63 protein-coding genes (2 of these 63 only partly in view) are annotated in these 54497 nt (G+C 62.3%); 30 read left to right on the top strand and 33 right to left on the bottom strand.

From position 1 onward, the window contains the following. From M1D51_RS03865 to M1D51_RS03850, 4 genes are all read left to right on the top strand, one after another. Window positions 1-295: the final stretch of an MFS transporter gene (locus M1D51_RS03865; protein WP_172322385.1), read on the top strand. It extends 1094 nt beyond the left edge of the window; the window shows 295 of its 1389 coding nt (coding positions 1095-1389); the start codon falls outside the window, past its left edge; its stop codon occupies window positions 293-295. Next, entirely contained in the window at window positions 292-789 is a 498-nt protein-coding gene (locus M1D51_RS03860) for a GAF domain-containing protein (RefSeq protein ID WP_458108605.1), read from the top strand. The genes M1D51_RS03865 and M1D51_RS03860 overlap by 4 nt, the downstream gene beginning before the upstream one ends. Next, window positions 790-2022, top strand: coding sequence for an amidohydrolase family protein (locus M1D51_RS03855; protein WP_458108604.1), 1233 nt, complete (start codon window positions 790-792; stop codon window positions 2020-2022). 85 nt (window positions 2023-2107) lie between these two features. Beyond that, a complete protein-coding gene (locus M1D51_RS03850) occupies window positions 2108-2767 on the top strand; it encodes an SRPBCC family protein (protein WP_458108603.1) in 660 nt (219 codons plus the stop codon). A 53-nt stretch (window positions 2768-2820) separates the two neighbouring features. On the opposite strand, the gene M1D51_RS03845 is transcribed toward M1D51_RS03850, so the two are convergent. Next, window positions 2821-4854 (bottom strand): rhamnogalacturonan lyase, encoded by a 2034-nt coding sequence (locus M1D51_RS03845; RefSeq protein WP_458108602.1) that lies wholly within the window; start codon window positions 4852-4854, stop codon window positions 2821-2823. A gap of 618 nt (window positions 4855-5472) precedes the next feature. Here M1D51_RS03845 and M1D51_RS03840 point away from each other — a divergent pair. From M1D51_RS03840 to M1D51_RS03830, 3 genes are all read left to right on the top strand, one after another. Further along, window positions 5473-5643, top strand: a complete 171-nt coding sequence (locus tag M1D51_RS03840; protein WP_198318270.1) for a hypothetical protein — start codon at window positions 5473-5475, stop codon at window positions 5641-5643. Between the two features lie 396 nt (window positions 5644-6039). Beyond that, the gene (locus tag M1D51_RS03835) at window positions 6040-7179 is read left to right on the top strand and encodes a glycosyltransferase family 2 protein (protein WP_458108601.1); all 1140 of its coding nucleotides are present in this window, start codon (window positions 6040-6042) and stop codon (window positions 7177-7179) included. 7 nt (window positions 7180-7186) lie between these two features. Continuing rightward, window positions 7187-7363 carry a hypothetical protein gene (locus tag M1D51_RS03830; RefSeq protein ID WP_172325873.1) on the top strand — a complete coding sequence of 59 codons (177 nt, stop codon included), beginning with the start codon at window positions 7187-7189 and terminating at the stop codon, window positions 7361-7363. Window positions 7364-7457: 94 nt separating this feature from the next. On the opposite strand, the gene M1D51_RS03825 is transcribed toward M1D51_RS03830, so the two are convergent. Next, window positions 7458-8621, bottom strand: a complete 1164-nt coding sequence (locus M1D51_RS03825; RefSeq protein WP_458108600.1) for a hypothetical protein — start codon at window positions 8619-8621, stop codon at window positions 7458-7460. Window positions 8622-9077: 456 nt separating this feature from the next. Between M1D51_RS03825 and M1D51_RS03820 the strand changes: the two genes are divergently transcribed. Beyond that, on the top strand, window positions 9078-9557 hold the full coding sequence (locus M1D51_RS03820) for an NUDIX domain-containing protein (protein ID WP_458108599.1): 480 nt from the start codon (window positions 9078-9080) through the stop codon (window positions 9555-9557). Here the strand turns inward: M1D51_RS03820 and M1D51_RS03815 are convergent. Then, a complete protein-coding gene (locus M1D51_RS03815) occupies window positions 9552-10331 on the bottom strand; it encodes an SDR family NAD(P)-dependent oxidoreductase (RefSeq protein ID WP_458108598.1) in 780 nt (259 codons plus the stop codon). The genes M1D51_RS03820 and M1D51_RS03815 overlap by 6 nt on opposite strands. 110 nt (window positions 10332-10441) lie before the next feature. Between M1D51_RS03815 and M1D51_RS03810 the strand changes: the two genes are divergently transcribed. Beyond that, the gene (locus M1D51_RS03810; RefSeq protein WP_172325173.1) at window positions 10442-11041 is read left to right on the top strand and encodes a TetR family transcriptional regulator; all 600 of its coding nucleotides are present in this window, start codon (window positions 10442-10444) and stop codon (window positions 11039-11041) included. Here the strand turns inward: M1D51_RS03810 and M1D51_RS03805 are convergent. From M1D51_RS03805 to M1D51_RS03795, 3 genes are read right to left on the bottom strand one after another with little or no spacing between them, the layout of a single operon-like run. Then, window positions 11038-11817, bottom strand: coding sequence for an alpha/beta fold hydrolase (locus M1D51_RS03805; RefSeq protein WP_458108597.1), 780 nt, complete (start codon window positions 11815-11817; stop codon window positions 11038-11040). The genes M1D51_RS03810 and M1D51_RS03805 overlap by 4 nt on opposite strands. A gap of 55 nt (window positions 11818-11872) precedes the next feature. Further along, window positions 11873-12064, bottom strand: coding sequence for a helix-turn-helix transcriptional regulator (locus M1D51_RS03800; protein WP_458108596.1), 192 nt, complete (start codon window positions 12062-12064; stop codon window positions 11873-11875). After that, window positions 12061-12498, bottom strand: coding sequence for an ATP synthase subunit I (locus tag M1D51_RS03795; RefSeq protein WP_172325176.1), 438 nt, complete (start codon window positions 12496-12498; stop codon window positions 12061-12063). Before M1D51_RS03795 ends, M1D51_RS03800 begins: the two co-directional genes overlap by 4 nt. Window positions 12499-12574: 76 nt before the next feature. On the opposite strand from M1D51_RS03795, the gene M1D51_RS03790 reads away from it, so the two are divergent. Further along, complete coding sequence (locus tag M1D51_RS03790; protein WP_458108595.1) at window positions 12575-13147, top strand: MOSC domain-containing protein; 573 nt, start codon at window positions 12575-12577, stop codon at window positions 13145-13147. 61 nt (window positions 13148-13208) lie between these two features. Next, window positions 13209-13919: a hypothetical protein gene (locus tag M1D51_RS03785; protein WP_458108594.1), complete on the top strand. Its 711-nt coding sequence runs from the start codon at window positions 13209-13211 to the stop codon at window positions 13917-13919. Between the two features lie 82 nt (window positions 13920-14001). On the opposite strand, the gene M1D51_RS03780 is transcribed toward M1D51_RS03785, so the two are convergent. The 3 genes from M1D51_RS03780 to M1D51_RS03770 are packed head-to-tail and all read right to left on the bottom strand — an operon-like array spanning window position 14002 to window position 19214. After that, window positions 14002-15471: a CCA tRNA nucleotidyltransferase gene (locus M1D51_RS03780; protein WP_458108593.1), complete on the bottom strand. Its 1470-nt coding sequence runs from the start codon at window positions 15469-15471 to the stop codon at window positions 14002-14004. Between the two features lie 39 nt (window positions 15472-15510). Beyond that, on the bottom strand, window positions 15511-17484 hold the full coding sequence (locus tag M1D51_RS03775) for an ABC transporter ATP-binding protein (RefSeq protein WP_458108592.1): 1974 nt from the start codon (window positions 17482-17484) through the stop codon (window positions 15511-15513). Beyond that, a complete protein-coding gene (locus M1D51_RS03770; RefSeq protein WP_458108591.1) occupies window positions 17481-19214 on the bottom strand; it encodes an ABC transporter ATP-binding protein in 1734 nt (577 codons plus the stop codon). The genes M1D51_RS03775 and M1D51_RS03770 overlap by 4 nt, the downstream gene beginning before the upstream one ends. Before the next feature lie 161 nt (window positions 19215-19375). Between M1D51_RS03770 and M1D51_RS03765 the strand changes: the two genes are divergently transcribed. Further along, window positions 19376-20374, top strand: a complete 999-nt coding sequence (locus M1D51_RS03765) for an aldo/keto reductase (RefSeq protein ID WP_458108590.1) — start codon at window positions 19376-19378, stop codon at window positions 20372-20374. A 6-nt stretch (window positions 20375-20380) separates the two neighbouring features. Here the strand turns inward: M1D51_RS03765 and M1D51_RS03760 are convergent, their stop codons facing one another. Next, window positions 20381-21049 (bottom strand): FMN-dependent NADH-azoreductase, encoded by a 669-nt coding sequence (locus tag M1D51_RS03760; protein ID WP_458108589.1) that lies wholly within the window; start codon window positions 21047-21049, stop codon window positions 20381-20383. Window positions 21050-21173: 124 nt separating this feature from the next. Between M1D51_RS03760 and M1D51_RS03755 the strand changes: the two genes are divergently transcribed. Together M1D51_RS03755 and M1D51_RS03750 are read left to right on the top strand one after the other, a co-directional pair. After that, complete coding sequence (locus M1D51_RS03755; RefSeq protein WP_458108588.1) at window positions 21174-21584, top strand: winged helix-turn-helix transcriptional regulator; 411 nt, start codon at window positions 21174-21176, stop codon at window positions 21582-21584. A gap of 43 nt (window positions 21585-21627) precedes the next feature. After that, window positions 21628-22473 (top strand): alpha/beta fold hydrolase, encoded by an 846-nt coding sequence (locus tag M1D51_RS03750; RefSeq protein WP_458108587.1) that lies wholly within the window; start codon window positions 21628-21630, stop codon window positions 22471-22473. On the opposite strand, the gene M1D51_RS03745 is transcribed toward M1D51_RS03750, so the two are convergent. From M1D51_RS03745 to M1D51_RS03720, 6 genes are all read right to left on the bottom strand, one after another. Continuing rightward, on the bottom strand, window positions 22463-23986 hold the full coding sequence (locus M1D51_RS03745) for a CYTH and CHAD domain-containing protein (RefSeq protein ID WP_458108586.1): 1524 nt from the start codon (window positions 23984-23986) through the stop codon (window positions 22463-22465). The genes M1D51_RS03750 and M1D51_RS03745 overlap by 11 nt on opposite strands. A 133-nt stretch (window positions 23987-24119) precedes the next feature. After that, window positions 24120-24713, bottom strand: coding sequence for an SRPBCC family protein (locus M1D51_RS03740; RefSeq protein ID WP_458108585.1), 594 nt, complete (start codon window positions 24711-24713; stop codon window positions 24120-24122). 115 nt (window positions 24714-24828) lie between these two features. Next, window positions 24829-25182, bottom strand: a complete 354-nt coding sequence (locus M1D51_RS03735; RefSeq protein WP_458108584.1) for a hypothetical protein — start codon at window positions 25180-25182, stop codon at window positions 24829-24831. A gap of 581 nt (window positions 25183-25763) precedes the next feature. Next, window positions 25764-26027, bottom strand: a complete 264-nt coding sequence (locus tag M1D51_RS03730; protein WP_458108583.1) for a hypothetical protein — start codon at window positions 26025-26027, stop codon at window positions 25764-25766. Beyond that, entirely contained in the window at window positions 26024-26182 is a 159-nt protein-coding gene (locus tag M1D51_RS03725; RefSeq protein ID WP_017200690.1) for a hypothetical protein, read from the bottom strand. The genes M1D51_RS03730 and M1D51_RS03725 overlap by 4 nt, the downstream gene beginning before the upstream one ends. Before the next feature lie 232 nt (window positions 26183-26414). Beyond that, window positions 26415-27179: an IclR family transcriptional regulator gene (locus tag M1D51_RS03720; protein WP_458108582.1), complete on the bottom strand. Its 765-nt coding sequence runs from the start codon at window positions 27177-27179 to the stop codon at window positions 26415-26417. Window positions 27180-27292: 113 nt separating this feature from the next. Between M1D51_RS03720 and M1D51_RS03715 the strand changes: the two genes are divergently transcribed. From M1D51_RS03715 to M1D51_RS03670, 10 genes are all read left to right on the top strand, one after another. Beyond that, complete coding sequence (locus M1D51_RS03715; protein WP_458108581.1) at window positions 27293-28672, top strand: SLC13 family permease; 1380 nt, start codon at window positions 27293-27295, stop codon at window positions 28670-28672. A 25-nt stretch (window positions 28673-28697) separates the two neighbouring features. Then, complete coding sequence (locus M1D51_RS03710; protein ID WP_458108580.1) at window positions 28698-29945, top strand: CaiB/BaiF CoA transferase family protein; 1248 nt, start codon at window positions 28698-28700, stop codon at window positions 29943-29945. Then, entirely contained in the window at window positions 29942-30787 is an 846-nt protein-coding gene (locus M1D51_RS03705) for an enoyl-CoA hydratase/isomerase family protein (RefSeq protein ID WP_458108579.1), read from the top strand. Before M1D51_RS03710 ends, M1D51_RS03705 begins: the two co-directional genes overlap by 4 nt. A gap of 65 nt (window positions 30788-30852) precedes the next feature. Next, complete coding sequence (locus M1D51_RS03700; protein WP_458108578.1) at window positions 30853-31443, top strand: dTMP kinase; 591 nt, start codon at window positions 30853-30855, stop codon at window positions 31441-31443. Between the two features lie 33 nt (window positions 31444-31476). Further along, complete coding sequence (locus M1D51_RS03695; RefSeq protein ID WP_458108577.1) at window positions 31477-31944, top strand: MarR family winged helix-turn-helix transcriptional regulator; 468 nt, start codon at window positions 31477-31479, stop codon at window positions 31942-31944. 25 nt (window positions 31945-31969) lie between these two features. After that, entirely contained in the window at window positions 31970-32383 is a 414-nt protein-coding gene (locus tag M1D51_RS03690) for an ester cyclase (protein WP_458108576.1), read from the top strand. 256 nt (window positions 32384-32639) lie between these two features. Next, on the top strand, window positions 32640-33536 hold the full coding sequence (locus M1D51_RS03685) for a phosphotransferase family protein (RefSeq protein WP_458108575.1): 897 nt from the start codon (window positions 32640-32642) through the stop codon (window positions 33534-33536). Then, a complete protein-coding gene (locus M1D51_RS03680; RefSeq protein ID WP_458108574.1) occupies window positions 33533-34006 on the top strand; it encodes a hypothetical protein in 474 nt (157 codons plus the stop codon). Before M1D51_RS03685 ends, M1D51_RS03680 begins: the two co-directional genes overlap by 4 nt. A 115-nt stretch (window positions 34007-34121) precedes the next feature. Then, window positions 34122-34514 carry a hypothetical protein gene (locus tag M1D51_RS03675; protein ID WP_458108573.1) on the top strand — a complete coding sequence of 131 codons (393 nt, stop codon included), beginning with the start codon at window positions 34122-34124 and terminating at the stop codon, window positions 34512-34514. A 314-nt stretch (window positions 34515-34828) separates the two neighbouring features. Further along, window positions 34829-35662, top strand: coding sequence for a GNAT family N-acetyltransferase (locus M1D51_RS03670; RefSeq protein ID WP_458108572.1), 834 nt, complete (start codon window positions 34829-34831; stop codon window positions 35660-35662). A 172-nt stretch (window positions 35663-35834) separates the two neighbouring features. Here M1D51_RS03670 and M1D51_RS03665 read toward each other — a convergent pair whose 3' ends face one another. Further along, complete coding sequence (locus M1D51_RS03665; protein WP_458108571.1) at window positions 35835-36569, bottom strand: NUDIX hydrolase; 735 nt, start codon at window positions 36567-36569, stop codon at window positions 35835-35837. 105 nt (window positions 36570-36674) lie between these two features. On the opposite strand from M1D51_RS03665, the gene M1D51_RS03660 reads away from it, so the two are divergent. The 3 genes from M1D51_RS03660 (at window position 36675) to M1D51_RS03650 (ending at window position 39640) form a co-directional block, all read left to right on the top strand. Then, the gene (locus M1D51_RS03660; RefSeq protein ID WP_458108570.1) at window positions 36675-37694 is read left to right on the top strand and encodes an SPFH domain-containing protein; all 1020 of its coding nucleotides are present in this window, start codon (window positions 36675-36677) and stop codon (window positions 37692-37694) included. Window positions 37695-37703: 9 nt separating this feature from the next. After that, window positions 37704-38606: a hypothetical protein gene (locus M1D51_RS03655; protein WP_458108569.1), complete on the top strand. Its 903-nt coding sequence runs from the start codon at window positions 37704-37706 to the stop codon at window positions 38604-38606. Between the two features lie 89 nt (window positions 38607-38695). Next, window positions 38696-39640 (top strand): hypothetical protein, encoded by a 945-nt coding sequence (locus M1D51_RS03650; RefSeq protein WP_458108568.1) that lies wholly within the window; start codon window positions 38696-38698, stop codon window positions 39638-39640. On the opposite strand, the gene M1D51_RS03645 is transcribed toward M1D51_RS03650, so the two are convergent. From M1D51_RS03645 to M1D51_RS03635, 3 genes are read right to left on the bottom strand one after another with little or no spacing between them, the layout of a single operon-like run. After that, entirely contained in the window at window positions 39637-40140 is a 504-nt protein-coding gene (locus tag M1D51_RS03645) for an N-acetyltransferase family protein (RefSeq protein WP_458108567.1), read from the bottom strand. The genes M1D51_RS03650 and M1D51_RS03645 overlap by 4 nt on opposite strands. 17 nt (window positions 40141-40157) lie before the next feature. Next, window positions 40158-40553 carry a hypothetical protein gene (locus M1D51_RS03640; protein WP_458108566.1) on the bottom strand — a complete coding sequence of 132 codons (396 nt, stop codon included), beginning with the start codon at window positions 40551-40553 and terminating at the stop codon, window positions 40158-40160. After that, a complete protein-coding gene (locus M1D51_RS03635) occupies window positions 40550-41365 on the bottom strand; it encodes a class I SAM-dependent methyltransferase (protein WP_458108565.1) in 816 nt (271 codons plus the stop codon). The genes M1D51_RS03640 and M1D51_RS03635 overlap by 4 nt, the downstream gene beginning before the upstream one ends. Before the next feature lie 29 nt (window positions 41366-41394). Between M1D51_RS03635 and M1D51_RS03630 the strand changes: the two genes are divergently transcribed. Together M1D51_RS03630 and ggt are read left to right on the top strand one after the other, a co-directional pair. Continuing rightward, window positions 41395-41781 carry a hypothetical protein gene (locus tag M1D51_RS03630; protein ID WP_458108564.1) on the top strand — a complete coding sequence of 129 codons (387 nt, stop codon included), beginning with the start codon at window positions 41395-41397 and terminating at the stop codon, window positions 41779-41781. Between the two features lie 154 nt (window positions 41782-41935). Then, a complete protein-coding gene (ggt, locus tag M1D51_RS03625; protein ID WP_458108563.1) occupies window positions 41936-43771 on the top strand; it encodes a gamma-glutamyltransferase in 1836 nt (611 codons plus the stop codon). 106 nt (window positions 43772-43877) lie between these two features. On the opposite strand, the gene M1D51_RS03620 is transcribed toward ggt, so the two are convergent. The 13 genes from M1D51_RS03620 to mpaB form a co-directional block, all read right to left on the bottom strand. Continuing rightward, window positions 43878-44063: a hypothetical protein gene (locus M1D51_RS03620; RefSeq protein WP_172322372.1), complete on the bottom strand. Its 186-nt coding sequence runs from the start codon at window positions 44061-44063 to the stop codon at window positions 43878-43880. Between the two features lie 33 nt (window positions 44064-44096). Further along, entirely contained in the window at window positions 44097-44780 is a 684-nt protein-coding gene (locus M1D51_RS03615) for a hypothetical protein (protein ID WP_458108562.1), read from the bottom strand. A gap of 1 nt (window position 44781) precedes the next feature. Beyond that, complete coding sequence (locus tag M1D51_RS03610; RefSeq protein ID WP_458108561.1) at window positions 44782-45531, bottom strand: hypothetical protein; 750 nt, start codon at window positions 45529-45531, stop codon at window positions 44782-44784. Beyond that, on the bottom strand, window positions 45528-46238 hold the full coding sequence (locus tag M1D51_RS03605; RefSeq protein WP_458108560.1) for an ABC transporter ATP-binding protein: 711 nt from the start codon (window positions 46236-46238) through the stop codon (window positions 45528-45530). The genes M1D51_RS03610 and M1D51_RS03605 overlap by 4 nt, the downstream gene beginning before the upstream one ends. Then, window positions 46235-47893: a daptide biosynthesis intramembrane metalloprotease gene (gene mpaP / locus M1D51_RS03600; RefSeq protein ID WP_458108559.1), complete on the bottom strand. Its 1659-nt coding sequence runs from the start codon at window positions 47891-47893 to the stop codon at window positions 46235-46237. The genes M1D51_RS03605 and mpaP overlap by 4 nt, the downstream gene beginning before the upstream one ends. A gap of 11 nt (window positions 47894-47904) precedes the next feature. Further along, window positions 47905-49095 carry a YcaO-like family protein gene (locus tag M1D51_RS03595; RefSeq protein WP_458108558.1) on the bottom strand — a complete coding sequence of 397 codons (1191 nt, stop codon included), beginning with the start codon at window positions 49093-49095 and terminating at the stop codon, window positions 47905-47907. Next, window positions 49092-49910, bottom strand: coding sequence for a daptide-type RiPP biosynthesis methyltransferase (mpaM, locus tag M1D51_RS03590; RefSeq protein ID WP_458108557.1), 819 nt, complete (start codon window positions 49908-49910; stop codon window positions 49092-49094). The genes M1D51_RS03595 and mpaM overlap by 4 nt, the downstream gene beginning before the upstream one ends. 81 nt (window positions 49911-49991) lie before the next feature. Further along, the gene (locus M1D51_RS03585; RefSeq protein WP_155854089.1) at window positions 49992-50129 is read right to left on the bottom strand and encodes a daptide-type RiPP; all 138 of its coding nucleotides are present in this window, start codon (window positions 50127-50129) and stop codon (window positions 49992-49994) included. A 44-nt stretch (window positions 50130-50173) separates the two neighbouring features. Next, on the bottom strand, window positions 50174-50299 hold the full coding sequence (locus M1D51_RS03580) for a daptide-type RiPP (RefSeq protein WP_256378406.1): 126 nt from the start codon (window positions 50297-50299) through the stop codon (window positions 50174-50176). A 45-nt stretch (window positions 50300-50344) separates the two neighbouring features. Then, a complete protein-coding gene (locus tag M1D51_RS03575) occupies window positions 50345-50488 on the bottom strand; it encodes a daptide-type RiPP (protein WP_155854090.1) in 144 nt (47 codons plus the stop codon). Next, window positions 50485-51708, bottom strand: coding sequence for a daptide-type RiPP biosynthesis dehydogenase (mpaC, locus tag M1D51_RS03570; protein WP_458108556.1), 1224 nt, complete (start codon window positions 51706-51708; stop codon window positions 50485-50487). The genes M1D51_RS03575 and mpaC overlap by 4 nt, the downstream gene beginning before the upstream one ends. After that, window positions 51705-52994, bottom strand: a complete 1290-nt coding sequence (mpaD, locus tag M1D51_RS03565) for a daptide-type RiPP biosynthesis aminotransferase (protein WP_458108555.1) — start codon at window positions 52992-52994, stop codon at window positions 51705-51707. Before mpaD ends, mpaC begins: the two co-directional genes overlap by 4 nt. Continuing rightward, on the bottom strand, window positions 52994-54046 hold the full coding sequence (mpaB, locus tag M1D51_RS03560; protein ID WP_458108554.1) for a daptide biosynthesis RiPP recognition protein: 1053 nt from the start codon (window positions 54044-54046) through the stop codon (window positions 52994-52996). The genes mpaD and mpaB overlap by 1 nt, the downstream gene beginning before the upstream one ends. A 184-nt stretch (window positions 54047-54230) precedes the next feature. On the opposite strand from mpaB, the gene M1D51_RS03555 reads away from it, so the two are divergent. Further along, a protein-coding gene (locus M1D51_RS03555; RefSeq protein WP_458108553.1) for a hypothetical protein crosses the window boundary here: on the top strand, window positions 54231-54497 show its 5' portion. Its footprint extends 198 nt past the window's final position; the window shows 267 of its 465 coding nt (coding positions 1-267); it begins with the start codon at window positions 54231-54233; its stop codon lies beyond the right edge, outside the window.

Here is a 54497-nt window from a genome sequence, read left to right as displayed (position 1 = left end):
CGGCACCTACGCCGGCGTCTACGCCTACACTCCGGAGCTCTTCCCCACCTGGATGCGCGCCACCGGTGTTGGCCTGGCCAGCGCAGTGGGCCGCATCGGCAGCATCCTGGCCCCGTCCATCATCGGCATTTTCGCCGCTTCCCTCGGCTTCGGCGGAGTGTTCACCATGACCACCGTGGTGTTGACCATCGGCGTGCTTGGCGTGGTGATCTTCGGCGCCTCCACAGCGGGCAAGTCCTTGGAGGACATCAACGCCCGCACCGAGCACGATCCCGCAACGGCAGGTACCAAGTGAACACCACGGCCTCCGTTTTCGAGCGGACCTTCCACGCCATGCAACAGGATCCAGGAGTTGTCCTCTTCACCGTCCTGCAGTGGATTCCGCAACGATCCAGCCTCAAGCGGCTCTACACCAGCCACCCGGCAGAGTATCCAGTGGGCGGCGAGAAGACAGTGGAGATCTCTCCCGGCTGGCTGGGCACGGTCATTGAGGACAAGAAGCCTTTCCTGGCAGCGGACCTGGAAGCGCTCCGCAACGTCTTCTCCGACTCCGGGCTCATCCAGCAACTCGGCTGCGGCGCCGTCATCAACGTGCCGGTCCTCGACCAGCAGGAGAACGTCGTGGGCGTCCTCGCGCTCCTCGACGCCGAAGGCAAGTACACCCCCCGCAGTGTGGAAACCGCCGTCGACGTGGTTAACTCCAACCTTGCCCATCTTGTCCAAGCCTTTGAAGCCCATCCCACAGAAATCCCACAAGTCCCCGAAGCCCCCGCGAAGGACACCGTCTAAATGAGCACCGCCCCAGAAAGCACTGCCCTGATCATCCGCAACGCCAGCGTCCTGGACGTTGCAGCCGGCACCTACTCAACTGCCGACGTCGTGAGCGTTGACGGAAAGATCAGCAGCGTCGGACCCCATGCCGAGGCACCCTCCGGTGCCCGGGTCATTGATGGCACCGGCAAGTTCGTGATCCCCGGCCTGATCGATGCCCACGTCCATGTGGTGGCCTCCAGTGCCGACTTCAGATCACTGACCTACACGCCACCGTCCTATGTCTACGCCCAGACCGCCAAGATTATGGGTGCGATGCTGCGCCGTGGCTTCACCACGGTCCGGGACCTGTCCGGAGCGGACTTCGGACTGGCCATGGCCCAGGAGGAAGGGCTGCTGGAGGGGCCCAAAATCCACTTCTGCGGCCACGCCCTGAGCCAGACCGGCGGCCACGGAGACATGCGGCTGCCCGGCGAAGACCACGATCCCAACGGCCGCGGATGCTGCGGCATTGGCAGGGTTGCAGATGGTGTGGATGCTGTCCGCGCCGCTGCCCGGGACGAGATCCGCAAGGGTGCCCACCACATCAAGATCATGGCGTCCGGCGGCGTCTCCTCCCCCACCGACCGTATCGATTCCACCCAATACTCCATGGAAGAGATGCGGGCCGCGGTGGAAGAAGCGCAGGCAGCCAACCGCTACGTCGCAGCGCATGCCTACACGGCAAAGGCCATCAACCGTGCCCTGGAAGCCGGTGTCCGCTCGATCGAACACGGCAACCTCCTGGATGACCAAAGCCTCAACCTGTTCCTGGAAATGGACGCCTTCCTGGTCCCCACCCTGGTCACGTATTGGGCGCTGAAGGAAGAGGGCAAGGAATTCGGGCTCACCGAGGAGATGTGGGCCAAGGTGGATTCCGTGCTCACCAGCGGGCTTGAAGCGATCGAACGCGCCCATGAGGCCGGCGTCAAAATGGCCTTCGGCTCAGACCTCCTGGGCGGGATGCACCGCCACCAGAACGAGCAATTCAGGCTGCTGGGCAAGGTCCAGCCGGCGATCGACGCCATCCGTTCGGCAACCACGACGGCGGCAGAGCTGCTGGAGCGGGTAGGGGAAATCGGTGTGATTGCACCGGGAGCCGATGCCGACATGCTGGTCCTGGACGCCGATCCGGTGGAGGACATCTCCGTGCTGGCCGATATCTCCGAACACTTGGAGTTCCTTGTCCAGAATGGCCGGGTCATCGACTGATTCCTGCCCGTCCAGGCCTGTATTAACCCTCCAAAGAGCTCAATAATGTAAGTATGCTGATCAATACAGAGCCAAGGAGGGCAGCATGACCACGAAAGTAAACAAGACAATCATGGTCAACGTTCCGATCAGTACGGCCTACCGGCAGTGGACGCAGTTCGAAGAATTTCCCCGCTTCATGGGTGGGGTGGAACGCGTGACACGCCTCGGCGATGACCGCCTGGAATGGGTGGCCGAAATCGCGGGTGTCCATCGCCGGTGGGAAGCCAAGATCGTTCAACAGGATCTGGACAGGGCCGTGGCTTGGGCCGCAGTGGAAGGGGCCAAGAATGCCGGCTGGGTCGAATTCAAGGAAGCCGGCCCCAGCCAGACATCCCTGCACCTGTCGCTGGAGTACGAACCGCACGGCGTCCTGGAATTCCTAGGGGACAAACTGCATGTTGTCGAAAGGCAGGCTGAGTCTGATTTGAAAAAGTTCAAAGAGTACATCGAGAAGCAGGCACCGGAGACGGGAACGCGCGCCGCTGGGGACGCTTCCACCTCGGCGGGAGCAGCCACCACCACGCCGATCGTTGATCCCGTCACCCACCCGTTCGACCAGACCAATGGACTGGTGGATCTGGGCGGCGACTCAGACGAAACCGCGGACAGCGATACCCGCAGTGCGGCTGAGCGGAAGGACAACGAAGGCCCCGGGCTGGGTTTCATTCCGCCCCAAAGTGGTGGCCTGCCGGGCCAGCGCTGACGGCAAAGAGCAACGCGGGGTCGCTTCTGACCCCGCGTTGCTCCTTTAAGGGTTTACTTGCCGGTGCCGGTATAAACGACGGCGGGAATCCCCGGAGCCTCCATACCCTCGCCGATGAAGAAGCCCGGATGCGGCGGCTGGTTGTACGCAACATTCTCGCGGGCAACAGCTGTCCGGTACACGGTGTCGTGCATCAGCGTCCTCAGCCGAACCTCGGTGGGAGCGGTGGTGGTGTAGATCCGCAGTTCGGAACTATCCGTGGACGGCCAGGCAATTTCTTCACGCCAGTCGCCCAGGATGTCGGCCTGGATGGACGGGTTGCCCTTGGTGGTGTTGATACTGCGGGCGCCGTCGGCGGTCAGGAGCCGATCACTGGTCTCCGTCTCCCAGTTCCACTTGGAAATGCTGGGGACGCCGCGGGAAACCGTGGCATCGTAGTCATGGTCCACGATTTCGCGGAGCAGGTCACCGTCCCACCAGGCCAGGAAGTTGGCGGCCGGGATCTTCTCAGCGATCAATTCACCTTGGGAAGACATTAGCTGCCCGACCGGCGAATCCCAGGCCGCGGACCCGCCGATCGCCCAGCCTTCAGCCCCTGCGTAGCGCGGATCGATATCTCCCGCGGCCCCGCGGCCGGTGTCCTTGATGGCCGGAATGCTCCAGAGCACCTCGCCGGTGGCGGCGTCCCGGAACGTTGCACCGCGGTTGCCACTCTGGCTCATGCTCTCGTGCACAGCGAAGGTTTCCAGTCCGGGCCGCGACGGGTCCAGGTCACTGGTGTGGATGGCGTCGCCGTGGCCGAGCTTGGTGTTGTAGAGCGGCTTGCCGTCGTCATCAATGGTCATTGAGCCGAAGACGAACTCGTCCTTGCCGTCCTGGTCAACATCGGCCACGGAGAGGTTGTGGTTTCCCTGCCCCTTGTATTCGTCGCCGGCCAGGTTCGAATCGAAAGCCCAGCGCTTCACCAGTTTCCCGTTGACGAGGTCGTAAGTGACCAGGACAGTTCGCGTGTAGTAGCCGCGGCTGAACATCATGGACGGCCGTTCGCCGTCGAGGTAGGCCGCGCCTGCCAGGAAGCGGTCCACCCGGTTGCCGTAGTTGTCGCCCCAACCCGTGACGGCGCCGCGCTCGGGCTCATAAGCCACGGTGTCCATGATGGTGCCGGTTTCACCCTTGAAAACTGTGAGGAACTCGGGACCGGACAAAACGTAGCCCGCCGCGTTGCGGAAGTCGGCGTCGGCGTTTCCGATCACCGTACCTGCCGCGTCCCGTGTGCCATCTGCGGTCTTGAGGGAAACCTCGGCCTTGCCGTCGCCGTCGAAGTCGTAGGCCAGGACCTGCGTGTAGTGCGCACCGGCACGGATGTTGCGGCCCAAATCGATGCGCCACAACTTGGTGCCGTCCAACTTATAGGCGTCCACATAGACGTTGCCTGTGTAACCGGACTGGGAGTTGTCCTTGGCATTGGACGGCGACCACGTCTGGATGACCTCGTATTTGCCGTCGCCGTCAAGGTCCGCCACGGTGGCATCGTTGGCCGAGTAGGTATAGGGCTTACCGTCGGGCGTGACACCATCTGCCGGCTTGTCCAGCTTGATGGCCAGATAGTTCTGCGCCAGCGGCTTCACGGCTTCGGTCAGCTTGTCCTGGCCTTGACCATTGCCCACAGTCTTGATGACGTAGCTCGAGTCCGCCGTGCCGTCCGGGTCCACCAGCATGGTGGCGTTGCGGAGGGGTTCAGGAGTGATGTTGACCCCGTCCCGCAGAACTTGGAAAGCAACGGTGTCCTTGTCCAGGCCCAGCATGCGCCAGCTCACCGTGACGCCCTGGTCAGTCAGGACGGCCACCGGTGCACGGTCCAGGTTTTCCACTTGGCGCTTCAGGGCTGCTGTATCCGTAGTGGCAGGCACGACGGCGGGAAGGTTGGCTTGCGCTGCCTGCGTCGGTTGGGCGGGGGCTGCTTGGGCCAGCGGAACTCCCGTCAGTGCGATGGCGGCGGCAGCGAGCGAGGCGGAAGCCGCAAGAGGCACGGCCCTCCACGCACGGCCACGGGGAGTGCGATAGGAACATTTCGAGGGGTGGTCCAAAGAACATCTCCTTTGATGCTGGGCGGCAGGGGTTCTGCGCGCACCTGTGATTGGAACGTTTCACTCCTGCACCGCATTGCCAGCCGAGCTTGATGGGTGGTGATGTGGTTGGGTGAGAAAACGCTTTCCGCCAACAAGATTTACCAGCGGTTCCACAGCATCGTCAAGGGTTTGACAGGAAATGACTGGGAGATTTCGGTGCTATTTGTGTGAAGTTGTCCGAAGCGTTTGGGGAAGGGCAGGCCCTGGAGGCGCGCTTGGCCAGCCCTTCACCACCCACTTTGACGTTGACTCAACCCAGAATCAACCACATTGCGTTACATTCTGGACCCCTGACCAGCAAAGCCAGTGAGGACGGCGCACCGACGCCGCAGCTGGCAGTGCACACCGGAACCTGGCGTCCGTCGCTTGGGTAGTCCGTACGGTTACACGGCGTAACCAGCAACGTGTAATCGGTCACACTTCTCCGGATTCGCTTGTCAACCATGGCGGGCACCATGAACCATGAATGAGGGAATTCGTTCCCATACAAGCTGAATCAGCAATCCTCACCGACGAGGATGCGGCCCCGGGCGAAGAGGCTTGGGGCTGTTAACGGCCTGAGTGAAAGTACTGACAATGACGACACATACTGACTCCATCACGCTGAAAATCTGGGACAAGTCGGCCATCGACCACACGATCGATGCTGCCGTTCAGTCCCTCTCACACAGGGCAGCTGCAGAAAACTGCGGAATCGCAGTGACCCTCAGCGGACCCAAAACCTTCACCGTGAGCCTGAGCCGCTAAGCAGCTCACACACAACGCAAGAGGACGACGCCGGAACTCACCGGCGTCGTCCTCTTGCGTTTAAGCGCCCGGCCGAGTTGAAGCGCCCGGCCGAGTTGAGGCGCCCGGCCGCGTTTAAGCGCCCGGCTGAGTTGAGGCGCCCGGCTGAGTTGAGGCGCCCGGCCAAGTCCCCGGGGTTATCCGTTTTCCCCGGCGTTGCGCGGCGGGCCTCTCGGACAAGACCGGCATTGGGGCGGGAATTTGGGCATAAGTACCCCGAAACCCCTCTTCGTGACGCCATTCCTCAAGTCCTGAGCAAACCTTGATATTTCCTTGACGCTTTGCCTGCGCGTTTCTTGCGTTGGCGTTGGAACTCTAAGTGAGTCAACGCTTCAACGCTCGAACGGAGGGATCACAATGCTCGCGGAAATCACGGAACAGACGGCCTACACCCACTCACTGGCAACGGCCACCGTTCCGCGCGGATCCCACCGCGCAGCCGGAGGCGTGGTCACCGTCCTGGTTCCGGCACACAACGAATCCGCCGGCATCACCGAGACCCTCACATCGCTGAACAACCAGACCCGCCGCCCGGACCGCATCATCGTCGTCGCGGACAACTGCACTGACGACACCGAGGCCCTTGCGCTTGCCCAGGGCGTAGAGGTCCTGCGGACCGTCGGCAATAAGGACAAGAAGGCCGGAGCCCTGAACTTCGCGCTCAGCGAGCTGCTCCCACAGGCCGACCCCGAGGACCTGATCCTGGTACAGGATGCGGACTCGCAGCTCGCCCTCGACTTCATCGAGAACGCCACCAAGAACCTGTTAGCCGACGAACTGCTCGGTGCCGTGGGTGGAGTGTTCAGCGGCGGTCCCGGCGGTGGTTTCGTGGGACACCTGCAGCGCAACGAGTACGCTCGGTATGCCCGCGATGTGAAGCGTCTGCACGGAAAGTGCCTGGTGGTCACAGGAACGGCAGCACTGTTCCGGGTCAAGACACTCCGTGACGTGGTCTCAGCCCGGCTGGAGGGCACACTTCCTCCGGGCAACGGCAGGGGCGGCGTGTACGACACCTCGGTCCTGACGGAGGACAACGAACTCTCTTTTGCCCTGTTGACCCTCGGCTACCGCATCGCATCCCCGTCCAACTGCACGCTGGTCACGGAGGTTATGCCTACATGGCGCGAACTCTGGGCACAGCGGCTTCGCTGGAAGCGCGGCGCTGTTGAGAACTGTGTGCAGTACGGATGGACCAAAATCACCAGGCCCTACTGGGGACGCCAGTTCCTGTCCATGATCGGCGTGGTGGTGACGTTGGCCTACTTCGGCTCCATCATCTTCGCTTTCACCAGCGGAACGGGCCTGAACCTGCACCCCTTCTGGATAGCTGTTACTGCAATCTTCGTCCTGGAGCGCATCGTAACCCTGCGTTTCCGGGGCTGGAGGTACATGTTGCTGGCCGCAACCATGTACGAAACCGTCATAGATATGTTCCTCCAGGCTGTTCACGCCAAGGCGTACCTGGATGCAGCACTCAACAGAAAGAAAGTTTGGTAATCGACTCATGTACAACAACCCAGCAGCCCCCCTCGCAGGAGCCACCGCAGCCGGAATGGGCTCAGGAGCACTCGCAATGACCGGAGCAGGAGATCTCTTCTGGTTCGCACTGGCTGCTTTCGCCATGCTGGCACTCGGTCTCGCAGTCAAGAGGATCGTCCCCGTCAGGGCACAGAAGAACTAACCAGGCCTGGCAGTCCCGCAGTTGCGTCGCTTACCCCCAGCGCGACACAACCGCGGGTTTGTCATTTAACCCTCAGTTCTTAGGCGATGAGGGCTCAGGTGACCGGAGCCGAAACAGCCGAGAACTTGGCCACCGTGGTGTAGCCGGTTTTGGTCCCTGTAACCCTGACCCTCATAGTGTCCGCCTGATCAGCGCTCACCAGGGTGTAGGTCTTGGCCGTGGCTCCGGTGATCGCAACACCGGAGCGGTACCACTGATACGTCAGTGTGGTTCCGGAAGTCCAGGTACCCGGGTTGGCCGTCAGGGTGGAGCCAACACTTAAGGTTCCGCTGATGGTGGGAGTGGGTGCCACCAGGGTTCCAGCGACCACTGTGGCCGTTTGCGCTGATTCCTTGGTGGTTGTTGCGTAACCGGTTTTGGTGCCGGTCACCCGGACGGTCAACTTGGCGCCTTGGTCGGCTGCAGCGAGCACCCTCGTGGCAGCCGTCGCTCCGGAGATCGCCGATCCATTCCTGTACCACTGATACGTCAGGGCAGTCCCGGTGGTCCACGTTCCGGGGTTGGCTGTGAGGGTTGAACCAACAGCCGCCGTACCTGTCACCGTAGGTGTTGGAGCCGTCAACGGAATCCCCGGGACAAAGGAGAAGTCACGGATGGTGACCGTTTCAGGAGCGACATGGGCTGCATCCCCGCCGCCGCCACCAGTTACCCAGAGGTTGAAGTGGATCTGCTCATTGGCCGGAAGCGGCACCGTGGATCCTTGCAGGATGGTCTTTTTCAGCAGCGTTCCGCTGTAGCCCTCCCCCGCGAAGGTTTCAAAGGTCAGCTTGCCCGGTTCCCAGACCATCCTGTGGGTAAGGATCGGGGCGTTCGTGACATCAAAGGTGACGGTGTTGTTGCCCTCGCCCGGAGGTTTGGTGGCATCAAACCAGTAGCCATGGCCTTGAGTGACCGGCCAATCCTCACCGTAGGCAGCCCCACCGCCCCAGGCGGATGCTTCACAAAGGTCAATCTCTGTGTATCCCGGTTCCGCCGCAGGATCGTATGTGAAAAGGCAACCCCACACCACTTCTTTCTGCAGCGCGCTGACGTCCTTCTCCACCGTGGTGCTGTACGTGCCATAGCCGAAGCCTTCACGGGTGGACTGGAACTCTGCTCCCTTTGGCGCAGAACCCGTGGGATTGCTGATGGAAAGCTTCACATACCCGTTGGCGTCAGGATTGCTGACGTTGTTGGCGTCCCAGCTTGCGTTGTACATGGGCGCTCCGCCCCAAAAACGCTTTTGCCAGTTGAAGCCTTTCCAAGCAAAGCTGCCCACTGGCCCGGGATCCTCAGCCATCGGAGTGGTATCCGCTGCATGTGAGGGGCTGATGCCCGTGAACATTGATAAACCGACCGCCATGACGACGGCCAACCCCATTACTTTTGTTCCCCCGGATGGAAGGAGCCTCATTGACAATGCCATAGCTGTGTCCTCCTGCTGATGCGCCCAGAAACATCTCCGGCTATTGCCGGAGACCGCAGTCACGTTCCACCCCCGAGGAACGTGCAACTCCTCGATTATCAAGTAGCGGGAACGCTGCCGGAAGCGAAACAGGCATGAAAAATGACTGTTTCAACATCAATTGGATAACGGTGGAGCGTCCCGGCAGTACTCTGGACAGATCCGCACCTCCTAAGACAGCCCGCCACCACTACCTGATTCAGGAACTTCATGGCCATTCGCAGTGCAGGAATACTCCTCTACCGAACCGGAGGCGGTGGCGAATTACAACTGTGGATCGCCCACATGGGTGGCCCATTCTGGGCACGGAAAGATCAGCATGCCTGGTCCATTCCCAAGGGTGAATTTCCTGACGATGAAGACCCCTTGGTTGCCGCAAAACGCGAGTTTACCGAGGAAATCGGTTCCCCGCCGCCTACAGCCACCTACGATTTGTTGGGAGTTTTCCGGCAGCCCTCAGGGAAGCTCATCACTGCATACGCAGCCGAAGCGACGGACTTCCAGCCGGAGCAGATCAGCAGCAACACCTTTCCCATGGAGTGGCCCAAGGGCTCAGGTGTCATCAAGGACTTCCCGGAAATCGACGATGCCCGCTGGTTTGGATTGGTCGAGGCGCGGACCAAGCTCGTCAAAGGGCAACTCCCGATCATCGACGCACTGGTCCGGCACCTTGGCAGGACTTCCCTATAGAGCCGACCACCCGCCGTCGGACGCCAAAATGGCGCCGTTGACATTGGTGCCGTCCTCACTGAGCAGGAACGTGATGGAAGCAGCCAGTTGTGCTGCTGTGGCTGGAGTTGGAACTGTGGCCTGCATCAGCGGCCCGAGGCGTTCTGCCGCAAGCTGGGAGCCCCAATTGGCCACGATGTTGGTGATGGTGGGCCCTGGAGCCACGGCGTTGAACCGCAGTCCTTTGGGCCCGTACATCACCGCCGAGTTCTTGGTAAGGCCAACTACCGCGTGCTTGGATGCCGTGTAGGCAGCGCCGGCGGCAGAACCACGCAGGCCTGCCTCGGACGCAACGTTCACTACAGACCCGGTTCCGGCTTCGAGCATGAGTGGCACCACTGCGCGGGTCAGGCGCATGAGCGAGGTGACGTTGATGCGGAAGACGCGTTCCCAGAGCTCGTCATCCACCTCATGGATGGGAGCGAAGTTGTCCATAATGCCGGCAACGTTGGCCAGGGCATCCACCTGCCCGCCAGCGGCTGCCACTACCGCGGCTACGGTCTCCTCAGTGGAGATGTCGCCGGCTACGGGCACCAGATCAAGTCCTGCGTTCTCTTCAACCAGGGCATCCAGGCGGTCCTTGCTGATATCGGCCGCGACGACCTTGCCGCCTTCCTTGGCTATGCGCAGAGCGGTGGCCCGGCCGATTCCCGACGCGGCTCCCGTGACGATGATGGTCTTGCCGGCAAAGCGGCCCGAGGTGATGGCCTCCTGCCATGAAGCGTCGTTGCCCATGATGTCCTTCCGGTGGTTGCTTGCTGGGTGGTTGCTTGCTGGGTGGTTGCTGGTGGTTGGAACCATCTTATGACACTCTGTGTCATTATGTAAGAGTGAATACTGGAGGGATGACTTCGGAAGATGCCAAACCCCCGCGCCCCAGCGGTCGCCCCGCCACCATCGACCCCGACGCCGTAGCCGGACTCGCCTTGGACCTGTTCGCGGAGCACGGGTATGAGAACACCTCCATGGAAGACATCGCCCGGGCCGCCGGCATCGGCCGCAAGAGCCTCTACCGCTACTTCGCCAGCAAAGCGGACCTGGTCTGGGGCGGCACCGAACCCGTGGTCGAAGCCTCAACACTCGCCTTCGGCTCGTTCCACGGGCCGGGAAAGTCCGACGGCGATGTGCTGGCCGGGCTGCGCACAGCAGCAGTCGCCGGGGTCGCGGTCATCCCGGACTTGTCCGTTACCCGCGGACGGCTCCGCCTGATTGCCGAGCACGCGGAACTGACCAGCCGCAGCTATGAGTCTTTGGCGCCACAGCGCGAGCGGGCCTTGGCCTTCCTGATCGAGAACGGCCTGTCCGACTCTGCAGCACGTTTCCTGAGTGCCGCATACCTCGCCGCGACCTTCGAGGCCTGGATGCAGTGGGCCGCCGGGTCGGATCCGGATCCAGTGCCGTACCTGATAGCAGCGCTCGAGGTGTTGAACGTTCCCCCGCGCTAGCTGCTCTTCCTGGCGACGAATTGCCGGATCCACTCCACCGTCTCAGGGTGATCCAGGTGCAATCCATGCCCTGCACCGGGTACGCGCACCAGTACCGAGCCGCGAATGTGCTCGCGGAGCAGGAGTGCATTCGGCAATGGTGCCAAGGCATCCTCGGTGCCATGCAGGATCAGCGTCGGCGCTTGAACCGATCCGAGGTCACGCCAGGCATCGTGTTCCCGGCTGGCTTTGAAATGACGCGCTTTGGCCCAGGCCGAGGCTGGCGAGTTGAAGAAGGTACGTGTCGCCACGGGATTGGCACCCACCCATTCGGCATCGAAGAAGAGCGGCTCAAGCCGTGACATGTCGCCGCCGACCAGGGCTTCCAAAGCTGCCTTGTCCGGTTGCGTTCCGGCAGCCGGCCATTTCCCGCCACTCGTTGCGGCGAGGATCAGGGTACGGACCTTCCGGGGGTAATCCACAGCCAGCCACTGGGCAACCCGCCCACCCATGGAATGGCCGTACACGTGTGCTAAATCGGCTCCGGCGGCATCCAGGACTGCAGCAGCGTCCTCGGCGAAGAGCCGCGTGGTGTAGCGGTCCGCTTCACCCTTCCCACTCCGCCCAATCCCCCGGTGATCAAAGCGGATGACGCGGTAATGGCGGGACAGAAGCTCCGCCGTCGGGCCCCAACCGTCCATGGATGTCGCTTGTCCTGCGATCAACAGCATGGGCTCGCCGTCGCCTTCGGAAGTCCAGGCGAGTTCAGCGCCGTCGGGGGCTTGCGCAAAGTTCACCGTGCCACAGTATCCGGCAGGCATTCAAAGCGCTGCGGCGTGGGCCACAAGGACCTTACTCCGCAGTGAAAATGTCCTCAATGGCACACCCAAACGTCCGGGCAATGAGGAACGCCAGAGGCAACGAGGGATCGAATTTCCCCCGCTCAATGGAGATGACAGTCTGCCGGGAAACCCCCAATGCCGCCGCCAGGTCCGCCTGTGTCCAACGGCGTTCGGCGCGGCGCTCGGCTAGGTTGTTCTTCACTTCAGCGCGCGGTGGCGAATGGCCACGTATCGCAGTCCAGCGTCAACCGCACTCAAACCAACGAGACCGAGAAGGACCGGAAGCGCGTCGATCTCCAAGCGGCCGATGGTCAGCACCAGGGCAGCAACGATGGTGGCGACCAGCACGTCCAGGAAAGCCCCGGCACCAGCCTGGCGCATCCACTGGAGCTCCACACTCTGCTCGCCATGCGGATCACGGGTAACGGTGTGGCGTGAAACGAAGACCTTAATGCCGAGCGACATCGCGGGGTAGACGGCACAGAGGGCACCAATCCCGGCAGCGAGCCAGAAATCGCCCGGGTTTGATGCTCCCACCAACAGTGCGACGGCGATGGTCAGGATGGCGCCGAGGATGACAGCAAGGACGTAATGATGGATCGGCGCACGCTTCGACGTAAAGGAAACTTTACTCATGGCTGAAGTAAAGCACCCTTTACTTTGGGGGACAATGCTTGATGCATACTTCTCGCGCTGGAGCTAGCGTTGAAGGATGACCACCGAGTACAGGTACGACGTCGAGGTGCTGCACCTTTTGATCTCGCCGGCCCACGCCTACTTTGGCCGCGCCAGGGAAGGCGCCGCCGACGTTCCCACCACCGATGCCGGGCAGGCCGAGCTGGTGGCAGGCAAAGGAATTGTTGGCGACAGGTTCTTCGGCAAGGCCGCGCACATGGATGCCGCCGTGACGCTTTTTGCCGCAGAGGCGTTGGAAGCGATCGCCGCTGAACTCGGGGCCGGGCCCTTCGACCCCCTGCTGACACGGCGCAACGTTGTCCTTCGAGGAGTGGAGCTGGCTCCTTTGCTCGGTCATGAGTTCACGATTGAGTCCGGTGGAGATGTGGTGCGGCTCAAGGCCGGGAGGCCGGCACACCCCTGCGCCTGGATGGATCAAATGCTTGCCCCGGGGGCCCACAAAGCAATGCGCGGGCGCGGTGGCGTCCGGTGCCAGGTTGTTGCGGGTGGGCTGCTGCACCGAGGACCGGCTGTATTGATCAGCCCCGTCGCCCTGGATCCGGGCAAGGCAGGCGAGGCAAACGTGCTGCGGCCGTCGCGACTGCCCTGATCATTGTCCGCAAACCATAAGGGACCTGTCTTTCAGGGTTGTCCGCGCATAAGGTAAATGCGTGAAGAGATTGAGCAAGAACGCCCAGGCCTTCGCCGGGTCTGCTTTCGCTGCGCTATTCCGGGCCATCAAAGTAGTTCGTCCCAACAGACCCAACCACCCCGAAGGGGTCCATCTTGTGGGGACCCTGGAGAGGGACGGACTTCCGCTCCGAGCATCGGGAATCCCATGGATGGACATTGCCGGAAGCAACCGGGTGGAGGCACGAATCTCACGCTCGCTGGGAATGCCGGGTTCTTTCCCGGACATTATCGGCCTGGCTGTCCGCATCACCGAGCAGGACAAACGGTCCGACGTGCTGCTCGCGAGCACGGGAGCCACGGGACTTGGGCGCTTTATCCTCAGGCTCCGCCGGGATGCCGCATCAGCAATCTTCACCACGATGATGCCCTACGAATCGGAGGCGGGCCCTGTCCTGATAGCGGCAAGGACCATCGAAGGGCCGCCACAGCTGCCGGCCGAACCACGCGCGTTCCGCTCGTATCTTGGCCAACATCCTTGGATCCTCGAACTCCATCACGCAAGCCCGTTGGGACCGTGGACCAGGTTTGGAAGGTTGACTCTCACCCTTGCTGATATCCACGGCAATGACACTGCCGCAAGATTTGATCCGGTCCTGAACCCGCTTCCAACAGCCGGGACCTACGGCTGGACCAAGCGACTCCGGGAACCTTCTTACGCCGTGGCCCGACGCCGCGTCCAGGACCGTTAGCTTCCTGACCCTCTTTGCCGCCCCAGGACCGGCTATTCAACCCTCCCAGGTTGGAAACCAGCGGTCTGACCGGCAAACAAGGTCAGGAAGCCGTACCCGTTGCTTTGAGCCACTCCCCCGCAGCCTCGAATTCGTCCAGCCGCCGCATTGCCTCCGCCACAACAGAATCCCGGTTGGCATGAAGCCAAGCCGCCGCGCCTTCCTCGTCGCCGAACAACCCGTCGTCTTGAGCGTCACGGCTCTGCTCAATCACGAACCGCCAAAGCCGTCCACGCGGGATCCCGGCTTCGGCCAAGGCTGCGCCCTTCAACAAGGTAGTGCCTGTTACGGGTTCGCTGCCCAGCCGTTCAGCTTTTGCCAGCCAAGTGGGCAGATGGTTGACGCCCTGACGTGCGCCCGGCCCGCGTCCCTCTTTGTCAGCTTCCACCAGGCGCGCCCAGTCCGTTATGGACGGTCCACCGTTCGCTTGGTTCAGGCGCCGTATCAGCCTCCGGACTGCCGAATCACTGATGGCGCCTTGGGGACCTTCCGGGGTGTGGCACATGTGTTCCCGGATGAGCGGCAGGATCTTGTCTTCGTATCGCCCGGGCGCTCCGATCCGGCGCAGGAAATTCCGGGCGGGCTCAACCCCAGTGACGTTGTGCCCGTTGGAAGTGATCCGGCCCTTTGAATCGATGGTGGTGGAAACTGCCTTGCCGAAGTCATGGGTGATGGCGGCCAGTACCAATGCTGCGGTTTCATCGGCGCCCAGATTGTCGCGCCGGGCGATCAGGGCTGCTTGGTCGCCGGCCAATCCGAGGTGGATGTTCACATCGCCTTCCGGATGCCATTCCGGGTCTTGCGGAACGCCCCTTGTCGCAGCCAGTTCCGGGAAGTGCTCTTCCCAACCGGACACGAACAGGGTGTCCAAAGCCTTGGAGATGAACGTCCCTTTCGAGGCGAGTTTGTAGAACTCACCCCAAATCCGGGCCTTGGGCAGATCCACGAAAGCCGGTGCCAGGCTGCGGCACAGGTGCGCCGTTTCCGGGACCAGCCCGAATCCGAACCGGCCGCTGAACTGCATGGCTCGCAGCACCCTCAGCGGATCATCACCAAACGCCGGGCTCGTGTGGCGAAGGATTCCCGCTGCCAGGTCGGCCTGTCCCCCGAACGGGTCCACAACGGTCCCGCTCAGTTGGTCCCAACCCATCGCGTTGATGGTGAAGTCCCGCCGGGCGAAGGCTTCGGCCTCGGACTCCTGGCGCGGCAGCGAAACGTCGAAAACCTGGCCGCCCAGTGTCGCAGAGACTATCCCGAAGTGCTGCCCCACCTCCATGACGTGGCCCGGGAGCGCCGCTGACACCTGGGACGTGGTCAACCCATAGACCTCAATGTCGATGTCCTTCGAATCCACCGCGGCACCGCTGGAACGCGAGAGCAACGCGTCCCGAACAGAGCCTCCAACAATCAGCGGCCGGCCTCCGGCAGCTCGCAGGCAATCGAGGACCTGCCGGGCTTCGGGAGTGAGCTGAAGGAGATTGGGAATAGTTGTGATGGCCTCAAGTCCTAACAACTCATAGCGACGGACAACGAGAGTGTGCCCACAACAAATCTAGGGCTCAAAAGCCACCGGCGCCGCGAACTGGGCCTCGTACAGCCGCGAGTACGCCCCGCCCGAGGCCAGCAGCTCAGAGTGTGTCCCCTGTTCCACAATCTGCCCGGCTTCCATCACCAGGATGAGGTCCGCGTCCCGGATGGTGGAGAGCCGGTGCGCGATCACAAAACTGGTCCGGTCAGAGCGCAGGGCATTCATGGCTTTCTGCACCAAGACCTCGGTGCGGGTATCCACGGAGCTGGTGGCTTCATCAAGGATCAGGACGGATGGACGCGACAAAAAGGCCCGGGCGATGGTGAGCAGCTGTTTCTCGCCTGCCGACACATTGCCGCCTTCGTCATCAAGCAAGGTGTCGTATCCCTCGGGCAAGGACCTAACAAAGCGGTCCACGTAGGTGGCCTGCGCCGCCTCAAGGATGTCGTCCTCGGAAGCAGCGGGCCGGCCGTAAGCGATGTTGTCGCGGATGGTCCCGCCAAACAGCCAGGTGTCCTGGAGGACCATGCCCATCCGGGAACGGAGTTCCTGCCGCGACAGCGAGGTGATGTCAACGCCGTCGAGCGTTATTCGTCCTGAATCCAGCTCATAGAACCGCATCATCAGGTTCACCAGCGTGGTCTTGCCCGCTCCAGTGGGCCCAACAATGGCGATGCTCTGCCCGGGTTCGGCGACCAGGCTGAGGTCCGTAATCAGGGGCTTGTCCGGCGAATACCGGAAGGACACGTTCTCGAAGACGAGCCGACCGCGGGTGGGGCCGGACCGCGGAACAGCATCCGGCTCGGCAGACTCTTCTTCCTCGTCCAGCAAGGAAAACACCCGCTCCGCCGAGGCAACGCCGGATTGCAGCATGTTCGCCATGGACCCCAGCTGGGCCAGGGGCATGGTGAACTGCCGCGAGTACTGGATGAAGGCCTGGACATCACCCAACTGCATGGAGCCGGAGGCAACCTGCAGGCCACCCACTACGGCGATCCCCACATAGACAAGGTTGCCGATGAACGTCATGGCCGGCATGATCAGGCCACTCACAAACTGCGCGCCGAAGCTCGCCTGGTACAGCTCGCCGTTCTTCGCCCGGAACTTCTCCTGCACCTCGTTCTGCCGTCCGAACACCTTTACCAGCGCGTGCCCGGTGTATGTTTCCTCGATCTGGCCGTTGAGTTCGCCGGTATTCTTCCACTGCGCCACGAAAAGCTTCTGCGAGCGCTTGGCGATCAGCAGCGTGGTCCCTACTGTCAGCGGAATAGTCACCAAGGCAATCAGCGCCAGGACCGGCGAGAGCAGGAACATCATCACCAGCACCCCCAGCACGGTCAGCAGGGAGGAGACCACCTGGCTGATGGATTGCTGCAGGCTTTGGGAGATGTTGTCCACATCATTGGTGACCCTGCTCAGCAGTTCGCCGCGCTGGATGGAGTCGAAATAACGCAACGGCAGGCGGTGGATTTTCGCTTCAATCCGCTCCCGGAGTCGGTATACGGTTCGCTGCACGACGCCGTTGAGCACGTACGCCTGCATCCAGCCGAACGCCGAGGCCAGGACGTACAGCACCAGCGCCCACAGCAGCACGGAGGCCAAGGCGCCAAAGTCGATTCCGACGCCGGGCGTCAGGTTCATGGCGCTTAGCATGTCTGCCTTGCTGTCCTCACCTGAAGCACGAAGCCCTGCGATCACCTCGGCTTTGGAGGCGCCTGCGGGCAGTTCCTTGGAGACGACGCCGGCGAAGATCAGGTTGGTGCCTTCGCCCAGCAACCTGGGCCCAATCACGGACAGGGCAACACTGACCACGGCGAAGACCAGCACCAGCGTCAACCACAGGCGTTCAGGCCGCAAGGTGCCCAACAAACGCCGTGCTGATGCGGAGAAGTTGGAGGCTTTCTCGGCCGGAATGTTCATTCCGGCAAAAGGACCTCCGCGGCCGGGACCCATGGCCGGCCGCTGCGGTCCACGGGGACCAGCTGATACGGCACTCATGCCGCCTCCTCCGCAGCGAGCTGGGAGGACACGATTTCCTTGTACGTTTCGGACGTCTCCAAGAGCTCATGGTGCGTTCCGCGTCCAACGATCCTGCCGTCGTCGAGCACCAGAATCTGGTCCGCGTCCGCGATGCTGGAGACCCGCTGCGCAACGATTACCAGCGTGGCGCCGTTGGTGTGGCGTTTGAGGGCCTGCCTGAGCCTGGCGTCGGTGGCGGTGTCCAGGGAGGAGAAAGAGTCGTCAAAGATGTAGAGCTCCGGCTGTTTTACCAACGCCCGGGCTATCGCGAGCCGCTGGCGCTGACCACCGGAAACATTGGTCCCGCCCTGTGAAATGACGGCGTCCAGGCCTCCTTCCATGTCCTCCACGAAGTCCCGGGCCTGGGCTACTGAAAGCGCCTGCCACAGCTCGTCCTCGGTGGCATCGGGTTTACCGTACTGAAGGTTGCTGCGGACGGTCCCGGAAAACAGGTAGGGCCGCTGCGGCACCAGCCCTATGTGGCCCCACAGCAGGTCCGGGTGGAGCTCGCGGACGTCCACCCCGTCCATCCTCACGGACCCTGTTGTGGCGTCGAAGAGCCGCGGCATGAGGTTCACCAGTGTTGTTTTGCCCGCGCCGGTGCTGCCGATGATCGCGGTGGTCTCCCCCGCGCGGGCGGTGAAGGACAGCCCGTCCAGCACCGGTTGTTCGGCACCCGGGTAGGCGAATCCGACGTCGTGCATTTCCAGTTCGCCGCGGCGGATGCCGCCCGTAACAGGGTTCGACGGCGGTTGGACGCTTGACGCTGTTTCCAGCACCTCGCCGATCCGGTCGGCAGAAACGGACGCGCGCGGGATCATGACGGCCATGAACGTTGCCATCATGACGGACATGAGGATCTGCATCAGGTAGCTCAGGAACGCGATCAGGGTGCCCACCTGCATGGAGCCGTCCTCGATCCGGAACGATCCGAACCAGATGACCGCCACGGACGAAACGTTCATCACCAGCATGACCACAGGGAACATGAGCGCCATCAAACGTCCGGCCCGGAGCGCGACGTCGGTGACGTCGTCGTTCGCTTTGCCGAACCGGGCTGCCTCCAAGTCCTCGCGGACGAACGCCCGCACCACGCGGATGCCTGTCAGCTGCTCGCGGAGAACCCGGTTGACGGCGTCGATCCGGACCTGCATTTTGCGGAACAGCGGCACCATCCGCGTCACTATCAATCCCACGCCCACCAGCAGCACCGGCACGCACACGGCGATCAGCCAGGACAACTGGGCATCCTGCCGGACGGCCATGATGACGCCGCCGATGCTCAGCATGGGAGCCGCCACCATCAGCGTGCAGGCCATCAGGACCAGTTGCTGCACCTGCTGGACATCGTTGGTGGAACGGGTAATCAGAGACGGCGCCCCGAACCTGGTGACCTCCTGCTCCGAGAACTCCCCCACCCGGCTGAAAATTGCCTCGCGGAGATCCCTGCCCATCCCCATGGCAGCCTTCGCCCCGAAGTAGACCGCAACCACGGCACACGCGATCTGCAGCAAGGTAATGAGGAGCATCAGCCCGCCCATGCGCAGGATGTAGTCCGTGTCCCCGGTGGCCACACCGTTGTCAATGATGTCGGCGTTCAGCGTCGGAAGGTAAAGCGAGGCGATGGACTGCGCCAGTTGGAACACGACGACGGCGATCAGCAACCGCTGATGCGGCCGCAGGAATCGAACAAGTACCTTCCACAGCATGGGTTCTCCGAGCCAGAGCGTTGTGGGCCGAAGGCCAGTTTACGTCTGGTTGCTGCGGGCAACTAGAGAAAAGTGAGGGGTAATGTCAGGGACTCCCTCTCTCCGTTGCGGCCACATACCGTCGAGGTAGCAATATGCCGGAACCACTGAGGAGAGCAATCATGGAAAAGCGCACACTTGGCAGCGGCGGCCTGGAAGTTTCCGCGATCGGCATGGGATGCATGAGCATGACCGGGGGCTACAGCGAACGGCCTGACCGCGCGGAAATGATCTCGTTGATCCGCACGGGCGTGGAGCGTGGCGTGACGTTCTTCGACACCGCCGAGATCTACGGGCCCTACGCCAATGAGGAACTGGTCGGCGAAGCACTGGCCCCGTTCAAAAATGAGGTGGTCATCGCCACCAAGTTCGGTTGGGACATTGACCCCGCCGAGCGGAAGCCAAGCGGAAAGGTCACCAGCCGCCCCGAAGTTATCAAGGAAGTAGTCGAAGGATCGCTTCGCCGGCTCGGCGTGGATGCCCTGGACCTTTACTACCAGCACCGCGTCGATCCGGAGGTCCCCATCGAGGACGTTGCCGGCGCAGTCAAGGACCTCGTCGACGCCGGAAAGGTCAAGCATTTTGGCATGTCGGAGGCCGCTGCGGGCACCATCCGCCGGGCACACGCGGTCCTTCCCGTAGCCGCCGTCCAGAGTGAGTACTCGTTGTGGTGGCGCCGACCCGAGGAAGAAGTCCTGGGCGTGTGCGAAGAGCTGGGCATTGGATTTGTCCCGTTCAGCCCGCTGGGCAAGGGATTCCTGACCGGCACCATCAACACCTCCACCACCTTCGAATCCGGCAACGACATCCGCAGCACCATCCCCCGCTTCACCCCGGAGGCCATGCAAAACAACCAGGCCGTGGTGGACCTGCTCGCCGGAATTGCTCAACGAAAAGGCGCGACGCCGGGCCAGATCGCCTTGGCATGGCTGCTGGCACAGAAACCGTGGATCGTGCCGATTCCAGGCACCCGGAAACTGCACCGCCTGGAAGAAAACCTGGCCGCGGCCGACGTCGAACTTTCACCCACCGAGCTGGACGAAATCGAGGCGGCCGCGGCGAAGATCACCGTGGAGGGCGGCCGTTACAACGAGGCCGGCGAACGGATGACCAACCTGTAGCGGAGATCAGTCGCTGATCAGCTGAAGCGCACCGAGCTTGCCCGCGAACAGGAGCGCGGCGTCGCTGAGTTCATTCTCGGCAGCACGGCGTGTGCCATCGACGTCCGCATTCAGTACCGTCGGGGCGAAGCGGATGTGCGTGGCGTCCTCAATGCCCACAAAGTTCAACCAGTCGGCAAAGAAGGTGCTGCTGAAATCGGAACCGAAGGCCGCCGGAACCCCGGGAGCGTAGACGCCGCTGCTATGGATGGCCAGGGCGTGCTTGCCTTCCATCAGTCCGGTGTAGCCCTTTTCGGGATCGAACCCGAAGCTCCAGCCTGGCTGGGTGATGATGTCAATCCACTGCTTCAGTACATACGGCACGCCGGAATTCCACATGGGGATGTTGAACACGTAGGCGTCCGCGGCGGCAAACTGGTCAAAGACCGCGCGGGCGGATTCCCAGGCTGCAATCTGATCCGGAGTTTGGTCCTGGCCCGTGAAGATTGCCATCTTCGCGGCAGCCGCGGTGCGGCCGAAAGCCGGCAACGCGCCGTCGTCGAACAGGTTCAAAGTCTCCAGTTCGAACGTCTCCGTAGCTGCGGCTTGGACAGAGTCGATGAAGTGGCGGGCCAAGCGCAGCGAATCGCTGTTGGCGTACCGGGGCGAGGCGTTGATGTGGAGGATGGAGGGCATGGTTTCCTTTCAGTCCAGGGGGTTGTTTTGACCCCTCCTCGATCCTCACCCGGAGGTGTCACGCAGCGTAAGAACGCACTTTATTGTGCCTAGGGCACCTCCACGTGCCTGCAATGATGAGGGCATGACACTCACAGCCGACCAGAGCCGCCGGGCAGCACAGCACCACTACAACGCCTCCCTGGAACTCTGCCCTGCCCGCCAACTGTTGGAAGCCATCAGCAGCAAATGGGTGACTTTGGTGATGCTCGCCCTGGAGGAAGGTCCGCAGCGGCACAGTGAACTTCGCCGCCACATTCCCGGAGCCAGCCAGAAGATGCTGACCTCCACCCTCCGAACGCTCGAGCGCGATGGCCTGATAACCCGCGAGGTCACAGCTTCCGTCCCGGTCCGGACTGACTATGGGCTCACTGACCGTGGGCGATCCTTGCTTCCGATCATTTTCGACTTGAAGGAATGGGCCGAGGACAACATGGATGCCGTGGCGGCCTCGAGGCAGCACCACGACCGTGCCAGCGCACACCCTGAACAGTAGGCTGGAAACGTTCGTGTTGAACCGCATCGAAGGGACTTGAGTTTTGGCTTACATCACCGTCGGAAACGAAAACAGCACTGAGATCGAGCTCTACTACGAGGACCACGGGACCGGCCAGGCAGTGGTCCTGATTCACGGCTACCCCTTGGACGGATCCTCATGGGAGAAGCAGACCGCCGCACTGCTCGACGCCGGTTACCGCGTCATCACCTACGATCGCCGGGGCTTCGGCAAGTCCAGCCAGCCCATTGAAGGCTACGACTACGACACCTTTGCGGCGGACCTGAAGACCGTGTTGGACACCCTTGACCTGAACGACGCCGTCCTGGTGGGCTTCTCCATGGGAACCGGGGAGGTGGCACGCTACATCAGCACCTACGGTTCAGCCCGTGTTGCCAAGGCAGTCTTCCTCGGTTCGCTGGAACCTTTCCTGCTAAAGACAGATGACAACCCCGACGGCGTCCCGCAGGACGTGTTCGACGGCCTCGCCTCGGCAGTCACCGCCGACCGCTACGCGTTCTTCACCGACTTCTTCAAGAACTTCTACAACACGGACACTTTCCTGGGCACGGACCGCCTCAGCCAGGAAGCCTTGGATGCCAGCTGGAACCTCGCCAGCAAATCCGGTGCGTTCGCCTCGGTTGCGGCCCAGCCCACGTGGCTCACCGACTTCCGCGCCGACATCCCCAAAATCGACGTCCCGGCCTTGATCGTCCATGGCACAGCTGACAACATCCTTCCCATCGACGTCACAGGACGCCGTTTCAAGGACGCGTACCCCAGCGCTGAATACCTTGAAATCGAGGGTGCGCCGCACGGCCTGCTGTGGACGCACGGAGCCGAGATCAACGAGGCCCTGCTGGCTTTCCTCAAGAAGCCTATTTCTTGAGCCGGAGTTTCAACGCCTTCTTGCTGTGACGTAGATATTCCTCTTCCGTGGCGTCGGCGGCATTGCGTTCCATGGCGTGCAGCACGCCGTAAGTAAACGCAGCGCTGCTGACACCCGGAGCTGAGCCCAGTTCGAGCAGCTCCGCACGGGACATCACACTGTCCTGGTGATCGCCCAGGATGGACTGGACTCTGTGGGCCGCGGCCTCAACCTTGGTGGCCTTTCCGCCGTGAACACTCTCCACGGCAGCGGCGGCGAAACGCAGCTTTTTGGCTGACTTTCGGACCTCGTGAAACGCCGTGTCGCGTTGAGGCCCGACGGCGGAAGCCACCGCCGCGTCATGGCGTTTGCCCAGCCGCTTGACGGCTTTGTTGACGAGCTTCGCCGTCGTTTTCCGAGCCGGCTCCTCCCCTCGGGCTGTCACGGGTGGAGTGGCGATGAAATCCTCGAGTTCGTCCAGCAGCCGGAAATAGCGGGGGCCGGTCAACCGTTCTTTGATGGCTGCCATCGCGGTGTCCGCCCTCACGGCCATTCGCTGGTCCAACTCATCGTGGAGCGGACCCAGGACCAGTTTTCCGGGAAGTTCATCCAGCTGTGTCTTCAAGCGTGCGTGCAATACTTCCGTATCGCGGTACCGACCCAGGGTTTTGGCCAGGGACTTCAGTGCTCCCTCCAACTCCTTTACGGGCGTCTCTTCGAAGAGCGAGCGGTATGAGTGCAATACGGACCGGAGACGGCGGATCACTGAGCGCATCTGATGGACTGAGTCGTCCCTGCCCAACCTCACATGGGCATCCTGTAGGAGCAGATCTGCCACCTGGGACTGGAGATAGCTGAGCACCGGAGCAACGGCCGCATCCTGGCTGACGGAATCCTGTTGGGCTGTTCCCTTGGTATCAGGCCATGAATCACCCAACGCGGTAGCCAGTTTGGAGGTCCGTTCACTGGGTTTCGCTCCTGCCTCCGAGAGTTGTCCGGTGAGGCTGTCCAGCAGGGCATCATCGGCGCCGTCCTGCTCAGCCAGCTCCACTTCCCACTCCCGCCACTCCACCTCACGGGGCTCCCCGACTGACACGCGGGCGCGCACGTAGTCATCAACGAAGTCAGCCAGTCGTTCACCGTTATGCCCGTACAGGGCGTAGCTGGTGCGTTCCGTGGTGAGGGTGGCGACTGCTGCCATGGCATGACCGCGGGTGTAAGCCAGTACCCGGTCCATCAATTCCAAGGGAACGGTGTCTGCTGCGCCCAGCGGAGCATGAATTTCCGTGCGCTTTCCCGGGCTGAGGGGCAACTTCAGGTGCCATCCGGCGACGGGTCCGCCTGTGCGGCGGCGCAGGGTGATACCTCGGGCCGCCAAGTCAAGGTGGCGGGTATCGAAATAGATGGCTTCCAAACTGTGGATTGCCGGTTCACCTACTGCCCCCACGCCGTCGATCTTCTCAAGTGCAGGCAGCGGGGTGGATTGCCCGGCGTCGAATTTCCGCTCGGACTCCACGGTGCTGGACGTTGCCATGGCTGTCAGGACTCCCTTCCGGGTAAGCCGGAGGGCCGGCCCGTGATGGTGGCCGGCCCTCGGTGGAGCTATCTATTGGTGCTGTATCCAGTGTGAGCCAGTTCCACGCTTCGCGCCAGAGACCGGCCGTCCGCTACAAACCCGGGGTTCGCGGCTGCGGCGGCTCAACCGGCCCGTCGGCTGCCGAAGGCGCCGCGAGGTCCGGATCAACGGGCGGGTTGTCAGCTGTTGCTACCGAACCACTCCCAAAGGTTTGCCCGGTGTCATCCACATCGCCGCCCGATACCGTGCCGCGCCAAGCCCCGGTTTCATGCCCCTGGGCCTCGATGAACTTCTTGAACTTGTCCAAGTCGGCGCCCACCCGCAGCTCATCCACGTGCAATGCGGAGCCGGCCTTTTCGGCAAGGCCTTCGGGCTCCCAATCGATCGCTACAGTCACGCGGGTGCGGACATCCTCCAGCGGTTCAAAGCTGACAGTGCCTGCGTTACGTGGACCATCGACGCTGGCCCAGCTGACCAGCCGGTCAGGGACCTGCTCGATGATCTGGGCGTTGTACTCCCGCTTCACTCCGCCAACATTTGTGGAGAAGTGGAGGGCTATGTCGTCAATCTGTTCCACCGACTCCACGCCGTTCATGAACTCCGGAAAGCTCTCGAACTGGGTCCATTGGTTATAGGCGACTGATACAGGGACATCTACTTCGATTGACTTATTGACCGTAGCCATAGGTTTTGCTCCTTCGATCGTGTCTCGGGTGCTCACGCGGTAATACTGGTGGCGCGCCAGCCAGCTGGCTGCTTAACCAGTGGCGCGCCTGTCTAAAGCGCGCCAGCCAAAGCTCTTAGCCGGCGTCGAAACTTTCTTCGTCATCGTCGTTGGGTGACTCTTCCTGGGGCAGGTCATTGCCGCTGCCGTCCGGCAGGTCTCCATCGTTGCCGTTGGGCTGGATGGACTGCTCGGTCAAATACTGCTCGTCGGTTCCGCCGTAGCGGCCCGCGCCGGGTTCGCCGGAGCTGTCGGAGTCTTCCGGGTCCAGATGGCTGAGGTTCGGGGCGCCGGCACCTTCTCCGAGGGCGGCTTCCTCGATGTCTTCCTCCACGCGGGGCTGGGCCTGGCCTCCGCCGGCTTCCTGCTCTGCCGTAGGAGTGCCGTAGCCTCCTACTTCCTCTTCCGGTGTGGCGTTCTGCTTGTCCATGTGACCTGTCCTTTCCCTGAGCGGTGAACGTGTTTTATGGAACACTTCGAACCTATAAGGCCCCTTGGTGGCATGTCCATGCCTTTGACGATAATAGTCAGCAAACTTAGTAAAAGGCTATTCGGTACCTTAGGGTTCCACCATGAGCCAGCAGGCTGGACGCCGTGATACCGAGGAGCGCAAGGGGTTTCCACCGCACCAAGGAGGGTCCTCGCGCCAGGAAGCATGAGGACATCAGCGGGGCGCTACGCAGCTCTGTTCAGGAGGGCTGCGGGACCTGGCATCCACCTTGCGGATCCAGCCCCGTGTAATTCAGGGGGCCCGCAACGATATTCAGGGCTATGGTGGCAAACTGTGAGCACTGCGCAGGCGGGGTGCTGAAATAGCCCCGTTGGCCGGCCGCAATTGCGCCGATAATGAGCCAAACTACAACGATCAGCCCGATGATTGAACCGATACGCATTATTCTGCCAATCGCTAAACTGACAACTTTCGAAAATTAGTGGTTAACGCCGAATACGGCTTCGCCAAGAGCGCAGCCGCGGACTGGTAACTTTCCGCCCGCGGCCGCGCTGCTCCGATCAATCCGTGGGATTGGGTTCGGTGGTCAGACCACGGTCGTCCGCGGTCCCTTCGTTCTTTTCTTCTGCCGGCCCTGACGGGTTGGCTGATTCGCTGGGACCCGCGTCGACGGCGTCGTCCGGACTTTCCGACGACGAATCACCTACAGGTACCTGATTGCCGGTGTCCGGCGTCCCGGGATCCCTTGGAATAGGATGTCCGGGCGTGGTGGTTCCATCCCGAACCTGTGCAAAACCGGCAACCTCGTTGGGGTCAGTTGTCATACGCGCGACCGGCCCCGGCCCAGTACCCAGCCGATCAAGGCCAGTACCAGCAGGATGATTCCCACCCACAGCAAGAAGCTGAGGGCCTGGTTGAATCCGCCCACCAGGAGCAAGATGATCGCGATGACACCGGCGATTATCAAAAGTGTATTCATTGAGCTACGCATCCCTTCAATAACTGTTGTCTATTCAGGAAGGCGTCCGCTGGTACTCCATTTCTGAAGCGCCACCCATGCCAACGGGCACCGATCGGAGAATTTCTCCTCCATATCGCTTACGTACCCCCACGGAATTAGGTTCAAACCGAAACCTTTGCCCGCGAGGGGCACGTACATAGCATCATGATAGGCGCGCAGCCCGCCGGCGCGAAGTATTTGGACAGGAAACTTAGAACCCCTTTGTGGAAAATGCTCCGAGTGCCCTGCTGATCTCCAGAGCGGTGCCCGCGGCAGCCTCGCCGTACTCCTGGTACTTGGCGGGCACAATTCTGCTTGAGGGCCCTGAGATGGAGATGGAACCAGCCGCTACCCCGCCGGAGCCCAACAGGGGCACCCCGATTGAGGTGATCCCCGTACTAAGCCCTTGCTCGTTGATGGAGTACCCCCGCGCGCGGGTGTCCACAATCATTCCGCGGAGCTGCGCGGGATCAACCACCGTTTGCGGCGTCAACGCTTCCAACGGTCCGGCCAGATACTCGTCAACGAATGCCTCGTCGGCAGCTGACAAGTAAGCCATGCCCGTTGAGGATGCGTGCATCGGCAGGCGCGATCCCAGAGGCAGGAAGGCCCTCAGGACGTGCGGGGTATCGAGCCGCTCGATAATGAGCATGTAGCCGCGGTCCGGGACGGCAAGATGAACCGTCTCCGTGGTGTCCAACTGCAGCGCATTCAATGGCCCCATGGCGGCATCCCGAATCACCGATCCGCTGCTGCCACGGCTTGCCACGGCGAAGGCATGGTTGGTCAGGACCCACTTCCCGGCCTGGGCCTCGGACTGTGCCACCCAGCCCAATTCGGCCAACGTCCTGAGCATTCGGAGGACGGTGGCCTTGGGCACGTCCACTTCACGGCTGAGCTCGGACAATCCTGCCGGCTGGTTGTCCGAGACCGCCTCCAGCACCCTGATGGCCGTGACGACGCTTTGCGTGCTCATGCACCCCTCCTGCTTGACCGGCTTCCCTCAGTGCCCTACATTACAGGCGACTTCCCAAAATGAACCGATGGTTCATCCAGTGAACCGATGTAGTTTGATTGGAGAACGGGCCTATGGAATTACAGATACTCGCCTTGGCCATCTTTGTAGGCGTCTTCGTCCTGGCCACCCTGCGCAAAGTGCACATTGGAGTGCTCATGTTCGCAGCGGCCGCAGGAGTTGGCGTCTGGATGGCAGGGATGACCATCGAGAAGGTGGTGTCAGGATTCCCCATCGGGATCCTTGTCCTGCTGGTCGGGGTGACCTACTTTTTCGCGATCGCCCAAGCCAACGGGACCATCGATCGCATCATCGAGATGGCCATCGCCAAAGTGGGTGACCGCGCTTTCTTCCTGCCCGTGGCCTTCTTTGCCCTCACAATCGGCATCTCCGCCATGGGCTCACCGTTGGCGGGACTGGTCATGGCCCCCATCGGCATGCCACTGGCCAAGAGGTACGGCATCGACCGCATGCTCATGGGCCTGGCCATCGGTTCCGGCCTCAGCGCCGGTGGATTCGCACCCACCAGCCTGTTCGGCATCGTCACCTACGGCACCGCCAGGGCGGCCGGAATCGACCTCGATCCACTGGTCCTTTTCAGCGTGGCGCTGGGCACCAACATCCTGCTGCTGGGGGCCGCCTATGTGCTCTTCGGCGGGTTCAAGCTGCTCAACACCCGCACGGCTGACGGGTTCGGCACCACCGTGCCGCGCTTCAGCGCAAGCCGCCCGACGCCGTCGCACCCTTTTGAGCGCGAAGGCAACATTGCGCGGGGCAAGCTGGCCGCCCAACAGTCCGTCCAGGTCCTGGACGAACCGGCCCCCACGCCTCAGCCTTCACGGCTGGACCGCAACCAGATCATCACCGTGCTCTGCATGGCCGGACTGGTTGTCACCGTCATTTTGATGTCCGTCCTCGGCGCCAGCCCGGACATAGGCGTCCTGTGCTTCGCGTTCGCATCGGTCCTCACGCTGTGCGATCCCCTGTCCGGCAAGTCAGCAGTGGCCAAAATCGACTGGTCCACCGTCCTGCTGGTGGGCGGGATCATCACGTTCGTCGGAGTCCTTCAGACCATGGGAGCCGTCGCTTTGCTCGGTCAAGCAGCCGGCGCCGTCGGGACGCCGTTGCTTGCCGCACTGGTGATTTGCGCTATCGGCGCCCTCGTCTCCGCGTTCGCCTCCACTACCGGGATGCTCGCTGCACTGGTTCCGCTTGCACTTCCCTTGGTGGCTTCCGGGGACGTTGCCGGGTGGGCTGTCATCGCCGCGCTTGGCGTGTGCTCGTCCATTGTTGACGTTTCGCCGTTCTCCACCGTCGGCGCCACCTTCGTGGCCACCGTGGACGCCGACGAGCGTCCCCGCATCACCAAGCACCTCACCCGCTGGGGGCTGTCCATGGTGGTGGCCGGACCACTACTCCTGGTAGGCGCCCTGGTGCTGCCATCCAGCCTCTGAACCCCTTACAGTCAGGACAGAAATCATGCTCAAACCACTCCGCGGAATCACCGTGATCGACCTCAGCCGGGCCCTCGCCGGCCCCTATTGCACCGCGCTCCTTGCCGATATGGGCGCCAGGATCATCAAAGTCGAGAGCGTCAACGGCGGCGATACTGCCCGTCAATGGCCCCCGTTCCAGGACGGTCACAGCCTCTACTTCGACTCCGTCAACCGCAACAAAGCCTCCGTATGCCTGGACTTCTACTCGGCCGAGGGACGCGAAATCCTGGCCGGCTTGATTGCCGACGCCGATGTCCTGGTAGAGAACTTCAAGCCCGGAACACTGGAGAAAATGGGCTTCACGGCATCCCGGCTTGAAGAGCTGAACCCCGGGCTCGTGGTGGGATCCGTTACCGGCTTCGGCAACACGGGCCCCCTCAAGGACGACGCCGGACTGGACCAGGTCATCCAGGGAATGTCCGGGCTGATGTCCGTCACGGGGCCAGGCCCTGGATCTGGACCCGGCTCGGCCTACCGGGTGGGCGTACCAATTGTGGACATCACGTCCGGCATGATCTGTGCGTTCGGGATCGTGTCAGCGCTGTTGGGGGCACGGAACGGCGAGCGCCCGGGCCGCGTGTCCACTTCCCTGCTGGAAACCGCCTTGAACCTTTCTGCCTTCCAAGGGCAAAAAGCGCTCAGCCTCGGCCAGGCAGCCACGCCGCAGAGCAACAACCACCCCGTCATCGCCCCGTATGGCATGTTCGCCACGGCCACGGAATCCATCAACATCGCTGTGGGCAGCGAGAAACAATGGCGGGCTTTCTGCGGCCTGCTGGGGATGCCCACCGCCGTGGAGGATCCCCGCTTCATCACCGGCGCGGACCGCTCGGCCAACAGGGACCAGCTGACGGAGCTCATCGAAACTGCCCTTTCCGCAAAACCCGCGGCCCAGTGGGTGGCACTGATCAGTGAGGCGGGGATCCCCTGCGGCCCTATCTACAACTACCTCCAGGCACTGGCCTCGGAGCAGGTTGCCGCCCTGGGACTCGTCCAGCACAGCAGGCGACGTGATGGCTCCGCACTCCCCCTGCTCCGCGGCCCGCTCAGCCTGGATGGCGAGGCCAGCGAAATCCTGGCTCCCCCGCCACTGCTTGGCGAGCACACCGCCCAAATACTGATGGAGCGTGGAATGACGCACGACGACGTCACCCGGCTTGAGCGCGAGGGCCGCCTCCTCTGCGCGTCGGCTTCCGCGCAGGTTCCGGAAACGATGGGAGCACAGCGATGACTGTGATGTCCCCTGCAACCAACACTGCCCGTCCCGAGGTTTCCCGCGCAGGCCGCATCTCCCTCTCGGTGGTTGATGGCGTGGCCACCGTAGAGATCAGCAACCTCTCCCAACGCAATGCCCTCACCCGGGCCATGTGCTTGGAGGTTCAGGAGCTGATGCCGCAACTGGACGCCGATCCTGATGTTGCCGTGGTGGTACTGCGAGGGGCGGGTAATACGTTCTGCGCAGGGGCGGCCATCAGCGAACTCGCGTCCGTGCTGATCGATCCTCAGGCGGACGGGACCACAGTGGATCACCTCAGCGCCGCCGATGCTGCCATCGCTGCAGTGTCCAAGCCCACGGTGGCCTTGCTGGAGGGTGCCTGCATGGGTGGTGGCTGGCAGATCGCCTCCGCCTGCGACTTCATCATCGCCAACGATCAGGCCGTCATCGGGCTCACCCCGGCCAAGATCGGCATCATCTACCCGCGCCCCGGTTTGGAACGGCTCGTCCGGCAGGTGGGTCATGCCAAGGCAAAGTACATCCTCCTCACCGGACAGACGTTCAGCGCAACTGAAGCCCGCGCGCTCGGCCTGGTGGCCGACGTCGTGCCTTCCGAGTCTTTTGAGGACAAGTGCGCAGCGCTGGTCAGTACGCTCCGGAGCCGTTCGCGGTTCTCCATGCTTGCCATGAAGCGGCTGGTGGACTTGACGGACGTTTCAGGTTCCGGCCTTGCCGTCATTGACCCGGAGTGGGCTGAAGCGTGGTCGGCGATGCCGGATAGCCCGGACATGGAAATCGGCATCAACGCCTTCTTGAACCGTGAGCAGCCGCGCTTCACGTGGGGGTCTGTGGCCTGACTCACGCCGCTTCCCGGCACAAGAGGGCGCCTCCCTTCGTTGGAAAGGAAACGAGGGGAGGCCTCATGCTCATTGTTCTGACTGGAATTGACGGTTCAGGAAAAACGACGGCGGCCCGCGCCTTGGTTGAATCGGCCCGAGCTGATGGGAAGAACGCCCTGCTGCTCGCCAACCACGCTGCCCGCCGGCGGCTATCCCTGTTGTCCGAGCGGCTTGGCTGGAAGCTGCCGCCACGCGTGGCCGATGTCATCGAGACCACCGTGCGGCTGTTCAACGTGCTGCTCAATCATGCGCGTGCCCACAGGTTCGACGGGCTGGTGGTGATGGACCGGCACCTGCATTGCCAACTCGCGCTGCGCCAGGCCAACGGGCTAGGCCGGGGGAAGCTGATCCCTTGGCTGCTTGGGAAACTCCCGGCACCGGATCTTGCGGTCCATTTCGACGTCGATCCCCGCCTTGCCCATCAACGCGTCACCGCACGCGGGACTGACAACGAGACACTTGCCGATCTGCAGGCCTTCCGTTCCGCGTACCGTTCGCTGCCCGAGTTCGATGACTTTGTGGTGGTGGACGCCGACGGGACGCCGGAGCAGGTGCTGTCCCGACTGAACCGGGTGGTCGCAGGGAGGGAAGCCATGAGCATTCCAAGGAACTAGGTTCCATGGAAACTAAATGCTAGGCTTCCCGCTATGAGCAAGGGCATCGAAACCGATTCGCTGTACCCCCTTTTCAGCGAGCTGACCCGATTGGAAACTGAGCTGTGGGACGGACTCGATAGCTTTCTGCGCAAAGAGCACGGCCTCCCGATGAGCAGATTTGAACCGATGGCTGTCATTGGCCGATTGGGGGCATGCCGGGTTTTGGACGTGGCCACGGCTCTTGCGATCTCGGTTGGAGGCACCAGCAAGCTCATTGACCGGATCGAAAAGTCCGGTTATTGCCGCCGGAGAAACAACCCGGATGATCGCAGGTCCTCCCTGATCGAGCTCACGCCCGAAGGGCGCACCATCCTGGAACGTGCCCGGAAGACGGTTGACGCCGAACTTGAACTTCGGCTCGCTCCGGCGCTGAGCCAGCAGGGCGCTGAGGAACTCATGGAACTGCTGAGACGTCTCCGACACGTCAGTCCGATGGCTGCAGCGCGGCGATCCAGCTGACCCGCTAAGTAAAGGAAGCAAGCAAATGACTGACGAACTTCGTGAACGCATGAACCGCTTTGTTGAATTCATCAATTCAGCCGACCAGCAGATTGGTGATGAGATCATTTCACCATCGGCCACGTTCCATGTGCCCTTCTTGCCGGAGCCGGTTCAGGGCCCAAGCGGCTACCTCCAAATCATCGGGATCATGCGGCAAGCTTTTCCCGACGTCCAGTGGTCACTGGAGGAGACCGTTATTGAAGGAAACACCGTGGCCGCGCGATTCACCCTCCGGGGCACCCACCACGGAGAATTCCTGGGCATAGCGGCAACCGGTAAAGCTATACAAGCGCAGGCAATGAACATCTATCGCTTTGTAGACGGTCAGATCAGTGAAGAACACGGGCTCCCGGACCTCTTTGGGCTCATGATGCAGATCCAGCCTGCCGAGGGGTAGGCTCGCTCCATGCCAATTACGGCGTTTTTTGGGGGGATTTCATGAGTGCCAAAACCAGACGCAGCCTGCTGGTCTTCGTGTTCGGATTCGGGACGTACGTTGCTTTTTTGTGGGCGTTGGGGCCACTGCCATCTTTGGCTTTGGGGTGTGTTGTGGCCGCCCTCGCGGTTTTCGTCGACCGCTGGATTCGGATGCGGCGCGGAACCCCTGTGCCCCAATCACCCGGTAACGCCTCCACTCAGGGTGAAGGGCGTCCTTGAGTCAGTCCGCTGAACACACGACGACGGACATCGCCTTAGCGGTCGCTGCTCGCCGGGATGCCAGTTCAGTGGCGTTGGCAGGAGCCGGGACGGAGTTCCTCTTCTATGAAGCCGCCGGTGGCTTGGTTCGTGAGGGCTACCGGATTCCCCGTTCGCGTGAATTCAACACCGTCAACAACAACGGGGTACCGGCCGGTTTGCTCCAGCGGCAGGAAATGGCCTTGGCACGCTGGGCAGCGGACAACGGAGTGCCCAGCGCCGCTGCCATAGATCTGATGATTCAGGACAGCATTCCCGTGCTGATCCTTGAAGTATTGGACGATGACGGCTCCGAGCTGGATTCCGCGGCACTCGGGTCCGTTGTCGCCTCGATGCACGGGCTGCCAGTCCCAGACTTTCCTTTGGTTGCCCAAGCAGGAAGGCCCTGGGATGACCGGATCGTTCACCGGCTGGAGGAACGCTACGCGCGCCTTCGGATCCGCCATTCGCTTCCCGTTCTTCCTCCCACAGCAACGTTGCAGGCAATACTCGATGCCGGCGGCCACGAGGTCTGCCTTATCCATATGGACCTTCGACGCCAAAACGTACGGGTCCAAAAGGGTCAGCTGCTTTCGATTTTCGACTGGAGCAACGCCCTCGCAGCACCTCCAGAACTGGAGATCGCACGGATCCAGGAGTACGCGGTCATCAAGGAAAACGGCATCGACTACCCGGCCTTCCTGAAGGGCTACTCCAAAGCCGGCGGGAGCATCGACGTCGGCGGCCCATGCTGGACCATCTTCGGTCTTGACGCTGCGGTGATGCTCGCAGGCGTCTTCGATTCGGTTGCCCCGGACCGTGAGCTCCGCGAGCATTTTCTGACCCGCGTCAGGACGCTGGCGGGTGACCTGTGAACCGGACATCAACCATGATTTCGGAGGCCGGGATCAGCCGCCGCTCTCAGAAAGTCATAGCAACTGTGGTGGGCCTGCTGTGCGTCTTCATCATCGTGACCGCAATTCCCAGTGGTGTCCTGTTGATCAGCGCTGGAATGGTGGCGATCATTGCCCTCCTGACAGTCTCAGTACTTCGCATCAGGGTGACCATTGAAGCCACAGCGCAGAACCTGACGGTCAGATGCCAGCCGTTCTATGCCAAGACGATCCCGCTGGAGGACATCGTCGATGCCTCTCCGGCGCCGTCCAGTTCCATGACCGAAGGCTTCGGCGTCCGGTACTTGGGCCAGCGAACGTGGGGACTGCTGGTCGGCGGTCCGGCCATGGTCATGGAGACCCCCACCCGCACCTGGTTGATTTCGACGCCTGACCCCGGGTCCACCGCCACGGCGGTCCTGGACCGCGCCGGCCAATCGCGGAACAGATGACTTCCAAACGGTATGGCAGTTTCGGCCAGCCCGCCTTTCAGTTCGGAAGGCTAGGCTAGGGCTTCACCATCCTTGGGGGGAATGAATGGCACGTGTCTGGCAGCTTTGCTGCGCAATGGTTATTCTCTTTGCTTTGTCCTCCTGCGCCGGTCCAAGCATCGAGGAAATGGGCCAACGGACCATCCTGGAACGCGCTGCAGAGGGTATGGAGTGGTTCACCCAATTCACCGCCAACGTAGATACATCCGACCGGGATCAGGTGCGCTCACGGTTGCAGGGAGTAAGTGCTCCATACTCGTTCGGCTGGGACACCGACGGTAACTTCTTCGCCGACCGGTACTACCGCGAACATCTCACCACCAGTGGTGGCTGGTGGGCGGAGCAGCGGACTGTCAACGCATGTGTCCGATACACGGCGAATGCCGGGGGTCCCGTCATGGCTTCGGTGGCCTGTCCGGACGAGCCCCCATTCACAGATCGGGTCGACGAACACGTCACCATTCCTTGAGCGGCTGCCCGGGTTAGTTCCTGTAAAGGTTCCCCACACGGCGCTTGAATGGCTCTTGGACCATCGGCTTACGGGCCGTTGACCAGCGCCTTCACGATGAAAACGAAACAGGTTTCGATAAGATTTTGGGGCCGGGTGTAATTACTCGTTCTTACCTGGCCGTCCGGTAACGGATCGGCTCACGGGCGTTCGACGAGCCAGCTGGGGGCTGATCGGCAGACTACCGTGTCACACTTCGCTGGCTTTTTGGACCGGCCCACCAGCAGGCTTCGGAGACGCTGAGTGGGATCAGCGCCCGGCACCCTCGAGGAAGCATGTTTGAATGGATCATCATGGAAGCCGCGAATTTTTCGCTTGGCTCTGAATCCGATCTGCAGCACGCGATGGAACAGAATCTAGCTGAGCATGCCAGTCACTTGCACCTTAACCGCCTCGGTGCCTCCGTTGTAAAAACAGCCGATCTCCTGATCGCCGATAGCGGCCTGGCCGACGACACCTTCAACATCGTCGCCGCAGCCCAATTCGCTCAGGACACAGCGCAAACCCGCACCGCGGAGACGGTCCGAACCCTGGCATCCACCGACCGCCCGTTCTCATGGTGGGTAGGCCCTGCCTCTACTCCGGGCAATCTTGGCGAATACCTTGAGAACGCCGGCCTCGAAGCGTCAGAGACAGAAAAAGGCATGTGGAAGGACCTGCACGGCGATCTGCCGGAGACGCGAGTAGAAGACCTGACAATCCGTCAGGTGACCACACCGGAACAGCTCGCCGATTACGCCGCGATCCTCGCTGCAAACTGGAGCCCGCCAGCAGCCACAGTCCAGCAATTCTTTGCCGAGGCGGCGGACTCTGCCCTCGCCACTGATTGTCCCGCTCGCTACCTGGTCGGATACATAAACGGTCGCCCCGTCTGTTCTGCCGAAGTGTTCTTGCATTCGAGCGTTGCTGGGATTTACAACATTGCCACGCTCGTCTCCGACCGCCGACGAGGCTATGGCGGAGCAATTACTGTGGCCGCACTCGAAACCGCGCGCGAGGCCGGATACGAAACCGCCGTATTGCAGGCCTCCGAGGACGGGGAACCCGTATACCGCCGTCTCGGGTTTAAAGCCTGTGGCCACTTCACGGAATACGCCATCAGTCCCTAACTCCGCCCTGCCACCTCACGTCCCCTCATCGGCACAAGAAACCCCTGTCCGTCACAGAGCCTATGGGATTGTCCGTGGAAGTGCGCGTGAAGGTTCGTTCTCGCTGGCCCTTCAACATCCTGAACTCTGGGCGAATCCGCTACCGCGACTGGCCCAGTTCAGTGCCAGCCACTCAATCCCTCGGCCGCATCAGCGGCGGGTTCAGCACCGCACGGGCCGGGTGGCCCGGCGTCGGGCGTGCTTCGGGGGCGAGCCTGAACAACGCAGCCGGCCGCCCGGCGTCGCCCGCTGTCATTCGCCCGGTGTCCTCGAGGAAGCCGGGCGTCCCGGTCGCTTTTCGGTGGAAATTCCGGGGGTCCAGGCGTGTCCCCCATACCGCCTCGTACACGGCCCGGAGCTGCGCGATCGTAAATTCTTCCCCGCAGAAGGCTGCACCCAACGGAGAGTATTCCAGTTTCGACTTGGCGCGTTCCAAGGCGTCGGCGAGGATCCGCGAATGGTCAAACGCCAGTTGGTACGTCCCGTCGAGGACCTCCCGCAGCGGGTACCAGGCAGCTTGCTCGGCGTCGCTGCCGGCTGACAACACCGGGAAGTCCGGCGCCAGCAGCAAGTGGGCGACGGTCAGGACGTCGCCTCGGGGGTCGCGGCCCTTGGGGCCGTAACTACCCAACTGCTCTAGGTGCCCGGGAAGATGCTCGACGCCAGTCTCCTCCGCCAGTTCCCGACCCGCCGCTTCCAGCAGGTCCTCGCCCGCCAGGACGAAGCCGCCGGGTAGAGCCAGCTTTCCCTTGAAGGGCTCGATGAGCCGGGTGATGAGCAGGACGTTCAGCTGGCTGTTACGGACAGTAAGGGCGACGACGTCCACGGTCACCGGGAAGCGCTCGGGGGCGGAATGGGATGCAGGCATGCATCAAGTGTATGAAGTTATCGTCATGTTGACAATAAAGGTTCTGCTCCTCTATCGTTTAGTTATCGTCAAAACGACGACAACCGGAGCGAAAGCGAGAACATCATGGCCACCATCAAGCGCTACCCCTGGATCAGCCACTTCCTTGGCAGCCCCACCGGCTACGTCGTCCACCTGCAAAAGGGCGCCGTCAAACACCAGGGAGTGGGCCAAGCCTTCTTCTTCCGCCCCGCGAACTCCGTGTTGAGCGAGATTCCCGTGGACGACCAGGAACTCCCCACCCTGTTCCACGCCATCACCCGCGACCACCAGGACGTCAGCGTGCAGGCCAACGTGACGTACCGCTTCATCGATCCCGTGGCTGTCTCCACCCGCCTGGACTTCGGCCTGCAGACCGCGGGCAAGGCGCCGGCCACCGGACGCGAGCAGGTCTCCACGATCATCGGCCAACTGTGCCAGAGCCACGCGATCGACCAGATCGCCACCACCACTCTGGCCGAGGCACTCGAACGCGGAGTCAGCCAGCTCCGGATTGTCCTCACCGAGGCGCTGCGGGCAGATGCCCGGTTGCAGTCCACCGGCATCGAAATCCTCGGCGTGCAGGTGTTGGCTGTTCGGCCCGAAGCCGACGTCGAACGCGCCCTCCAGACGCCGGTGCGCGAACAGCTCCAAGCCGAAGCGGACCGGGCTGTGTACGAGAGGCGGGCAGTCGCCGTCGAGCGTGAACGCACTATTTCCGAGAACGAGATGGCGAGCCAGATTGAATTGGCCGTGAGGCGTGAAAACCTGGTGGCCCAAGAGGGTGCGAACGCACGCCGGGCGGCAGAAGAGAAGGCCGCCGCAGGCTTGATCGAGGCCCAGGGCTCCGCTGAACGACAGGGCATTGGCGCAGCGGCCGAGGCAAACCAGATTCGCCTCGTTGGTGAAGCGGCCGCTGCCCGCGAGGCCGCCACCATGGAGGTGTACCGCACTATGGATCAGGCCACACTGTTGGCACTGGCCTTGAAGGACGCGGCCGGCAGCCTGCCGAACATCGGGAACCTGACCATCACTCCGGACCTGCTCAGCGGAGCACTTGCCGGGCTGTTCAAGGAACCCACCGCTACCGTTGAAGCCACCAAGTAAGGACCCATCATGGCCACCCCGCGCATCGTCATTGTCCACCGGCGGACCGAACTCCAGGAACTCCTGGACCGGCACGCCACCCGCGGCCAGGCCGAGTTCTTCCTCCGCACCCGCGGCCGCAGCATCCAGGACGTGCAGGACCGGCACGATCACCTCACCGCAGCCCTGGCAACCATCCGCGCTGCCGTGCCGTCCGATTGGCGTCAGGCGGAAGTGGAACGCGCAGACCTCAGCCGGTTCCTGCTCGCGGCCGAGGACATCATCGCCGTAGTGGGGCAGGACGGGCTGGTGGCGAACGTCGCCAAATACCTGAACGGCCAGCCGGTCATCGGCATCGACCCGGAGCCCGGCGCCAACCCCGGCGTCCTGGTCCGCCACACTCCGGCAGCGGCGGCAGCGCTGCTGGCCACTGCCGACGTCGGACGGCTGCGCTGCCAGGATCTCACCACCGTGACAGCAACGCTCGACGACGGGCAGGAGCTTTCGGCTCTCAACGAAGTTTTCGTCGGTCACGCCTCGCACCAGTCGGCAAAGTACACCGTGACGGCGCCCAGTTTTACCCAGCCCGGCGGGCAAACCGAGCGGCAGTCGTCGTCGGGCCTGATCGTCTCCACAGGCACCGGTGCCACCGGCTGGTGTGCTTCGATCGCCCTGGAACGCGGCGGACGGGCACTGCCGGCACCCACCGATCCTCGGCTTGCCTGGTTCGTCCGCGAAGCGTGGCCCTCACCCATCACGGGTGCCTCACTGACGGAAGGTGTCCTGGAAGCCGGCGAAGTACTGCGGATTACCGTGGCGTCGGATCAGCTGGTGGTCTTCGGCGATGGCATGGAGGATGACCGGCTAACGGCGTCTTGGGGGCAGGAGATCACGGTGCAACTGGGGCAGAGGCCGCTGCGGTTGGTTGTGTGAACTCCAATTAGTCCACTCGGTGTAGTCTTGGCGGTTGGCCCTCCTCCTGGAGGCTGGGCACTCCATGTCAGACTCAAACGAGGAGCCTCATGAGCCAGCCCGAGCAAACTGGGCAGCACTTCGTGCCGTCCAGGAAACCACCCAGTACTCCCGGCCGTGACGCTCTACGCGGGTGGCTGATCGGGCTCTTCGCCGGCGTTCTTGGCCTGGCCCCTTGGTGGATCACCGGGGCCACCCTGCCGCTACAAAATTTGTGGGCTACGCAGGTCATGCCAGCGCAGATGCCATCAGCCCTGCTGCCCCTGAGCCAGTACGAGGCGACCACTATCCTGGCGCTTCTCACAGTTGGTGGGGCTGTTGCCGGGCTGGCAGTTCGCATCTGGTCGCCCGTTCGCCGTCGACTCGTTACCTGGTGCGCCGCATCCGGCGTCCTCGTGGTGCACTTCACCGCCACCATCCAGTCGTTCACGGTACTCAAAGATGGGCTATTGCCCGGAAGCCTGTCCGGGCTTTACTTCGGAGGTCTTCTGGCCGGCGTTATCGGTTGCGTACTTGCAGCGCTGGTCGCGTTATTGCTGATCGCTTCACCTTCAACTGTCAAGGCGACCATTGGATTCGGACTCATGGCCGTACCAGTCACCTCATGGGCCGTGGTGTGGGTGGTGAACGTTGTGGGATTCCTGAACGTACCAACCGCTGTCCCAACCGTTGCCCGCTGGGTACCGGCCGTTTTGGTCGGTTGCGCGCTGGCTTGGTGCGGACTCCGGCACGCTCGTCGCGTGGTGGCTTGGGTGCTCAACCTTGTCTTCCTGTGGCTGCTTCCTGCACTCTTCACCGCGGTCCAATCCGTCCTTGGCACACGTGTACCGGCTGGAGATGTCTCTGAGATGCTCGCGATGGGACGCGATGTCTTCGGCCAGGCCCTCGGTCCAGACGGAGCGGCACTCCCGACTCTTTTGCTGGCCTTGGGCATTGGTCTTGTAGGTGTCGGGGTTCAGGCTGTCGCTGCTCGGCGTTCCCCGGCTGCCCGCTAGTTCTGGCGGGCGGTGCGGACCATCCGGATGTCCTTGACGCCGTCTTCGACCTTCTCCGCCCCGTCGGCAACAAACCCGTTCTTCCGGTAGAAGGCCTGGGCTCGTGGATTGGGGTCAGCCACCCACAGCACAGCAGAAGCGGCAGGGTTGATGACTTCGTTGAGAAGGGCAGCTCCTACACCTGATCCGTGGGACGAGGCGTAGGCGTAAAGGACAAACAACTCCTGCGGCTCTTCTGGAAGATCAGAAGAAGGACCTGACATGGCAATGCCGATCAATCTGTCGTCCTGCAAAGCCACGGCAACGTTGTTCTTTTCATAGCGAGGATCAGTCAGCGCTGCGGTCCAGAATTTCTCGCGCCATTCCAGGAGCCCGGGATCGTCCAGCTCAGAATCGCTCATCAATCCCCGGTACGTTTCGCGCCAGGTATCCACATGCACTTTTGCCATGCCGGTCGCATCCGCAGGATCAGCACGACGCACCTCAAAGTTGATTGCCATGGCTCCACGGTACCCACTCAAGGGTTCGGTACCACCACCACCTGAACGTCGTCCTCGTAGAGAATGCGTCCAGGGGCTGATGAACGAAGTTCTTCCCATTTCACGTCGTGACGATCCAACAGGTCCAAATAACCTGGGATCCTTGTCAGCAGATGAGCAGCGCTGGTCTTGAACCACGCTTGGGCGTGAGGGTTGATGGTGCGGTCATACACCCTGGGATCTATGAGGTTGGGATCAGGGTAGGCGGCGTCGTACCAAGCATTGGCGGTCTGCCACCATTGGTGATCCTCTTCGCTTAGCCTCCCGTCCTTCGCCAGCCCGTTTGCCAAGCCAAATATGCCGACGAAGATCCCCCGCGCATTCACGTGTGCCGACTGGTACCTGACGAATTCGGGAACGGTTTCCAGCGTCACTCCTTCGTTCGGTCAAGTGAGCGAAGCTTGAAAATGATGATTCCGAGGTACTTGTTCATCCATGCCAGCTTGTGGGGATGGCGATTGCCTGCATCTTCAGATAATTGCGGCTCAACGGTGGTCTCTATCCAGAAACCCGCAGCGCTAAAGATATTGAGCAAATCAGAGATCGTGTAAGCCCGCTTTGTCAGTGCAATGTGTTCGTTCCATCCGCTGCGATAGGAGAACGTACTACCGGAGAAGTACTCCTCACCTAAGGAGGTGGTGTTTTTCTCGGCTCGCTCCAACGCATATCGGATGGGCTGCGTTCTAGTCAACAGAATGTAGCCGTCATCCTTCAAAAGCGATTTGGCCTCTCGGAGTGTACGAACCGGATCGGGCGTGTATCCGAACGACTGAAGAAACAGAATGCGGTCGAACTCGCGTCGCCCGAGTTCAGGAATCGCTTCCAAGTCGGACAGGTCGCCCTTGATGAGTTCCAGGCCCGGGGGTCTATCAGCGATGAAGTTCCCGCTGATGTCGACACCAATCGAAGCAACGGCTCCGTCGTGAACCAATTCAACGAGCTTTCCCCCATTGCCGCAGCCAAGATCCAGCACTGAGCGCCCTGAAACGTCACCCAGAATTTCGCGCTGAGCAGGCCACTCCACCAGTCGGTCAAGCGAGTCCTCGCGAGCCCGGGCCTTTTCGTAGTCCGGCGCGAGATCAACCCACGGCTTTCCGGCCTCACGCAGCCGGTGTTGCATGTCTTGGTCGTCTGGCCTCGTCACCTTAGGAACAATACCTTCCTGATTGCCCTGTACCGTGGCCACAAGTAGTGATTCCAGCCAGAGAGGATTCCGTGGAGCCAAATATTGTGGAGATCATCAACCGCGTCTTGCAGGATGTGAATTCCTCCGGGCTTACGGAGCCACGCGTTGAAGCAGTCGATTGGGATGAGGACCCGCAGGCAATCTCGGCGATGATTTACAGCACCAGGGATTCCACCGGACAGGGCGTGTCGGTGAGGGCACACATCCCCGGAGCGGACCAGCTGGCATCAGTGGCAGACCAGATCCAGGAATGGGTGATCGAAGAAAACGGCCCCACCAACAGCAACTGGCCACAGTGTCCTTGGCATCCGAACAATCATCCCTTGGCCGCTCAAGCGGTGGGCGATCACGGCGTTTGGGCTTGCCCCGTGCTGCTCACGCCAGTAGCTGTCATCGGCGAGCTCCCTGCCAAGTAAGCGCACGAATAAACGCACCCCAGCATCCCCGCACAGTAACGCCCTTACTCCCAATCCACCCCGGATTTCAACCGTTGTCCCCTTGCAGACCCCCGGGGTAGGGTGACCGAACCGTCCACCCACATCACCGTCTGGAAGAACTCTGGGAGGAACCATGACACATGTGAGACGTCAGCTGGCTGCCGTAACGGCAGCCCTGGCACTAACCGCGACGAGCGGGGCAATGGCCAGTCCGGCCTTCGCCGATCCCCGTACAACCGACAAGAACGCTACGGCCACCGGCTACGGGGGTGCCGTGAGTACCGTAGATCCCGAGGCTTCCGCGGCGGCCATCGAGGTACTGAAGAAGGGCGGCAACGCAGCTGATGCCGCGGTTGCAGCGGCAGCTACCCTTGGCGTCACCGAACCGTACAGCGCCGGCATTGGAGGCGGCGGCTACTTCGTGTTCTATGACGCGAAAACCAAGCAGGTGGGCACTATCGACGGCCGCGAAACCGCTCCGGCCAGCATGAAGCCCGATGCCTTTATTGACCCTGCCACCCAGAAGCCATACAAGTTCACTCCCGATCTGGTCACCAGCGGCGTCTCCGTCGGCGTGCCCGGCACGCCCGCCACGTGGGAGCGGGCCCTGGAACGTTGGGGGACGTTGAGCCTGGGCGACGCGTTGAAACCCGCCATCAAAGTGGCAAATCGTGGCTTCGTTGTAGATGAGACGTTCCGCCAGCAGACCCTGGACAATAAGGTCCGCTTCGATGCGTTCACTCCTACCCGTGACCTGTTCCTCCCCGGTGGTGACGCTCCCGCCGTCGGAAGTGTCTTCCAGAACCATGACCTCGCCGCGACCTACCGCCTGCTCGCCAAGGAGGGCACCGACGCCTTCTACGGTGGCCCGCTCGCGGAGGAGATCGCCAAGACCGTGCAGGCTCCGCCGAAGACTGCCGAAACCACGCTTCCCGTCCCTGTCGGCACCATGACCACGCAGGACCTTGCCAACTACAAGGCCCTGGACCAGGACGCCACCAAAGTGGGGTACCGGGGTTACGACGTTTACGGCATGGCTCCTTCCAGCAGCGGCGGCACCACGGTGGGCGAAGCGCTGAACATCCTGGAGAACTACGACCTCAAAGGCATGAAGCCCATTGATGCCCTGCACCACTACTTCGAGGCCAGCTCGCTCTCCTTCGCTGACCGCGGCGCCTACGTCGGCGATCCTGCCTTCGTGAATGTTCCCACCAGTACGTTGCTGGACGACGTCTTCGCCAAGGAACGCTCCTGCGAAATCGATCCGACGGCGGCCGCTCCCAAGCCGGTAGCCCCCGGCAATATAGAGACGTACGACGGCGCGTGCCCGGCTGCCGTGGCGCCCCTCGCCAATGAGACGGATACAGAAAACATCTCCACGACGAACCTGACGGTCGCCGACAAGTGGGGCAACGTGGTGGAGTACACGCTGACGATCGAGCAGACCGGTGGTTCGGGGATTGTTGTACCGGGCCGCGGCTTCCTGCTGAACAACGAGCTCACTGATTTCAGCACGGTCTACGATCCGAAGGATCCCAACCGGATCGAGCCGAACAAGCGTCCGCGTTCCTCGATGTCCCCCACCATCATCCTCAAAGACCAGAAGCCGTTCCTGGCCTTGGGCTCCCCCGGCGGGTCGACCATCATCACCACGGTGTTGCAGACCATCCTGAACCGGGTCGACCTGGGGATGACAGTCTCCGAGGCCCTCACTGCACCGCGGGCCGCACCACGGAATGGTGCCACCGTCAGCTCGGAACCGGCCTTCATCGAGGCTTATGGTCCTGCGCTTGAGTCCTTGGGCCATGACTTGGTTCCGGCCGGGGACGCATTCACATCGGCTGCCGAGATCGGGGCTGCGACAGCCATCGAGTTCGGTAAGGACGGACAGATGACAGCTGCCGCCGAACCCACCAGACGCGGTGGCGGTTCTGCCATAGTGGTCCAACCCGTCAAACCCGGTAGGTAGCCGCTACGTCAGAAGCCAGGTGACGGGCCGGGAACGGTCTCTTGCATAGCCCGCCTCGGAGGCGTCCCACTTGGGTCGCCTACGAGGCGGGCTTCGTCCTGCCCGGTCAAGATGGCCGGTTGTTCCTGATCTCGCGACTGTATTTCCACACCATCACCAGCGAAGCGGCCCCGATGATGATTCCGGAGATCATGGACCACGGCGATTGGCCCGGGCTGGAGAGGAGGATTGAAAGGGCGTAGGCAGCGAGCACCAAGGCCAGCAGCAGCCATATCAAGGGTTTGCGATTCATTCTTGTATTCCTTAAAGAAGAAGGGTTTGAAAGTCAGGCGAGGTCGCGCTTCAGGAAAATGACGAAGGCTACTGCTAAGACCACTAAAAGCCAGCTTGTAGCCCCGGCGAAAGAGCCCCAAGCCGGTATGTTGACAGCCGCTTGGGTTGCCCAGTCGGCTGCCAGGATGGGAAAGAAGCGGGAGTCGGGCCCCAGCACCATCTCGGGAAGCAGCAAAGTAAGGGGGACCGCGAACAGGCTCACCAGATGATTGCGGATGAGCGACCCCGCGGCGAACCCCCAAATAGATCCCATGCCGGCAATCCCCGCAAAGGCCGGGCAAGCCGGCAAACCCAACTGCCACGCTTCATCCAGTAGTTTCCCTGCCAGGAAAAAGAACAGGCCAATGACCGCGCCGCTGATCAGCGCTGCCAGTACTGTAGCGGCTGCCCGGCCAAGGAACGCAGGCCCTCGTTGGAACAGTAAGACCCGCCGGCTGAAGCTTCCATTGCGGTAATCGGCAGTGAAGGCAAAAGAGCCCACCACTGCAGACCCCGTCAATGTCAGCGTCAGGCCCGCTTCCGTCAGTGGTCCACCGAGGCTCGCCAGGGGTGGCCCGGCTTCCAGGGCAGCTGCAAGAACCATCAAGGAAATGAACCCCAGCACCAGTGCGGCCCCCACCGCCGAGCCCTTCCACAACCACGGCCGTCGCAGCTCTGAGAGGAAGGCGGAACCCATGTCAGAGCTCCTTCCGTCGGAGGGACCACACTGCGCCCAGGCCAGCAACGGCCAGCCATCCAAGGGACACGAAGAAGGCCGGAACTGGTTCAAGCAAGCCCTCAAAAGGCACGGAAGCTATTCCCGCCAAAGCGCCGGACGGAAGCCAGCGGGCCATGTCCGGAGCATTCGCCAACAGAGGCAGTTCGACGGCGAGTGGAATCACCAAGGTGAGGATCGTCGTCGCGTAGTAGTGCTGAAAGATCCACCCCAACGAGCAACCCCAGACGGCGGCTATTGCTGAGGCCACCAGCACCCCCGGCAACAGTCCCAGCGAATCCGGGGCCAGGAGTTGCGGCGCAACGTCAGGCGGCAGCGAGAACGCGACCGTCCCGCCCCACACCGCCAGTCCCGTGATGACGGTGCCGACTCCCACCATCACCGCAGCCGCGTATTTGCTCGTCACCACGTTGGCCATGCCGGCCGCCACCACGGTGCGGCGAAGCGTCCCGTAATACGCTTCGCGGGTCACCAAGTAACTCCCGGCAAATGTCGCCACCGGTGCAATGCTTGCCGCCAAGGACCAGAAGATCCGGATGTTCTCGGAAGCCGTCAAAGCACCCGAGCTGTCCGGCCATCCCAGGAAGTTGGCCACGAACCATGGCACCAACGCGCTGAAAGCCACTATTCCCAGGATGGAGTATCCGCTGACGTACCTGAGAAGCTCGGATCGGATCCCGCTGGTCCAACCGGCCCAGGCTCCGCTGCTCATTGGGCACCGGCCAGAATCTTGAAGTACGCCGCTTCAAGGCTGCCACCGCCAAGCATTTTGGCTTCCCCGAGGGTCCCGCGGAACAGGACCCTCTGTTTGAGGATGACAACCTGGTCCGCCACTTGTTCCAGTTCCATCAGTTGGTGGCTGGAAACCAACGCACTTCCACCGGCAGCGGCGAACTCCCGCAGGAAACGCCGCAGCCACTGAATGCCCTCCGGATCCAATCCGTTGGCGGGCTCGTCCAGAACAAGCAAACGGGGATCACCTACCAACGCGGAGCCGATGCCCAAGCGTTGCTTCATGCCGAGCGAGTAGTCCCGGACCTTCTTGTTGGCCTCGCCCGCCAGACCCACTTGCTCCAGCACGCGCTCAACACTTTCCCTGCCCACTCCCGCAGCGAGTTGGCAGATTTGCAGATGCCGCCGGCCCGTCAGCCCTGGCTCCACGTCCATCCCGTCCAGGTTCACGCCAACCCTGCCGGCGGGCCGTCGGAGGGATCGGTAGTCGACCCCGAACACCGTTGCGTTGCCGGATGTCGCCTCCAGCAAACCTGTAAGACCCGCGAGCGCGGTACTTTTCCCTGCTCCGTTGGGACCGATCAGACCCACCACGCGGCCGGCTGGGACATCAAACGTCAGATCCTCTACGGCAAAACGCGATCCCCTTTTCTTGCTGAAATGTTCAAAACTTGCGTGAATCGTCACGGCTGACCTTTCGTGGAGTCTGAGGGCGCCCCGGTTTGCCCTGGCCACAAGGGCGAGGTAGTGATGGAAGCCCAGAGCCATTCCCCCAGGCTTGTCTCACGTTGGCTCGCTACTTCGGCCCGCCCGGCGGTCGCGAGGTTGGTCCCCGAGACCAGCTCACTGGAGAAGGTCAGTACCGGCACTGGGTCACCGGGGAAGGCGACCGGGACCAAAGTGTCCAAGGGTGCCATGGAGTTCGACGGCGGCTGCTCGCCAATGATGGCCCGGCCCAGGGTTTCGTGGATGATCATCCCCTGCGATTGCAACGTGACTTGGTCCCCGGGTGTCAGAACCCCCGAAGGCCCTTGGACCGGCATCACAATCTTCAACTGGCCGTCCTGATAGGTGTAACCCGCTACGGTCACCGCTTTGACGGGGATGATGACCAGCAGCACCCCGATTGTCAGCAACCCGAGCATCACCACCAGGATCCGACGCCAGAGCGGGCTCCCGTTGGCTGCCGCAACCCGAAAGAACCGGACCACTCCTTTGAGCGCCACCACAATCAGCAGACAGAGGACCGCAAGGACCACAAGATGGCCTGCATAACCCAGCTGAAGGAAGACCGGCATCAGGCGCTGGTACCCGACCACCATGAAAGCAATACCGGCAACAAAGCTGGCGAGGCCAAACCATGGAAGGTATCGGCCCCGTGCTGGCATGCGGTGGGATCCGAGGATCCCGTAGCCGGCCACCTCAGACAACGCCTCCAGCGATTTCTTCCGGAGGTGTGGAATGTCCACGGCAGACATCAGGGCAACGTAGCCGTCCAGCTTGATAAAGGGAAACAGGTTGAGCACGGCCACGGCATAGCAAATGACGCCATAAAGGACTGCGGCGTCCTTCACTGCTGACTCGGGAAGAAACGCCTGGCCAGCCAACACGACGCTACCCAGGGTGACGTGCACCAAGGGTCCCGCGAGCGCCACCAGGACGCGTTGCTTCCTGGAACTCAGCCGCCACCCGTCAGTCACGTCGCAGAAGAAAGCCGGTGAAAGATAGAACAGCATGATGCCTACGCGGCGTGGTGTCCCGCCGAAGTATGTGAGCGCCATGCCGTGGCCTAACTCGTGCAGGAGCGTGGAGACGAACATCGCCGCCACCACATATAGATAAGCCTCCATCGGCAAGGGCGTGGAGAGGACGCGCCACATACTGGGGCCCGCCATGAATGCGCCCACCAGCCCGCCAAGAAGGAGGAGCAGTGCCACCGCAGCCATCCCCGGTCTTGCCATGGCCGCCACCATCGGCCGGCAGAACTGCAGCAACGGCCCAGGGTTAAACAAGGTGAACTGCACTGTCAGGGGCGGCCTGAACTGGACGCGCCGCATCGCAACCGGCACCGCACCGCCGTCGAATATTCCTGTGGGTGCCAACTGGCGGACGATGCCCGTGACGTCCTGTGCTGTCCACGGAGACCCCAGGGAAAGCGCCACTTGGGCCGGATTCTTCCTCCCGTCCACCGCCCTGAGGACGGTCGCGACGTCGGCGGAAACCCGCGCTTTCGGCACACCATTGATCGCCACAATCCACGGCCCGGCGGCCGCCAGCGGTGCATCGATGGACCCCGATGGTGCGAGCTGTACGGGCCACTCGACCGCCCGTTCGGCGGGCACTTTGAGCCGGTTCATATCAGCGGGTGCGGGGTGGAGAAGTGACCGGGCAGGAACAGTCCTTTGGTCTCGTCCATGGTGAGTGGCACCGCGCCGGGGCATACCGCTTTGCCGGCCACCCATCCCATGTCCTGGACTGCCGCGGGAAGCCTGTGGCTGAGGCTCACCCAGTGGGTTTGGATGTCCCTGCGTGCGAGGTATTCAACCAGATCCCCAACCTCAGGAGTGGGTTGGATGCCCGGAAGTTCGGTTGGCTGGAATGACCGGGTCCACCGGAGCAACCCGTCAATCACTGCAGGCGTGGTCCAGAAATCGGCACGGGAATCGTCATCCGTCACTGCCGCGGGAGTCCGGGAAGGCGTACGGGATTGGAAGAGCTCCCGGATTTGGAGTCCTTCCTGGAGTGCTCCCCGCAAAGCGGACACAGCATGGGCGGACGCTTTGAGCCCCACCGCAGCAAAATGGCCTTCGACGGCGATCACGCACACCGCGGTGACCAGCGGGCTTCCCTCTTGGGGGACAAAAGACAGCAACGGTTCGACGCCGGCCGTCCGCGCCGCGTCGAGGAGCAGGAGGAAGTTCCGGGCTTCAGGCGTAGTTCGCACAGCGTCGGGCATCCTCGCCGCATCGAAGCTAAGGAGCGGCGTCCGCTGGTGCCATGCCGCGAGGAACGCGTCCCGTTCCAGCACTTCCCCGACGCCTGCAATCTGTGCAAAGGCCTCCGAGGGCCCGGACGCTGCACCGTTGGGAGACGGATCGAAGAAGCCGTCCCACGGATTCGCCTCCGCTTGGCCGGGGCAATAGTCCACCACCGGAGCGGGAACCTGCGAGGCCTTTCCGGTCAGAAGGTTGGTGGCCCGATACCAGGGAAATTCGTAGGCGAGCGCCGACGGCCGCCCCATTCCCGGGGTGATGAAGTCGATCCGTTCATCAACACTGCCGGTAGGAGCAACAAGATACTCCGCGTCCCCGGGCGCCGGCGCCAACGCGAACCTCTCCACAGCTTCTCCCGCACCCCGGGTGATGGAGTCGCGTTTCCTGACGTCAAAGGCCCCGACGGCGGAGGCGAACCCAGGGTGCGACGCCCGCCCGTGCGCCAGCACACCAGCAGTCCGCCACAGTCCAACCTCGTTGGGGACGTACACCGCGGATTCCGAGACCAAGCCCATGGATGGATCCAGGGTCCGCACGGGATCGATGCTCATGCGCCACACACCCACAGCTCAATGTCATCCAGCCCAGGGGTCCGCGTAGCGATGCGAACCTGCCTGCGTTCCAGGATGGTGAGCCCCTCCGAGGTGATCTCCTCCTCAATAAGGCTGTTGCTGACAAAGGCGATATCGCTGGCATACGCGGAGGAACGGTAGGTGCCGCCCTCACCAAAGGTCACGTGGATCATGGTGACGTGGCGGGCACCGTTGGCGGGGTCCCGGCTTTCCGTGGTGATCAGGAAGGAGTCGCTGCCCAACGGCGAAACTGTGGTTCCGCCGTCGTTGTTTTCTGACACGTGGTGGCTGTCCGCGTTCAGGACGGTCAGCAGGAAGCGCCCCTCCGGCGCAAGGCATTCCCGGACCCTGCGGAACAGTGCGCGGCGGCCGGCCGGGTCCAGGAGGGTGATGGAACTGGCGCCGAGAACCACGCAACCGTACCCGCCGTCGAGCTCGAAGCCGGACATGTCGGCCTCCACCATGTCTACTGAGACGCCGCGCGGATTGAACGCCTGGGTGTCCACCTTGGTCTTGAGCAGGGCGAGCATTTCCCGGGAAGAATCGACGGCGGTCAGCGGACGTCCCAGGGTCAGGAGGGGCCGGGTGATCCGGCCGGATCCGGCAGCCAACTCAAGAATGGGTCCCACCGTTTTGCGGGCTGCGGTCAGGATCTCGGGCAGTTCCGTGAGGTCGTTGGCGGTGACGAGGTCGTAGAGGCGGGAGCCTGACACGCTGTAGAGATCCTCTGGAGGATTCATGTGGCCCAGGATCTGTAGGACGGCGTCGGCGGTCTTGTCTTTTGCGGTGTTCATCAACTCGTGTTCTCCGGGAGGTTGAGAGTGGTGGGATGCACGCGGGTGGGGACGGAACATGGCACCACCCGCGTGCACCGGCTATGTGGCGGCGATTCCGACGACGATGCCGGCGATGATGATGACGTCACCAACCCGGATGTACCACGGTGTATCGTCCGGGGTGTCGAGGTTTTCGAGCTCTTCGATGGACAGCTGAAGCGGCGCGTTTGCGATCATTGGTTCCTCCTTTCTTGTTGTTATGTGGATGGTTGGGACGGGTCTTACGTGATGCTGACGGCGATGATGCCTATTGCGACTCCCTGGGAGACCCCGATGAACCAGTTCTGGAAGTCAGGGGTGTCCAGCGATTCGATCTCCTGGATGGAGATGTTGAGCTGTTTTTGCATGCGCGTTCACCTCCCCTCGCGGTTGTTGTGTCGTCCAAACGGGGATCAGGTGATGGCGACGGCGATGCCTACCAGTGCCAACCCGGCTGAAATGCCCTTGATTCGTTCGTCCCAGTCATCCGGGACATCCATGGGCTCGAGTTCCTGGATGTGGAGGTCCAGGCTCTTGAGTGCGTTTGCGCTGTTCATGTGTTCACCTCCTTTCCCCTGCCTGCTCGTAGATTTCCCGTGGGGGCTGGCAAGATGTGGGGTCCTCCTGCGGCGGCATGGAGGACGTGCTGAATCTGCGCGGCGTCGATCCCCCGGAGCATGGGAAGACCACCGCCCCAGTTGCGGATGGCAGCGTCCGTGGTGCGGACCAGGGTTTCGTCGGTGATGGTTTGAAGCCGGGCGATACCCCACTGCCCGATCAGCTCTTCCATGCCCATCCAGGGCTCGGGGCTCAGTGCAGGATCTGCATCCGTCACCATGCTCCACAGCTGGTTGAGCCGTGAGGCATCGCCCCACGTTGCGGCTCCTTCGCCGATTTCCTTCCAGATGGGACCAATCACCGACGCCGTCGCGGTCATCTTTCGTACGCCCGTGACATAGGCGAGTTCGTTCGCGACGTACCAGTGCTTGGCGCCGTACGGGTTGCGTCCCATCAATGCCCAGCCGGTGTGCGTTTCCATGCTGAGCCGGGCGGCGGCGAGTCTCAGTTCCGGAGAGTCCCTGTGGCCCAACTGTTGGCCCAGCCGCACGATCCGTTGAATGAGTACGTGGCCGTCGTCGTCAAAAATGCTGTGGTGGCTGCCGATCATGGTCCCGGCCACCCGCAAGAACGCTTCCAGCAGCCCCTCGAAAACCAGCTGCTGCGGCAGGGTGGCGAGGTGGCCGGCGTCGAGCAGTGCGGCGTCACCGGTCAGGTGTCGCGAGGCTATCAAGCGGCGTCCGACGGCGGTGTCCAGGCACGCTACAGCGCTGACTTCCGCACCGGTCCCCACGGTGGACGGCATGAGAATGGTTTTGGGACGTTCTTTGGGATTCGTAAGCGGCGGGAGCACCAGGAGGCCCGAACGTTTGGCGTGGCGTTCGGCGAAAATGGCAAGGCTCGGGTCAGCGGTGAAAAGTGCTGCCAGCTTGACCGCATCCAGCACCGAACCGCCGCCGAGTCCTGCTACCGTTTGAAGCCCGTTTTCGCGGATGAAGCTGCCCACCGTCCGCACGGTTTCCACGGTGACCGGAGTCGCGTGCAGCTCCAGGACCGGAGCTCCTTTGAGGTTGCTGGCCAACATTTTGTCCCGATGGGCTTCCAGGTGGCTGTCCACCACCAAACCGGTCCGCCCCCGGGTCAGGCCACCGATGTACTTGGCTGCCGTGCCGTCGTCGAGGATGACGCAGCGGGTCCTCCACAGGTGGTCGGCGATCATGCGAAGACCCCGTCTTTTTCAGCCGCGGCCAGGCCAGCATGGATGGCCGTGCTCAGTTCTTCGAAGTTCTCTTCTGTGTAAATGAGTGCAGGCAGAAGTTGGATCCGTCCCGGCCCTGCCTGCACGATTGCACCGGCGTCGTGGATACGCCGGACCACGGCCAGTACACCGTTTGAGGACAGGGGCGTTCCGTTGTGTGAGCGCAGTTTGATGGCCCTCATGCAGCCCCGCCCTGATGAGTTGCCTATCCCCCGGGTGTTTTGCAGCTCCTCAATGAGGTTGTTGAGGCCGGCGGCCACCTGCTTGGTCAGGGTGTTGTGGTCCAGCCGTTTCATCTCGGCGATGGTGCCGAGGATCGCCGCGCACGTTGCGGGTGTGCCGGCCTGCGTTTCGCCGTGAACGAAGACAGACTCGTTCCTGTCGAAGGTCTCAGTGACGCGCCGGGCGATCAGCAGGGCCGCGCAGGCGCTGGTGCCGTTGGTCAGCCCTTTGGACGTGACGATGACGTCCGGCTGTTGGGACCATTCGTCTGACGCGAACCAGCCACTCACCCTGCCGAAACCGGTGGCTACCTCGTCTGCGACCAAGAGGAAGCCGTGCTGATCACGGTGCTTGATGACCTCTTCAATGAAGGCATCCGGCACAGCTTCCGCACCCGAGCCTAGAACGGGTTCCATGATGACCGCGGCAATCCTGTGGCCTTCCCTGGACATGAGCTGCGCCAGTTCCGCGCCGTCGTCGTCAAACCCGATGTGGCGGATGTTCCGCCGGTCCACTCCGTACACGGCCTGTCCCAGCTCGTCACCGCTCAGTGCCTGACTTCCATAAGTCAGTCCGTGATAGCTGCCCTTCAGCCCGACGATGAGTTTGCGTTCAGGCTGCCCGTCCAAGACGAAGTACTGGCGAGCCAGCTTCATCACGGCATCGTTGGCAGCACCTCCGGAGGTGGAGAAGAGGACCCGGTGAAAGCTGTGCGCTGGCAGGCTCAGAAGGGCGTTGGAGGCTTCGATTGCAGTGCGGTGAGCTGTGCGGAAAAGCGGCAAATAGGACGCGGTGCGGAGTTCCCGGGCCACGGATTCAGCGATGTTCTCGTTTCCGTAGCCCAGGTTGGTGTTCCAGAGTCCGCTCTTCGCGCAGAGGCGTTGGTGGCCGTCTTCGTAGGTGACGTGGACGCCGTTGGCACTGACTGCGGTATGGCTTTTCCCCGCGAAGTCATGCTGGGTGATGAGGGGTATCCACAGCGGAAGTTGGGTCCTGGGGGTAGGAAGGATCGGCACAACAGTCATCAGCGGCCGCCAACAATGTCGATACCGAGTTGCTCAAAGCGGTCCAGGACGGCACGGGCGGACTCCTCGGCGAGCGCGGCTGGAACGTTGAGCGCGTGCGCCACGGCTATAGCCGCTACCTTGACGTCCCGGAGGTTGGAAACGGCTTCGATAATGGCTGCGGCGTCCGGACCGATCTTGAAGAGACGGCCGGTCCTGGCGTCCAGGAGGGTATGCTCGCTCCCCCGCTCTAGGATGAAGGGAGCATGCGCTGATGGCAGGCCGTCCCGCAGTGTGGCCCCGTAAAGGCTGGCTCCGAAACCCACCAGCTTGGTAGCGGGGCGGTCCTCACGGGCGACAAATTTCCACGCGTCCAAGGCCGCCAGGTAGCGGGCGATCCACGGTTTGGCGGCCAGCGATTCGTAGATGTCCCACGGGTAGTAGGCCGCGGCAACGGCCGACTCGGGCCGGAGGGCGATGGCCCTGACCCTCAGGTCTGGCAGCGCGTCACCAACGGCGCCGATTTTGGCCCCGTAGGGTCCGCTGAGAATCGAACCGTCCCAGGTGATGTGAAGCCGGGCCAGCAGGAGGTTGTCCTTTGGTTGCCCATTCAGCAGTCCCCGCTCAGTCAGCACTGCGTTGACCTCGGTGAGCTGCTGCACGAAGTGCCCCGTACGGCAGGCTTCCTCGGCGTCGTCGAAGAAGGCTTGCCAATCCTCTTTGGTGGTAATCCTGACTACCGTCACACCCACCAGGTTCACGAACGGGATGGCCACATAGTCTTGGATCTCCAGGCTCAGTGCGCCGTCCACCAAGAGTTCTTCCCCTGCGACATCGAAGGATCCTGTGACGGCCACAATGTCTGTATCCGTCCTGTCTCCGTTGAGGACCAGGACCACGGAATCCTCATCGGCGAGGGCCTTCGCGTATTCCGCGTGGTCAGGATTCTCGACAAAAATGACATGGCCCCGGATACGCCCGGGAATGCCGGTGACCCACTGATCCACAGCGGCGGCAATGCTCTGTTGCTGACTCAGCTTCAATGACCCAACCCCCAATAGTTGTGCGCTCATCTCCGGAGCAGTCCCGGCGGAATTTCCGGGTGCTCGTTCTGAGAAGGACACTATGGGCCGGCAGAAGGGCCACAGGGCGGAAAGCGGAAACTAGGTGGTGAATCGGCCGAAATTAGGGGTGTTTTGGGGGCGTCTAGGTGGTGGTTTGGGGTGGCCTAGGTGTTGGCGGATGAGCCCATTTCAAATGACTTCGCGCACCACGCGGGATTGGTTATGCTGGGCATTCGACGATTGGGGACGTCAGAAGATGAAGAAAAGATATGGCAAGAGTGCCAATGGCTACTGGTTGATTTTGGCCGGATCCTACGGCCTGACAATCAGCATGGCGGCTATGACCCCCATGCCCTGGCTGCTGCTGGTGGGCGGGATCTTCATCGTCTTCCCCGTGGTCGTGGGCGCGTTCTACGGGCAGATCGGACGCAAGGCGGAGCGCAAGTTTGTTTCGGACAGC

The sequence above is a fragment of the Arthrobacter sp. R3-55 genome, from assembly GCF_054161505.1.
Note: the sequence above shows the minus strand (reverse complement) of the source record. Positions and strands in the feature narration are given on the sequence as shown.

Excerpts from the sequence above, each read along its gene's own strand:
- M1D51_RS03730 (WP_458108583.1), bottom strand. The coding sequence starts at position 26,027 with ATGACAACTGACCCCAACGAGGTTGCCGGTTTTGCACAGGTTCGGGAT.
- M1D51_RS03790 (WP_458108595.1), top strand. The coding sequence starts at position 12,575 with ATGACCACCGAGTACAGGTACGACGTCGAGGTGCTGCACCTTTTGATC.
- M1D51_RS03795 (WP_172325176.1), bottom strand. The coding sequence starts at position 12,498 with ATGAGTAAAGTTTCCTTTACGTCGAAGCGTGCGCCGATCCATCATTAC.
- M1D51_RS03615 (WP_458108562.1), bottom strand. The coding sequence starts at position 44,780 with ATGGGTTCCGCCTTCCTCTCAGAGCTGCGACGGCCGTGGTTGTGGAAG.
- M1D51_RS03815 (WP_458108598.1), bottom strand. The coding sequence starts at position 10,331 with ATGGGCAACGACGCTTCATGGCAGGAGGCCATCACCTCGGGCCGCTTT.
- M1D51_RS03715 (WP_458108581.1), top strand. The coding sequence starts at position 27,293 with ATGGAATTACAGATACTCGCCTTGGCCATCTTTGTAGGCGTCTTCGTC.
- M1D51_RS03675 (WP_458108573.1), top strand. The coding sequence starts at position 34,122 with ATGGTTATTCTCTTTGCTTTGTCCTCCTGCGCCGGTCCAAGCATCGAG.
- M1D51_RS03585 (WP_155854089.1), bottom strand. The coding sequence starts at position 50,129 with ATGATCGCAAACGCGCCGCTTCAGCTGTCCATCGAAGAGCTCGAAAAC.
- M1D51_RS03770 (WP_458108591.1), bottom strand. The coding sequence starts at position 19,214 with ATGCTGTGGAAGGTACTTGTTCGATTCCTGCGGCCGCATCAGCGGTTG.
- M1D51_RS03810 (WP_172325173.1), top strand. The coding sequence starts at position 10,442 with ATGACTTCGGAAGATGCCAAACCCCCGCGCCCCAGCGGTCGCCCCGCC.
- M1D51_RS03775 (WP_458108592.1), bottom strand. The coding sequence starts at position 17,484 with ATGAGTGCCGTATCAGCTGGTCCCCGTGGACCGCAGCGGCCGGCCATG.
- M1D51_RS03610 (WP_458108561.1), bottom strand. The coding sequence starts at position 45,531 with ATGAGCAGCGGAGCCTGGGCCGGTTGGACCAGCGGGATCCGATCCGAG.
- M1D51_RS03575 (WP_155854090.1), bottom strand. The coding sequence starts at position 50,488 with ATGAACAGCGCAAACGCACTCAAGAGCCTGGACCTCCACATCCAGGAA.
- M1D51_RS03755 (WP_458108588.1), top strand. The coding sequence starts at position 21,174 with ATGACACTCACAGCCGACCAGAGCCGCCGGGCAGCACAGCACCACTAC.
- M1D51_RS03830 (WP_172325873.1), top strand. The coding sequence starts at position 7,187 with ATGTACAACAACCCAGCAGCCCCCCTCGCAGGAGCCACCGCAGCCGGA.
- M1D51_RS03735 (WP_458108584.1), bottom strand. The coding sequence starts at position 25,182 with ATGGACAAGCAGAACGCCACACCGGAAGAGGAAGTAGGAGGCTACGGC.
- M1D51_RS03700 (WP_458108578.1), top strand. The coding sequence starts at position 30,853 with ATGCTCATTGTTCTGACTGGAATTGACGGTTCAGGAAAAACGACGGCG.
- M1D51_RS03655 (WP_458108569.1), top strand. The coding sequence starts at position 37,704 with ATGGCCACCCCGCGCATCGTCATTGTCCACCGGCGGACCGAACTCCAG.
- M1D51_RS03850 (WP_458108603.1), top strand. The coding sequence starts at position 2,108 with ATGACCACGAAAGTAAACAAGACAATCATGGTCAACGTTCCGATCAGT.
- M1D51_RS03620 (WP_172322372.1), bottom strand. The coding sequence starts at position 44,063 with ATGAATCGCAAACCCTTGATATGGCTGCTGCTGGCCTTGGTGCTCGCT.
- M1D51_RS03835 (WP_458108601.1), top strand. The coding sequence starts at position 6,040 with ATGCTCGCGGAAATCACGGAACAGACGGCCTACACCCACTCACTGGCA.
- M1D51_RS03745 (WP_458108586.1), bottom strand. The coding sequence starts at position 23,986 with ATGGCAACGTCCAGCACCGTGGAGTCCGAGCGGAAATTCGACGCCGGG.
- M1D51_RS03695 (WP_458108577.1), top strand. The coding sequence starts at position 31,477 with ATGAGCAAGGGCATCGAAACCGATTCGCTGTACCCCCTTTTCAGCGAG.
- M1D51_RS03580 (WP_256378406.1), bottom strand. The coding sequence starts at position 50,299 with ATGCAAAAACAGCTCAACATCTCCATCCAGGAGATCGAATCGCTGGAC.
- ggt (WP_458108563.1), top strand. The coding sequence starts at position 41,936 with ATGACACATGTGAGACGTCAGCTGGCTGCCGTAACGGCAGCCCTGGCA.
- M1D51_RS03820 (WP_458108599.1), top strand. The coding sequence starts at position 9,078 with ATGGCCATTCGCAGTGCAGGAATACTCCTCTACCGAACCGGAGGCGGT.
- M1D51_RS03595 (WP_458108558.1), bottom strand. The coding sequence starts at position 49,095 with ATGAGCATCGATCCCGTGCGGACCCTGGATCCATCCATGGGCTTGGTC.
- M1D51_RS03650 (WP_458108568.1), top strand. The coding sequence starts at position 38,696 with ATGAGCCAGCCCGAGCAAACTGGGCAGCACTTCGTGCCGTCCAGGAAA.
- M1D51_RS03690 (WP_458108576.1), top strand. The coding sequence starts at position 31,970 with ATGACTGACGAACTTCGTGAACGCATGAACCGCTTTGTTGAATTCATC.
- M1D51_RS03710 (WP_458108580.1), top strand. The coding sequence starts at position 28,698 with ATGCTCAAACCACTCCGCGGAATCACCGTGATCGACCTCAGCCGGGCC.
- M1D51_RS03705 (WP_458108579.1), top strand. The coding sequence starts at position 29,942 with ATGACTGTGATGTCCCCTGCAACCAACACTGCCCGTCCCGAGGTTTCC.
- M1D51_RS03725 (WP_017200690.1), bottom strand. The coding sequence starts at position 26,182 with ATGAATACACTTTTGATAATCGCCGGTGTCATCGCGATCATCTTGCTC.
- M1D51_RS03645 (WP_458108567.1), bottom strand. The coding sequence starts at position 40,140 with ATGGCAATCAACTTTGAGGTGCGTCGTGCTGATCCTGCGGATGCGACC.
- M1D51_RS03740 (WP_458108585.1), bottom strand. The coding sequence starts at position 24,713 with ATGGCTACGGTCAATAAGTCAATCGAAGTAGATGTCCCTGTATCAGTC.
- M1D51_RS03660 (WP_458108570.1), top strand. The coding sequence starts at position 36,675 with ATGGCCACCATCAAGCGCTACCCCTGGATCAGCCACTTCCTTGGCAGC.
- M1D51_RS03825 (WP_458108600.1), bottom strand. The coding sequence starts at position 8,621 with ATGTACAACGCAAGCTGGGACGCCAACAACGTCAGCAATCCTGACGCC.
- M1D51_RS03665 (WP_458108571.1), bottom strand. The coding sequence starts at position 36,569 with ATGCCTGCATCCCATTCCGCCCCCGAGCGCTTCCCGGTGACCGTGGAC.
- M1D51_RS03720 (WP_458108582.1), bottom strand. The coding sequence starts at position 27,179 with ATGAGCACGCAAAGCGTCGTCACGGCCATCAGGGTGCTGGAGGCGGTC.
- mpaB (WP_458108554.1), bottom strand. The coding sequence starts at position 54,046 with ATGAGCGCACAACTATTGGGGGTTGGGTCATTGAAGCTGAGTCAGCAA.
- M1D51_RS03855 (WP_458108604.1), top strand. The coding sequence starts at position 790 with ATGAGCACCGCCCCAGAAAGCACTGCCCTGATCATCCGCAACGCCAGC.
- mpaD (WP_458108555.1), bottom strand. The coding sequence starts at position 52,994 with ATGACTGTTGTGCCGATCCTTCCTACCCCCAGGACCCAACTTCCGCTG.
- mpaM (WP_458108557.1), bottom strand. The coding sequence starts at position 49,910 with ATGAACACCGCAAAAGACAAGACCGCCGACGCCGTCCTACAGATCCTG.
- M1D51_RS03670 (WP_458108572.1), top strand. The coding sequence starts at position 34,829 with ATGTTTGAATGGATCATCATGGAAGCCGCGAATTTTTCGCTTGGCTCT.
- M1D51_RS03760 (WP_458108589.1), bottom strand. The coding sequence starts at position 21,049 with ATGCCCTCCATCCTCCACATCAACGCCTCGCCCCGGTACGCCAACAGC.
- M1D51_RS03840 (WP_198318270.1), top strand. The coding sequence starts at position 5,473 with ATGACGACACATACTGACTCCATCACGCTGAAAATCTGGGACAAGTCG.
- mpaC (WP_458108556.1), bottom strand. The coding sequence starts at position 51,708 with ATGATCGCCGACCACCTGTGGAGGACCCGCTGCGTCATCCTCGACGAC.
- M1D51_RS03765 (WP_458108590.1), top strand. The coding sequence starts at position 19,376 with ATGGAAAAGCGCACACTTGGCAGCGGCGGCCTGGAAGTTTCCGCGATC.